Source organism: Citrobacter sp. wls615 (assembly GCF_005281355.1).
Classification (GTDB): Bacteria; Pseudomonadota; Gammaproteobacteria; order Enterobacterales; family Enterobacteriaceae; genus Citrobacter; species Citrobacter werkmanii.
Map to the genome: position 1 here is coordinate 1 of NZ_SZXM01000086.1, position 56387 is coordinate 56387.

Annotated in this window: 57 protein-coding genes and 1 pseudogene (1 of these 58 running past the window's edge); 22 read left to right on the top strand and 36 right to left on the bottom strand. The window is 52.6% G+C overall.

What is annotated here, in order from left to right:
* Positions 1–90: 90 nt before the first annotated feature.
* The gene (gene mobB / locus FDX04_RS21710) at positions 91–609 is read right to left on the bottom strand and encodes a molybdopterin-guanine dinucleotide biosynthesis protein MobB (protein WP_137350461.1); all 519 of its coding nucleotides are present in this window, start codon (positions 607–609) and stop codon (positions 91–93) included.
* On the bottom strand, positions 591–1175 hold the full coding sequence (gene mobA / locus FDX04_RS21715; protein WP_137361690.1) for a molybdenum cofactor guanylyltransferase MobA: 585 nt from the start codon (positions 1173–1175) through the stop codon (positions 591–593). Before mobA ends, mobB begins: the two co-directional genes overlap by 19 nt.
* 69 nt (positions 1176–1244) lie before the next feature.
* On the opposite strand from mobA, the gene FDX04_RS21720 reads away from it, so the two are divergent.
* From FDX04_RS21720 to dsbA, 3 genes are all read left to right on the top strand, one after another.
* Positions 1245–1514, top strand: coding sequence for a YihD family protein (locus FDX04_RS21720; protein ID WP_003028616.1), 270 nt, complete (start codon positions 1245–1247; stop codon positions 1512–1514).
* 76 nt (positions 1515–1590) lie between these two features.
* Positions 1591–2577, top strand: coding sequence for a serine/threonine protein kinase (locus tag FDX04_RS21725; RefSeq protein WP_137371463.1), 987 nt, complete (start codon positions 1591–1593; stop codon positions 2575–2577).
* 16 nt (positions 2578–2593) lie between these two features.
* Entirely contained in the window at positions 2594–3217 is a 624-nt protein-coding gene (gene dsbA, locus FDX04_RS21730) for a thiol:disulfide interchange protein DsbA (RefSeq protein WP_038635827.1), read from the top strand.
* Between the two features lie 13 nt (positions 3218–3230).
* Here dsbA and FDX04_RS21735 read toward each other — a convergent pair whose 3' ends face one another.
* On the bottom strand, positions 3231–4094 hold the full coding sequence (locus FDX04_RS21735; protein ID WP_249935553.1) for an acyltransferase: 864 nt from the start codon (positions 4092–4094) through the stop codon (positions 3231–3233).
* On the opposite strand from FDX04_RS21735, the gene FDX04_RS24570 reads away from it, so the two are divergent.
* Together FDX04_RS24570 and polA are read left to right on the top strand one after the other, a co-directional pair.
* Positions 3979–4314 (top strand): hypothetical protein, encoded by a 336-nt coding sequence (locus tag FDX04_RS24570; protein WP_233639323.1) that lies wholly within the window; start codon positions 3979–3981, stop codon positions 4312–4314. The genes FDX04_RS21735 and FDX04_RS24570 overlap by 116 nt on opposite strands.
* 215 nt (positions 4315–4529) lie before the next feature.
* Complete coding sequence (polA, locus tag FDX04_RS21740) at positions 4530–7316, top strand: DNA polymerase I (RefSeq protein ID WP_137371465.1); 2787 nt, start codon at positions 4530–4532, stop codon at positions 7314–7316.
* Positions 7317–7648: 332 nt separating this feature from the next.
* Here the strand turns inward: polA and yihA are convergent, their stop codons facing one another.
* A complete protein-coding gene (gene yihA / locus FDX04_RS21745) occupies positions 7649–8281 on the bottom strand; it encodes a ribosome biogenesis GTP-binding protein YihA/YsxC (RefSeq protein WP_042313572.1) in 633 nt (210 codons plus the stop codon).
* A 209-nt stretch (positions 8282–8490) separates the two neighbouring features.
* On the opposite strand from yihA, the pseudogene FDX04_RS21750 reads away from it, so the two are divergent.
* The 3 genes and pseudogenes from FDX04_RS21750 (at position 8491) to hemN (ending at position 10917) form a co-directional block, all read left to right on the top strand.
* A pseudogene (locus FDX04_RS21750) lies at positions 8491–8739 on the top strand (hypothetical protein).
* 106 nt (positions 8740–8845) lie between these two features.
* On the top strand, positions 8846–9355 hold the full coding sequence (yihI, locus tag FDX04_RS21755) for a Der GTPase-activating protein YihI (RefSeq protein ID WP_047025942.1): 510 nt from the start codon (positions 8846–8848) through the stop codon (positions 9353–9355).
* Positions 9356–9543: 188 nt separating this feature from the next.
* A complete protein-coding gene (gene hemN / locus FDX04_RS21760) occupies positions 9544–10917 on the top strand; it encodes an oxygen-independent coproporphyrinogen III oxidase (RefSeq protein ID WP_038635842.1) in 1374 nt (457 codons plus the stop codon).
* 89 nt (positions 10918–11006) lie between these two features.
* Here the strand turns inward: hemN and FDX04_RS21765 are convergent, their stop codons facing one another.
* From FDX04_RS21765 to glnA, 4 genes are all read right to left on the bottom strand, one after another.
* The gene (locus FDX04_RS21765; RefSeq protein ID WP_003028631.1) at positions 11007–11117 is read right to left on the bottom strand and encodes a YshB family small membrane protein; all 111 of its coding nucleotides are present in this window, start codon (positions 11115–11117) and stop codon (positions 11007–11009) included.
* 112 nt (positions 11118–11229) lie between these two features.
* Positions 11230–12639 carry a nitrogen regulation protein NR(I) gene (gene glnG / locus FDX04_RS21770; protein WP_042313592.1) on the bottom strand — a complete coding sequence of 470 codons (1410 nt, stop codon included), beginning with the start codon at positions 12637–12639 and terminating at the stop codon, positions 11230–11232.
* An 11-nt stretch (positions 12640–12650) separates the two neighbouring features.
* Positions 12651–13700 carry a nitrogen regulation protein NR(II) gene (gene glnL / locus FDX04_RS21775; protein WP_042313563.1) on the bottom strand — a complete coding sequence of 350 codons (1050 nt, stop codon included), beginning with the start codon at positions 13698–13700 and terminating at the stop codon, positions 12651–12653.
* Between the two features lie 195 nt (positions 13701–13895).
* Entirely contained in the window at positions 13896–15305 is a 1410-nt protein-coding gene (gene glnA, locus FDX04_RS21785; RefSeq protein WP_003825314.1) for a glutamate--ammonia ligase, read from the bottom strand.
* A gap of 380 nt (positions 15306–15685) precedes the next feature.
* Between glnA and typA the strand changes: the two genes are divergently transcribed.
* The gene (typA, locus tag FDX04_RS21790) at positions 15686–17509 is read left to right on the top strand and encodes a ribosome-dependent GTPase TypA (RefSeq protein WP_003028641.1); all 1824 of its coding nucleotides are present in this window, start codon (positions 15686–15688) and stop codon (positions 17507–17509) included.
* Positions 17510–17578: 69 nt separating this feature from the next.
* Here the strand turns inward: typA and ompL are convergent, their stop codons facing one another.
* The 8 genes from ompL to yihU form a co-directional block, all read right to left on the bottom strand.
* On the bottom strand, positions 17579–18271 hold the full coding sequence (gene ompL / locus FDX04_RS21795) for a porin OmpL (RefSeq protein ID WP_137361695.1): 693 nt from the start codon (positions 18269–18271) through the stop codon (positions 17579–17581).
* Positions 18272–18337: 66 nt separating this feature from the next.
* Entirely contained in the window at positions 18338–19759 is a 1422-nt protein-coding gene (locus FDX04_RS21800; protein ID WP_137361696.1) for an MFS transporter, read from the bottom strand.
* A gap of 46 nt (positions 19760–19805) precedes the next feature.
* Positions 19806–21188, bottom strand: a complete 1383-nt coding sequence (locus tag FDX04_RS21805) for an MFS transporter (protein WP_047025931.1) — start codon at positions 21186–21188, stop codon at positions 19806–19808.
* Between the two features lie 45 nt (positions 21189–21233).
* Complete coding sequence (locus tag FDX04_RS21810) at positions 21234–23270, bottom strand: alpha-glucosidase (RefSeq protein WP_137361697.1); 2037 nt, start codon at positions 23268–23270, stop codon at positions 21234–21236.
* Between the two features lie 48 nt (positions 23271–23318).
* A complete protein-coding gene (locus FDX04_RS21815; protein WP_137361698.1) occupies positions 23319–24161 on the bottom strand; it encodes an aldose-1-epimerase in 843 nt (280 codons plus the stop codon).
* 18 nt (positions 24162–24179) lie between these two features.
* A complete protein-coding gene (yihS, locus tag FDX04_RS21820) occupies positions 24180–25421 on the bottom strand; it encodes a sulfoquinovose isomerase (RefSeq protein ID WP_137361699.1) in 1242 nt (413 codons plus the stop codon).
* A gap of 14 nt (positions 25422–25435) precedes the next feature.
* Positions 25436–26311: a sulfofructosephosphate aldolase gene (yihT, locus tag FDX04_RS21825; RefSeq protein WP_043018880.1), complete on the bottom strand. Its 876-nt coding sequence runs from the start codon at positions 26309–26311 to the stop codon at positions 25436–25438.
* Positions 26312–26321: 10 nt separating this feature from the next.
* On the bottom strand, positions 26322–27218 hold the full coding sequence (gene yihU, locus FDX04_RS21830; RefSeq protein ID WP_137371466.1) for a sulfolactaldehyde 3-reductase: 897 nt from the start codon (positions 27216–27218) through the stop codon (positions 26322–26324).
* 166 nt (positions 27219–27384) lie between these two features.
* Between yihU and FDX04_RS21835 the strand changes: the two genes are divergently transcribed.
* The 6 genes from FDX04_RS21835 to fabY all read left to right on the top strand — a co-directional run bounded on the left by FDX04_RS21835 (position 27385) and on the right by fabY (position 32108).
* Positions 27385–28281, top strand: coding sequence for a sugar kinase (locus FDX04_RS21835; RefSeq protein WP_137361701.1), 897 nt, complete (start codon positions 27385–27387; stop codon positions 28279–28281).
* A gap of 33 nt (positions 28282–28314) precedes the next feature.
* On the top strand, positions 28315–29118 hold the full coding sequence (locus FDX04_RS21840; RefSeq protein ID WP_137361702.1) for a DeoR/GlpR family DNA-binding transcription regulator: 804 nt from the start codon (positions 28315–28317) through the stop codon (positions 29116–29118).
* A 104-nt stretch (positions 29119–29222) separates the two neighbouring features.
* On the top strand, positions 29223–29822 hold the full coding sequence (yihX, locus tag FDX04_RS21845; RefSeq protein ID WP_123269190.1) for a glucose-1-phosphatase: 600 nt from the start codon (positions 29223–29225) through the stop codon (positions 29820–29822).
* A complete protein-coding gene (locus FDX04_RS21850) occupies positions 29816–30688 on the top strand; it encodes a virulence factor BrkB family protein (RefSeq protein ID WP_137361703.1) in 873 nt (290 codons plus the stop codon). Before yihX ends, FDX04_RS21850 begins: the two co-directional genes overlap by 7 nt.
* The gene (gene dtd / locus FDX04_RS21855; protein WP_003825289.1) at positions 30685–31122 is read left to right on the top strand and encodes a D-aminoacyl-tRNA deacylase; all 438 of its coding nucleotides are present in this window, start codon (positions 30685–30687) and stop codon (positions 31120–31122) included. Before FDX04_RS21850 ends, dtd begins: the two co-directional genes overlap by 4 nt.
* 44 nt (positions 31123–31166) lie before the next feature.
* On the top strand, positions 31167–32108 hold the full coding sequence (fabY, locus tag FDX04_RS21860) for a fatty acid biosynthesis protein FabY (RefSeq protein ID WP_003825286.1): 942 nt from the start codon (positions 31167–31169) through the stop codon (positions 32106–32108).
* Between the two features lie 18 nt (positions 32109–32126).
* Here fabY and FDX04_RS21865 read toward each other — a convergent pair whose 3' ends face one another.
* From FDX04_RS21865 to FDX04_RS21875, 3 genes are all read right to left on the bottom strand, one after another.
* Positions 32127–32573: a type II toxin-antitoxin system HigA family antitoxin gene (locus FDX04_RS21865; RefSeq protein ID WP_079939295.1), complete on the bottom strand. Its 447-nt coding sequence runs from the start codon at positions 32571–32573 to the stop codon at positions 32127–32129.
* Positions 32570–32881, bottom strand: coding sequence for a type II toxin-antitoxin system HigB family toxin (locus FDX04_RS21870; protein WP_079939296.1), 312 nt, complete (start codon positions 32879–32881; stop codon positions 32570–32572). Before FDX04_RS21870 ends, FDX04_RS21865 begins: the two co-directional genes overlap by 4 nt.
* An 85-nt stretch (positions 32882–32966) precedes the next feature.
* Positions 32967–33896: an alpha/beta hydrolase gene (locus FDX04_RS21875; protein WP_137371468.1), complete on the bottom strand. Its 930-nt coding sequence runs from the start codon at positions 33894–33896 to the stop codon at positions 32967–32969.
* 204 nt (positions 33897–34100) lie between these two features.
* Here FDX04_RS21875 and FDX04_RS21880 point away from each other — a divergent pair, with 204 nt between their 5' ends.
* Complete coding sequence (locus FDX04_RS21880; protein WP_001523745.1) at positions 34101–34343, top strand: CopG family transcriptional regulator; 243 nt, start codon at positions 34101–34103, stop codon at positions 34341–34343.
* Complete coding sequence (locus FDX04_RS21885) at positions 34343–34717, top strand: type II toxin-antitoxin system VapC family toxin (protein WP_061382591.1); 375 nt, start codon at positions 34343–34345, stop codon at positions 34715–34717. The genes FDX04_RS21880 and FDX04_RS21885 overlap by 1 nt, the downstream gene beginning before the upstream one ends.
* A 36-nt stretch (positions 34718–34753) precedes the next feature.
* Here the strand turns inward: FDX04_RS21885 and fdhE are convergent, their stop codons facing one another.
* Genes fdhE through fdnG form a run of 4 tightly spaced genes read right to left on the bottom strand, consistent with a single transcriptional unit; the run spans position 34754 to position 40277 of the window.
* A complete protein-coding gene (fdhE, locus tag FDX04_RS21890) occupies positions 34754–35683 on the bottom strand; it encodes a formate dehydrogenase accessory protein FdhE (protein ID WP_042313511.1) in 930 nt (309 codons plus the stop codon).
* Positions 35680–36315, bottom strand: a complete 636-nt coding sequence (fdoI, locus tag FDX04_RS21895) for a formate dehydrogenase cytochrome b556 subunit (RefSeq protein WP_042313508.1) — start codon at positions 36313–36315, stop codon at positions 35680–35682. Before fdoI ends, fdhE begins: the two co-directional genes overlap by 4 nt.
* Complete coding sequence (fdoH, locus tag FDX04_RS21900) at positions 36312–37214, bottom strand: formate dehydrogenase O subunit beta (RefSeq protein WP_042313505.1); 903 nt, start codon at positions 37212–37214, stop codon at positions 36312–36314. Before fdoH ends, fdoI begins: the two co-directional genes overlap by 4 nt.
* A gap of 12 nt (positions 37215–37226) precedes the next feature.
* Complete coding sequence (gene fdnG / locus FDX04_RS21905) at positions 37227–40277, bottom strand: formate dehydrogenase-N subunit alpha (RefSeq protein ID WP_137371469.1); 3051 nt, start codon at positions 40275–40277, stop codon at positions 37227–37229.
* Positions 40278–40471: 194 nt separating this feature from the next.
* Between fdnG and fdhD the strand changes: the two genes are divergently transcribed.
* A complete protein-coding gene (gene fdhD / locus FDX04_RS21910; RefSeq protein WP_072276989.1) occupies positions 40472–41308 on the top strand; it encodes a formate dehydrogenase accessory sulfurtransferase FdhD in 837 nt (278 codons plus the stop codon).
* Here fdhD and FDX04_RS21915 read toward each other — a convergent pair.
* Complete coding sequence (locus FDX04_RS21915; protein ID WP_079225725.1) at positions 41275–41781, bottom strand: YgjV family protein; 507 nt, start codon at positions 41779–41781, stop codon at positions 41275–41277. The two genes, fdhD and FDX04_RS21915, sit on opposite strands and share 34 nt — an antisense overlap.
* Positions 41782–41839: 58 nt before the next feature.
* Entirely contained in the window at positions 41840–42361 is a 522-nt protein-coding gene (locus FDX04_RS21920; protein WP_137371470.1) for a Crp/Fnr family transcriptional regulator, read from the bottom strand.
* A gap of 129 nt (positions 42362–42490) precedes the next feature.
* Here FDX04_RS21920 and FDX04_RS21925 point away from each other — a divergent pair, with 129 nt between their 5' ends.
* Complete coding sequence (locus FDX04_RS21925; protein ID WP_042313485.1) at positions 42491–42703, top strand: DUF1471 domain-containing protein; 213 nt, start codon at positions 42491–42493, stop codon at positions 42701–42703.
* Between the two features lie 56 nt (positions 42704–42759).
* Here the strand turns inward: FDX04_RS21925 and FDX04_RS21930 are convergent, their stop codons facing one another.
* From FDX04_RS21930 to FDX04_RS21955, 6 genes are all read right to left on the bottom strand, one after another.
* Complete coding sequence (locus FDX04_RS21930) at positions 42760–44505, bottom strand: putative frv operon regulatory protein (protein WP_137371471.1); 1746 nt, start codon at positions 44503–44505, stop codon at positions 42760–42762.
* Positions 44505–45575 carry an aminopeptidase gene (locus FDX04_RS21935; RefSeq protein ID WP_137371472.1) on the bottom strand — a complete coding sequence of 357 codons (1071 nt, stop codon included), beginning with the start codon at positions 45573–45575 and terminating at the stop codon, positions 44505–44507. Before FDX04_RS21935 ends, FDX04_RS21930 begins: the two co-directional genes overlap by 1 nt.
* Positions 45565–47010: a PTS fructose-like transporter subunit IIBC gene (locus FDX04_RS21940; RefSeq protein WP_042313477.1), complete on the bottom strand. Its 1446-nt coding sequence runs from the start codon at positions 47008–47010 to the stop codon at positions 45565–45567. Before FDX04_RS21940 ends, FDX04_RS21935 begins: the two co-directional genes overlap by 11 nt.
* Before the next feature lie 10 nt (positions 47011–47020).
* The gene (locus FDX04_RS21945) at positions 47021–47467 is read right to left on the bottom strand and encodes a PTS fructose transporter subunit IIA (protein ID WP_137350344.1); all 447 of its coding nucleotides are present in this window, start codon (positions 47465–47467) and stop codon (positions 47021–47023) included.
* A gap of 182 nt (positions 47468–47649) precedes the next feature.
* Complete coding sequence (locus FDX04_RS21950) at positions 47650–47973, bottom strand: AzlD domain-containing protein (RefSeq protein ID WP_042313473.1); 324 nt, start codon at positions 47971–47973, stop codon at positions 47650–47652.
* Positions 47973–48632 (bottom strand): AzlC family ABC transporter permease, encoded by a 660-nt coding sequence (locus FDX04_RS21955; protein ID WP_042313471.1) that lies wholly within the window; start codon positions 48630–48632, stop codon positions 47973–47975. Before FDX04_RS21955 ends, FDX04_RS21950 begins: the two co-directional genes overlap by 1 nt.
* Before the next feature lie 101 nt (positions 48633–48733).
* Here FDX04_RS21955 and FDX04_RS21960 point away from each other — a divergent pair, with 101 nt between their 5' ends.
* On the top strand, positions 48734–49282 hold the full coding sequence (locus tag FDX04_RS21960) for a helix-turn-helix domain-containing protein (RefSeq protein ID WP_003825255.1): 549 nt from the start codon (positions 48734–48736) through the stop codon (positions 49280–49282).
* An 85-nt stretch (positions 49283–49367) separates the two neighbouring features.
* Here FDX04_RS21960 and rhaM read toward each other — a convergent pair whose 3' ends face one another.
* The 5 genes from rhaM to rhaB all read right to left on the bottom strand — a co-directional run bounded on the left by rhaM (position 49368) and on the right by rhaB (position 54532).
* A complete protein-coding gene (gene rhaM, locus FDX04_RS21965; protein WP_137371473.1) occupies positions 49368–49682 on the bottom strand; it encodes an L-rhamnose mutarotase in 315 nt (104 codons plus the stop codon).
* On the bottom strand, positions 49679–50827 hold the full coding sequence (gene fucO, locus FDX04_RS21970) for a lactaldehyde reductase (protein ID WP_042313465.1): 1149 nt from the start codon (positions 50825–50827) through the stop codon (positions 49679–49681). The genes rhaM and fucO overlap by 4 nt, the downstream gene beginning before the upstream one ends.
* Before the next feature lie 11 nt (positions 50828–50838).
* Complete coding sequence (gene rhaD / locus FDX04_RS21975) at positions 50839–51663, bottom strand: rhamnulose-1-phosphate aldolase (RefSeq protein WP_137371474.1); 825 nt, start codon at positions 51661–51663, stop codon at positions 50839–50841.
* Between the two features lie 143 nt (positions 51664–51806).
* Entirely contained in the window at positions 51807–53066 is a 1260-nt protein-coding gene (gene rhaA / locus FDX04_RS21980) for an L-rhamnose isomerase (RefSeq protein WP_137361711.1), read from the bottom strand.
* Positions 53063–54532 (bottom strand): rhamnulokinase, encoded by a 1470-nt coding sequence (gene rhaB, locus FDX04_RS21985; RefSeq protein WP_137371475.1) that lies wholly within the window; start codon positions 54530–54532, stop codon positions 53063–53065. Before rhaB ends, rhaA begins: the two co-directional genes overlap by 4 nt.
* A 300-nt stretch (positions 54533–54832) precedes the next feature.
* On the opposite strand from rhaB, the gene rhaS reads away from it, so the two are divergent.
* Both rhaS and rhaR read left to right on the top strand, forming a co-directional pair.
* Positions 54833–55681: an HTH-type transcriptional activator RhaS gene (rhaS, locus tag FDX04_RS21990; RefSeq protein ID WP_042313449.1), complete on the top strand. Its 849-nt coding sequence runs from the start codon at positions 54833–54835 to the stop codon at positions 55679–55681.
* Between the two features lie 108 nt (positions 55682–55789).
* On the top strand, positions 55790–56387 hold the 5' portion of the coding sequence (gene rhaR / locus FDX04_RS21995; RefSeq protein ID WP_042313444.1) for an HTH-type transcriptional activator RhaR. The gene runs 251 nt beyond the window's last position; only the first 598 of its 849 coding nucleotides appear in the window; the start codon lies at positions 55790–55792; its stop codon lies off the right edge, out of view.

Here is a 56387-nt window from a genome sequence, read left to right on the forward strand (position 1 = left end):
TTGCGTCTGTGCGAAATGAAACCTGCCGGATGTGGCGTAAACGCCTTATCCGGCTTACCAAAGCGCATCAGGCGCATCACCACACCGTAGTTATCGTCTTGCCCATTGCGTAACGAAATCAGCAACTTGCTGTATATCATTAATATCTAATAATGGAACATCCACAGATAACGGAACATCACTGGCAACCGCGATAACAAACTCATCCATCGCCAACTCTTCAGGAGTATGTCCGCAGCCCTCACGAAAAAGCAGGATCTTCGCAACAGGTTCATGCTTAAATCCCTCAACCAGTACCATATCTAACGTCGAAGCATCCATTCTGCTTACCAGATACGCTAAATCCAGTTCGGGTTCTTCCGGTGTTTCTACCATTAACGCCCAACGTTGCTGGCTGGCGACCAGTGTTTGTGCCGCCCCTGCTTTGCGCAGCTCATAGCTGTCTTTACCGGGCTTGTCGACATCCATATTGTGATGAGTATGCTTAATCAATCCGGGTCTAATACCTCTGACACGCAGCTCAGGGATCAGTTTCTTTAGCAGCGTGGTTTTTCCCGTACCGCTCCATGCCGCAATGGCAAGTAATGGGATCATGATTTTTCCTGCCATTTTGCAAGTTCTTCAGGTGTGTTCACGTTTACGAATGCATCTTTATGATCGCTGAAATCGACGGCATGACCGCCAGCCTGACGCATAAAGACCATGACGCGTCGTTCACCTGACTGAAGATAATCCTGTAGCAAGGGCTGCAAGGAGCGGTGCATCAGGGCAATTGTCGGGTGATCTCTTTCCCCATCATGCACCCAGACGATTGGTGCAGCTTTGCGCTGCTCTTTTAAACGGGAGACCAGATCGTGAGGAATATAGGGCATATCGCACGGGCAGAACAAAAACCAGTCCCCCGCTTGCTGCAGGAATACCGACAGCATCCCAGCCAGTGGGCCAGGGAAATCGGCCAGGGCATCGGGAATAACTTTCAGGCCGCTTTGTTGGTAGATATCCCGGTGGCGATTGGCATTAACGACTACGGTATCGACCTGCAAAGCGAGAGTATCGGCCACATGTCGCCAAAGCGGTTTACCGTCCAGTTCAAGCAGGCCTTTATCGGTTCCGCCCATCCGTCTGGCCTTACCGCCCGCCAGCACAACCCCTGTTATTGCACTATCCAGAATCACTGATATCGCCTCTTTTAATGTGGGATTGACCCTGCTAACGTATCCGTATTAAGCCTAAGGAGCACAACCATGAAATGTAAACGCCTTAATGAAGTTATTGAACTCCTCCAGCCAGCCTGGCAGAAAGAACCTGATCTTAACCTGATGCAATTTTTACAGAAACTGGCGCAAGAGTCAGGTTTTGACGGTGAACTGGCGGATTTAACTGATGACATTCTGATCTATCACCTGAAAATGCGTGACTCGGCGAAAGACGCCGTCATCCCAGGTATTCAGAAAGATTATGAAGAAGATTTTAAAACAGCCCTTCTCCGCGCACGTGGCGTAATTAAAGAGTAAAAGCTTGTAATCGCCGCCACCGAAAGCGCTGCGAAATGATATCCTGAATCATTCGTAGTATTTTCCGGATGATGGGATGAACGACAACGCTTTTACTTTCCAGACGCTACACCCGGATACCATCATGGATGCACTGTTTGAGCAGGGGATCCGGGTGGACTCCGGGCTAACCCCGCTTAACAGCTATGAAAACCGTGTCTATCAGTTTCAGGACGAAGACCGTCGACGCTTTGTCGTTAAGTTTTATCGCCCTGAGCGTTGGTCCGTTGATCAGATCCAGGAAGAGCACCAGTTTGCGCTGGAACTGGTGAGCGATGAAGTGCCGGTTGCTGCTCCGCTGGTACTGAACGGCCAAACACTGTTAAGCCATCAGGGTTTTCATTATGCAATCTTCCCAAGCGTCGGCGGACGCCAGTTTGAGGCCGATAACATCGATCAGATGGAGGCGGTTGGGCGCTATCTGGGGCGTATGCACCAGACTGGCGGCAAGCGTAATTTCGCTTTCCGTCCCACGATTGGCCTTGAAGAGTATCTGACCGAACCGCGTAAACTGTTTGAACAGGCCCAACTTATTCCTTCAGGGCAAAAAGCGGCTTTCCTGAAGGCAACGGATGCGCTTATCGCGGTGGTTACCGAACGCTGGCATACGCGTTTTACTACGTTACGCCTGCACGGTGATTGTCATGCCGGTAATATTCTGTGGCGCGATGGCCCGATGTTTGTCGATTTAGATGATGCCCGCAATGGTCCGGCTATTCAGGATTTATGGATGCTCCTCAATGGTGATAAAGCTGAACAACGCATGCAGCTTGAAACCATTATCGAGGCTTATGAAGAGTTTAGTGAGTTCGACACGACAGAAATCGGACTGATCGAACCTTTACGTGCTATGCGTTTAGTTTATTATCTTGCATGGCTGATCCGACGTTGGGGTGACCCTGCGTTTCCAAAAAACTTCCCGTGGTTAACCGGGGAAGATTACTGGCATCGTCAGACCGCAACTTTTATTGAGCAGGCAAAAATTCTGCAAGAGCCCCCCTTACAATTAACGCCAATGTATTAATCGGAGAAACTTGAACATGAAAAAAATATGGCTGGCGCTGGCTGGTATGGTTTTAGCTTTTAGCGCATCTGCGGCGCAGTTCCAGGATGGTAAACAATACATCACTCTGGAAAAGCCTGTTGCGGGTGAACCGCAAGTGTTGGAGTTCTTCTCCTTCTACTGCCCGCACTGCTATCAGTTTGAAGAAGTGCTTCATGTGTCTGATAACGTGAAGAAAAAACTGCCGGAAGGCACCAAGATGACCAAATACCACGTCGAGTTTCTTGGGCCTTTGGGTAAAGATCTGACGCAGGCCTGGGCTGTTGCTATGGCACTTGGCGTTGAAGATAAGGTCACTGTTCCGCTGTTTGAAGGGGTTCAGAAAACCCAAACCGTTCAGTCTGTTGCAGATATCCGTAAAGTGTTTGTCGACGCGGGTATTAAAGGTGAAGACTACGATGCGGCATGGAACAGCTTTGTGGTGAAATCACTCGTGGCGCAGCAGGAAAAAGCGGCAGCTGATTTACAGCTGCAGGGCGTTCCGGCGATGTTCGTGAATGGTAAATACCAGGTAAACCCGCAGGGCATGGATACCAGCAGCATGGATATCTTTGTACAGCAATATGCGGATACCGTGAAATTCCTGGTTAGTCAGAAGTAAAAGCGAAAGCCGGTCATTGACCGGCTTTTTTGTTTGTGGCTTTAATCGCATCTATTTGCGCGTCTTTCTCGCTCCAGAGCGTATTCAACCATAGCTGAAACCGACGCTTGAAACCTTTATCGTTCACGTAATCACCGTGCAACTCTTCTTGAATTTGCTCCAGGTTCACTCGCACGACAATACGCGTTAATTTGCCGCTCAGCATATCGTAGAAAGGGTGGCTGCTATTTTCCGGGTAGCACAGCGTGACGTTCAGCAACTTATCAAACTGCGACCCCAGCACATTCAATGCCATAGCGATACCGGCCGCCTTAGGTGGGAGCAGGTTTTGATAGGGGGAGCGGGTTTGCTCACGTTTTTCATTAGTAAAGCGTGAACCTTCGACAAAATTGACGATAGTTGTCGGGTGTACGCGAAATTTCTCGCAGGAGCGACGCGTTGTTTCCACGTCTTTACCGCGCCGTTCCGGGTGACGGAGCAGGTAGCCGCGTGAATAACGTTTCATAAACGGCATATCCAGCGCCCAGCAGGCCAGGCCAATAAACGGCACCCAGGCGAGTTGTTGTTTGAGAAAATATTTATTCATCGGGATGTGCTTACGAAACAGAACGCAAAGCACGACGATATCGGCCCAGCTGTAATGATTACAAATGAGCAGATACCAGTTTTTTTTGCTAAGACCTTCCAGCCCTTCGACGTCCCACTTCAATCGTGGATTGAGGTGCAGCAGTATAGCCAGACCTTCACACCAGCAATACATCATGAAATTACAGAAGATGGAAACCTTGCGCCAGACGACAGGAACAGGCAAAAGGAGTTTTACCACCCCGGCAAGGATGATTGGCACAGAACAAAAAATCGTAACCAATATGGTCAATACGATACTCAGCAACAGCGTTATCGCAGCGAGTATTCTTGTCATAATTAAATTATTCAATAAGTTAGCCATAGACAGTGCGCTAAAAAGGCGCAAGGGGCTGATTTTATCAGAAAACGAACCAAATGATGGATCTTCCCTGAATAGAAAAAAAAGGAATATCTATCCACATCGGGATACAAGCGATAAAAATGGAATAAAATGCTGTAGATTTATTTAATTAACTGAAATATATGAAAAAATATAATGAATCAATAATTATCTTGCTATATTTAAAGAGCTGAAAATTATTTATTCACAAAGTTATCCACAGTCTTATTTGCGAGCAAAGCAGAAGAACTGCAAAAGTTTTTCGACAAAAACGGCGAAAAACTCATGTTTTCATCCCGTCTGTGGCATCCTTTACCCATAATCTGATAAACAGGCACGGACATTATGGTTCAGATCCCAGAAAACCCACTTATCCTTGTAGATGGCTCATCTTACCTTTATCGCGCATATCACGCGTTTCCGCCGCTGACTAACAGCGCAGGAGAACCTACTGGTGCGATGTACGGTGTTCTCAACATGCTGCGTAGCTTGATTCTACAATATCAGCCGACCCATGCTGCTGTGGTATTTGACGCTAAGGGTAAAACCTTCCGTGATGAATTATTCGAGCATTACAAGTCACACCGCCCGCCAATGCCTGACGATCTGCGCGCGCAGATTGAACCTCTACATGCGATGGTAAAAGCGATGGGGCTGCCATTACTGGCTGTTTCAGGCGTGGAAGCGGATGATGTTATCGGTACGCTGGCGCGTGAAGCGGAAAAGGTTGGTCGTCCGGTGCTGATCAGTACCGGTGATAAAGACATGGCTCAGCTGGTGACACCGAACATCACCCTGATCAACACCATGACCAATACTATCCTTGGCCCGGATGAAGTGGTGAATAAGTACGGTGTTCCACCTGAGCTGATCATTGATTTCCTGGCGCTGATGGGCGACTCCTCCGATAACATTCCTGGTGTACCTGGCGTGGGTGAAAAAACGGCTCAGGCGCTGCTCCAGGGCTTGGGGGGGCTGGATACCCTTTATGCTGAATCTGACAAAATTGCGGGGCTGACTTTCCGTGGTGCGAAAACCATGGCGGGCAAGCTTGAGCAAAATAAAGAGGTGGCGTACCTCTCTTATCAATTAGCGACCATTAAAACAGATGTTGAGCTGGAGTTAACCTGCGAGCAACTGCAAGTGAAGCAGCCCGCCGCAGATGAACTGCTTGGCCTGTTTAAACATTATGAGTTTAAGCGTTGGGTTGCAGACGTAGAAGCCGGTAAATGGCTGCAGGCGAAAGGAACGAAGCCGGCGGCTAAACCGCAGGAAACAATCGTCGTCGAGGCTACGCCGGAAGAACCTGCGACGGCTCTTTCGTACGATAACTACGTGACGATTCTGGATGAAGCGACGCTGGAAGAGTGGATCGCGAAGCTGAAAAAAGCGCCCGTCTTCGCCTTTGATACAGAAACTGACAGCCTGGACAATATCTCTGCGAATCTGGTTGGACTGTCTTTTGCCATTGAACCGGGCGTAGCTGCCTATGTTCCTGTTGCCCATGACTACCTGGACGCCCCCGATCAGATCACTCGCGACCGTGCGTTGGCGCTGCTGAAGCCGCTGTTGGAAGACGAAAACGCGCATAAAGTCGGGCAAAACCTGAAGTACGATCGCGGCATTCTGGCGAACTACGATATCGAACTGCGCGGCATCGTCTTTGACACCATGCTCGAGTCCTACATTCTTAACAGCGTTGCCGGTAGACACGATATGGACAGCCTGTCCGATCGCTGGCTGAAACATAAAACCATTACCTTTGAAGAGATTGCCGGAAAGGGCAAAAACCAGCTGACCTTTAACCAGATAGCGCTGGAAGAAGCTGGTCGTTACGCTGCGGAAGATGCCGACGTTACGCTACAACTGCATCTGAAGATGTGGCCGGAATTGCAGCAGCATAAAGGGCCGCTGAACGTCTTTGAAAATATCGATATGCCGCTGGTGCCGGTTTTGTCTCGCGTTGAGCGCAACGGTGTGAAAATCGATCCGGCTGTTCTGCACAAACATTCAGAAGAGCTGACGCTGCGTTTGAACGAGCTGGAGCAAAAAGCGCACGAGATTGCCGGAGAAGCATTTAACCTCTCTTCCACCAAGCAACTGCAGACCATCCTGTTTGAAAAGCAGGGTATTAAGCCGCTGAAGAAAACACCTGGCGGCGCGCCATCAACCTCGGAAGAGGTACTGGAAGAGCTGGCGCTGGACTACCCGTTGCCGAAAGTGATCCTGGAATATCGTGGGTTAGCAAAACTGAAGTCGACCTATACGGATAAGCTTCCGTTGATGATTAACAAGAAAACCGGGCGCGTACATACCTCCTATCATCAGGCGGTTACCGCTACCGGGCGCTTGTCTTCAACGGACCCGAATCTGCAGAACATCCCGGTACGTAATGACGAAGGTCGTCGTATTCGCCAGGCGTTTATTGCACCGGAAGACTACGTGATTGTTTCAGCGGACTACTCGCAGATTGAACTGCGTATCATGGCGCACCTCTCGCGTGATAAAGGCTTGCTTACTGCATTTGCCGAAGGGAAAGATATTCACCGCGCAACGGCCGCTGAAGTCTTTGGCTTACCGCTGGATTCAGTAACTAGCGAACAACGCCGCAGCGCGAAAGCTATCAACTTCGGTTTAATCTACGGGATGAGCGCCTTTGGTCTTGCTCGCCAGTTAAATATTCCGCGCAAAGAAGCTCAGAAGTACATGGATCTCTACTTCGAACGCTACCCTGGCGTGCTGGAATATATGGAACGCACGCGTGCACAGGCAAAAGAGCAGGGTTACGTTGAAACGCTGGAAGGGCGTCGCCTCTATTTGCCGGATATTAAATCCAGTAATGGCGCTCGTCGTGCGGGTGCTGAACGCGCCGCAATCAACGCCCCGATGCAAGGTACTGCCGCAGATATTATTAAGCGAGCCATGATAGCCGTAGACGGATGGCTGCAAACCGAGAAACCGCGCGTGCGCATGATCATGCAAGTTCACGATGAACTGGTGTTTGAAGTGCACAAAGATGACCTGGAAAGTGTGTCTAAAAAGATCCATCAACTGATGGAAAACGAGACCCAGATTGACGTGCCGTTATTAGTGGAAGTCGGTAGTGGTGAAAACTGGGATCAAGCGCACTAAGGGTTTACTGAATAACGACCTTTTTCGTAACTAAGCAACATAAGATAGAACTTTTTGTGATGTCCATTAGAATTCCCTATGTAAGGAATGAAAAAAAATTACAAAAAGTGCTTTCTGAGCTGCTCAAAAAAGAGTAAAGTTATTCACGTAGGGTACAGAGGTAAGATGTTCTATCTTTCAGACCTTTTACTTCACGTAATCGGATTTGGCTGAATATTTTAGCCGCCCCAGTCAGTAATGACTGGGGCGTTTTTTATTGTGCGCAAGAAAAGTTTCGCTCACACCGTAGGCCGGATAAGACGCGCAGCGGCGCCATCCGGCATAGCGGGGGATTATTCCCCGTCCTGAATCTCTTCGACCGGTGCCAGTTCACTAAACCAGCTATCCAGCTTCTGCCGCAGTTTGTCCACGCCCAGCTTTTTCAGTGATGAAAAGGCTTCTACCTGCACATCGCCATTAAATGCCAGCACGGCTTCACGTACCATATTCAGTTGAGCTTTGCGCGCGCCGCTGGCCAGCTTGTCTGCTTTAGTCAGTAGCACCAGAACCTGAACGTTGCTCTCTACCGCCCACAGGATCATCTGCTGATCCAGATCCTTAAGCGGATGACGAATATCCATCAGTACCACCAGACCTTGCAGGCTCTGACGTTTTTCCAGATATTCAGCCAGTGCGCGCTGCCATTTGCGCTTCATCTCTTCCGGCACTTCGGCGTAACCATACCCCGGCAGGTCAACCAGGCGTTTACCGTCAACGACTTCAAACAGGTTGATGAGCTGAGTACGGCCCGGTGTTTTAGATGTGCGCGCCAGACTCTTTTGATTAGTCAGGGTATTTAGCGCACTGGATTTGCCTGCGTTGGAACGGCCAGCAAAAGCCACTTCGATTCCGGTATCGGAAGGTAAGTGGCGAATATCAGGCGCACTCATCACAAAATGCGTCTGTTGATAATTCAAGTTAGTCAAAGCGGTCCTCTCCATCAATCAAGGCTTTGCAGCGATTATACCTGAACACCAGCAAAAGGCTGGTTTTTCGACGCGTGGCCTGTGTAAGTAAAAACCTCGCACTTTGTGAGACATTGCCGATAGTATCTATACGAGATGACAGTGTAAAAAATGACATGGCCTAAATAAATCATAGCGTTACAGTTAGGCACTATTCTTAAAATCCGAAATTGTTACCTTGGTTACTTGTACGTTTAAACCAAAACGGTAAAGTAGTGCCCATAGCGAGGAAGCTGACAGGATAGACGACTCAGGATGAGGGTCAGGAGCGCCAGGAGGCGAAGACACAGGATTGTCAGGAAGACAAACGTCCGGAGACGTTAGTAAAAGGAAATGGAAACAACACGGAATGTTTCAGGCTAAGGGAAAAACAGGGTGTGTTGATAGCCAACAGGGATAGTAGAGCCCGTAAGGGTTGAGAGTCAGGAAAAAAGGCGACAGATTACTCTGTCGCCTTTTTTCTTTATTTCTGCTAGATTCCGGCGCAAATATATACTGAATTAAAACAGCCAAAGACGAATCATGATGAAACCAACTTCTACACCACGCGGTAAAGGTCCTGCAAAAGCGCGTCGTAAAACACGCGAAGAAATTAACCAGGAAGCTCGCGACCGTAAGCGCCAGAAAAAACACCGTGGCCATGCGGCGGGTAGCCGTGCGTCCGGTAGCGATGGCGCATCTGGTGGCGGAAAGCAAAATAAGCAACAAGATCCTCGTATTGGCAGCAAAACCCCCATTCCATTGGGCGTGACCGAAAAAGTCACCAAACAGCACAAACCGAAGAGTGAGAAACCTATGCTTTCACCACAGGCTGAGTTGGATTTACTGGAAACGGATGAGCGCCTGGATGCGCTGCTGGAGCGTCTTGAAGCAGGAGAAACCCTGAGTGCGGAAGATCAAACCTGGGTTGATGCCAAGCTGGATCGCATTGATGAGCTGATGCAAAAGCTGGGTCTCTCTTACGATGACGAGGAAGAAGAGGAAGAAGAAGAAAAACCGGAAGACATGATGCGCCTGCTGAAAGGCGGCAACTAACGGTTTTACACCGTGGGTCTTCCCGTCCTGCTTATAACCCTTCCGGTTATATGTTATCTGGTGTGGTTATTCGTTAAACTACAGCGGTTGTCGCGGCGACAGAAGTGGCTGCGCAACCGGCTTATTACCCGCACAGGGGTTAAGCCGGTACGCCGTACCCGCCAGAGACGCCATCGGAAGGAGTGAGCATGTCAGAGCAGCTAATAGACTGGGACCTGGCCCTGATCCAGAAATATAACTATTCCGGGCCACGATATACCTCGTACCCAACCGCGCTGGAGTTTTCTGAAGACTACGGCGCCGAGGCGTTTTTAAACGCTGTGGCGCGTTACCCTGAGCGTCCGCTCTCGTTGTACGTTCACATCCCGTTCTGCCACAAACTGTGTTACTTCTGCGGCTGCAACAAGGTTGTGACGCGTCAGCAGCATAAAGCCGATCAATACCTCGATGTCTTAGAACAAGAAATTATTCATCGCGCACCGTTGTTTGCCGGACGTCATGTCAGTCAGCTGCACTGGGGCGGTGGCACGCCAACGTATCTGAATAAAGCGCAAATCAGCCGTTTGATGTCGCTGCTGCGTGGCAACTTCAACTTTAACGCGGATGCGGAAATCTCGATCGAAGTGGATCCGCGTGAAATTGAGCTGGATGTGCTCGATCATTTACGCGCTGAAGGTTTTAACCGCCTGAGCATGGGGGTGCAGGACTTCAATAAAGAAGTTCAGCGCCTGGTGAACCGTGAGCAGGATGAGGAGTTTATCTTTGCGCTGCTGAATCATGCGCGGGAGATTGGCTTTACCTCGACGAATATCGATCTGATTTATGGTTTGCCAAAACAGACGCCGGAAAGTTTCGCCTTCACCCTGAAACGCGTTGCTGAGCTGAATCCAGACCGACTGAGCGTCTTCAACTACGCTCACCTGCCGACGCTGTTTGCTGCTCAGCGCAAAATCAAAGATGCCGACCTGCCCAGCGCGCAACAGAAGTTGGATATCCTGCAGGAGACCATCTCTTCACTGACCGAAACCGGTTATCAGTTCATTGGCATGGATCACTTTGCTCGCCCGGATGACGAACTGGCGATTGCTCAACGCAAAGGTGTGCTGCATCGTAATTTCCAGGGGTATACCACCCAGGGGGATACCGATCTTCTGGGGATGGGCGTATCGGCCATCAGTATGATTGGCGACAACTACGCGCAGAACCAAAAAGAGCTGAAGCGCTATTATCAGCAGGTAGACGAGCAGGGGAACGCGTTATGGCGAGGAATTGCGCTGACCCGCGATGACTGTATTCGTCGGGATGTGATTAAGCTGCTGATCTGCAACTTCCGCCTCGACTATGCCGCCGTGGAACAGCAATGGGATCTGAATTTTGCTGACTATTTTGCCGAAGATCTGAAACTGCTGGCGCCGCTGGCGAAAGATGGGCTGGTGGATGTGAATGAGAAGGGAATTCAGGTTACGCCTAAGGGCCGCCTGCTGATCCGTAATATCTGCATGTGCTTCGATGCGTATCTGCGCCAGAAAGCGCGGATGCAGCAGTTCTCACGCGTCATTTAGCCGGGTTGCCCGGTGGCGCTGCGCTTACCGGGCCTACGCGTTGCGACAACCTGTAGGCCCGATAAGCGTTAGCGCCATCCGGCACATTGTCAGCTGAACAGTCCAACCAGCGCCGCGCACAGCACTGCGGCAACCGCAGTTTGTGGCGTATGGCTTTCGACCGCACCGCTCGACAGCAGATTAATCATTGATTCCAGCATGATGACTTCCCCCCGTTAGCCGGGCACGATCATACTTAACTCATCGGAACAGTAAAGCGCAAAATAGCAGCAATTTGCGCTCAATTATCAATCTTTACACTGTGACCGAGCGTCACTCCATTCCGAGTTCTTTTAACTTACGCGTCAAGGTATTACGGCCCCAGCCGAGCAAGCGCGCGGCTTCCTGTTTATGCCCCTGGGTATGACGTAGCGCGGTGGTCAATAGCGTGCGCTCCATCTCTGGTTGAGCTTCAGAAAGCAAATTTTGATGACCGGAACGTAATGCCCGGTCTGCCCACTGCGCTAACAGCGTTGCCCAACTGTCCGGCTGCATAGGGGACGGCGCGTCTGGCACGCTGGTTTCAAAAAGCTCGGCCGGCAAGTCCTGAATCAATACTTCTTGTCCGGCAGCCATAACGGTTAACCAGCGGCAGGTGTTTTCAAGCTGGCGTACGTTGCCCGGCCAGGCCAGACGCGTAAGCGCTGCCTCGGTTTCGGGATGTAATTGTTTGGCTTCCACCCCCAGTTCGCGGGCGGCTTCCTGCAGGAAATGACGTGCCAGGCGAGGGATGTCTTCCCGACGTTCACGCAGCGGGGGCAAATGAACGCGAATGACGTTCAGACGGTGGAATAAATCCTCACGGAATTTACCTTCCTGTACGCGCAGTTCCAGATTCTGATGCGTGGCGGCGATGATGCGAACATCCACTTTCACAGGCGCATAACCACCCACCCGGTAAAACTGTCCATCGGCTAATACGCGCAGTAAACGCGTTTGCACGTCCAGCGGCATATCGCCGATTTCATCGAGGAACAGCGTCCCACCGTCGGCCTGCTCAAAACGCCCCTGACGAATGGTATTTGCCCCGGTAAACGCCCCTTTCTCATGACCGAACAGTTCAGACTCGATCAAATCTTTCGGGATCGCCGCCATGTTCAGCGCGATAAACGGCGCTTTGACGCGTGGGCTGTGACGGTGTAGGGCATGAGCGACCAGCTCTTTACCGGTCCCGGACTCGCCATTAATCAATACGCTGATTGAAGAACGGGAAAGTCGGCCAATAATGCGAAAAACATCCTGCATCGCTGGCGCTTCGCCAATAATATCGGTCGTTGGTCCGTGGATTTGTACATTACGCGGCTGCTGCTGTTCCTGATAATGACTGATGGCACGTTCGACCAGCGCCACGGCTTCGTCAATATCAAAAGGTTTGGGCAGATAATCAAACGCCCCTTGCTGGTAGGCGCTGACGGCGGCATCCAGATCGGAATGCGCCGTCATTATGATGACCGGAAGCATTGGATGACGCTGTTTGATCTGTTTTAACAGCGTCAGACCGTCCATACCCGGCATGCGAATGTCTGACAACAATACGTCCGGTGTTTTGCTGGCCAGTGCGTCCAGCACCTCTTTACCGCTTTCAAATGCGGTACAGCTCAGACCAGCCCCTGCGAGCGCACGTTCTAGCACCCAACGGATGGAACTATCGTCATCAACGACCCAGACTATTCCTCGTTGCATAAACGTCACCTTTATTTCCTGATAGGCAGGTAAACCGAGAACTCGGTATGACCCGGCCAACTGGTAAATTCAATTTTGCCGGAATGCTGATCAATTAAATTACGGGCGATGGATAACCCAAGGCCGGTACCGCCCTCGCGACCGCTGACCATTGGGTAGAACAGCGTGTCCTGCAAATGAGAGGGAATACCCGGGCCGTTATCCTCAACATCGATCCGCGCCGCCAGACGGTAACGCACGCCGTGCAGCGTGAGCTGAAACGCAGTGCGGGTACGCAGTACGATCTCGCCACCTTCCGGCCCTAAGGCTTGCAGGGCATTGCGCACGATATTCAGCAAAACCTGTTCTATCTGGTCCGGGTCGTGCAATAACTCAGGCAGGCTCGGATCGTAATCACGAATTAGCGTAACGTTTTCTGGTACTTCCATCGAAACCAGCGCGACCACACGCTCCGCTACTTTGTGAATACTTTCCGTGACGTGCATGCCCGGTTGTTGCGGTCCTAACAGACGGTCGACCAGATTACGCAGGCGGTCGGCCTGCTCAATAATGACTTTGGTATATTCGGTCAGCGCCGGGTCCGGGAGCGCTTTACTGAGAAGCTGTGCCGCGCCGCGTAACCCGCCCAGCGGGTTTTTGATTTCATGCGCCAGCCCGCGTACCAGATCGCGGGCGGCAATTTGCTGGGCATGCTGGAGTTGTTCCTGACTCAGACGGCGCTGGTTATCCATTGGCGCCATCTCCAGCAGGATCAAGCCATCAGGCAGCCTCTGGGCGGTCACAGAGAGGATATGTGAGTGGCTGTCTATCACCAGCGTCACTTCGTTATCCGTAAAGCCCTGACCGGCTTCCAGGCTCTCACGCAGCAGTCCGATGTTTAACGAGAAATAACTCAACAGATCGGGCAGCGGTGTACCAAACAGTTTGCGGGAGCTTTGAGCGAGCAGCTGTTGTGCCGCCGGGTTGGCGTAATGTATCGACAGCTCATCGTCGACGAGTAAGATGCTATTGATTAAAGAATTGAGGATCTGCCCAGCATCGGGCAGCGTGCCGGTTGCCATTCAGCAGTCTCCTGAAAAGTGTTGCACCATTTTAGTGCATTATAGCTTTTTATGGATAAAAAGCGCGAGAAAGCAGGTTGTTAGTGGAGAAAAAAGCCCATCGTGTGATGGGCTGAAAGTTTCCACGGCAACTCAATTCCAGGTTATCGCGCCAACGCGTGACGCGACCTTCTCTGGAAAGTACAACTCAAACGATCAAACGCTGTAGTACAGCTCAAACTCTACCGGGTGCGGCGTCATGCGCACGCGGTCATCTTCTTCGCGACGCAGCGCAATGTACGCATCGATAGCTTCATTGGTGAACACGCCGCCTGCAGTCAGGAACTCGCGGTCCAGATCCAGTTCTTTCAGTGCTTCTTCCAGAGAACCCGCAACCTGTGGGATCTCTTTCGCTTCTTCAGGCGGCAGGTCGTACAGGTTTTTGTCCATCGCTTCGCCCGGGTGGATCTTGTTCTTAATACCGTCAAGACCCGCCATCAGCAGCGCGGCAAAGCACAGGTACGGGTTAGCAGCCGGGTCCGGGAAACGCACTTCGATACGACGCGCTTTCGGAGAAGCTACCACCGGAATACGGATGGAAGCAGAACGGTTACGGGCAGAGTAAGCCAGCATAACCGGCGCTTCGTAGCCCGGGACCAGACGTTTGTAGGAGTTGGTGGTCGGGTTCGCCAGGGCGTTGATCGCTTTAGCGTGTTTGATAACGCCGCCGATGTAGTACAGCGCCTGCTCAGACAGACCCGCATATTTGTCACCGGAGAACAGGTTTACGCCATTCTTGGACAAGGACATGTGGCAGTGCATACCGGAACCGTTATCGCCGAACATTGGTTTTGGCATAAAGGTCGCAGTTTTACCGAAACGGTGAGCAACGTTGTGCACCACATATTTGTAGATCTGAATTTCGTCCGCTTTTTTGGTCATGGTGTTGAAGCGGGTTGCGATTTCGTTCTGGCCAGCGGTTGCCACTTCGTGGTGGTGCGCTTCAACAACCAGACCCATTTCTTCCATGATCAGACACATGGTAGAACGGATGTCCTGAGAAGAATCTACCGGAGGAACCGGGAAGTAACCGCCTTTCACGCCAGGACGGTGACCTTTGTTACCACCTTCGTATTTGGTGGAGGAGTTCCATGCGCCTTCGATATCATCGATAGCCACGTGGGAACCGGAAATGGACGCGCCGAAACGGATGTCGTCAAACAGGAAGAACTCTGGCTCTGGCCCGAACAGAACGGTATCTGCGATGCCGGTAGAACGCAGGTACTCTTCAGCGCGTTTAGCGATGGAGCGCGGGTCACGGTCGTAGCCCTGCAGCGTACCTGGTTCCAGGATATCGCAACGGATGATCAGGGTAGACTCTTCAAAGAACGGGTCGATGAGAGCAGTAGACGCATCTGGCATCAGAACCATGTCTGATTCGTTAATACCTTTCCAGCCACCGATTGAGGAGCCGTCAAACATTTTGCCTTCTTCAAAGAATTCGGCATTTACCTGATGAGCAGGAATAGTGACGTGCTGTTCTTTACCTTTGGTATCAGTGAAGCGCAAATCAACAAACTTCACTTCGTGTTCATTCAGCATCGTCAAAACGTGTTCAGCGGACATACTTACTCTCCCGGATTGGTCATGGTCGTCGTGGTAACGAAGTCTTCAATTCTGCAAAAAATTGGCCGTGTCGCCGTAAAAAAGATAAAGCGAAATCTGTGCCAACTTTTAAATTGCCCCTAAAAGGCGTTATCATGCGCACTATCGTGCAAAGGGGCTGCACCATGAAGGATGTATTGCACCATTATAGTGCTTTAATGTGAACATTAAGCACCATATTGGTGCAAAGCACCCCAGATTACCCCTTTTAACGCTCCGTGAATGTGATCACAAAGAAACTCTGCAATACTTGTTTGCGGAGGATGTTTGTGATCCTGTTTTGTACTGCGATTAATCCGTGTACAATAACGCGCTATTTCTAAAATGCCTGAGGCAAAGTTGTGATCGAAAATTTGCGTAACATCGCCATCATCGCGCACGTAGACCATGGTAAAACGACCCTGGTAGACAAGCTGCTCCAACAATCCGGTACGTTCGATGCACGTGCTGAAACCCAAGAGCGCGTGATGGACTCCAACGATTTGGAGAAAGAGCGTGGGATTACCATCCTCGCTAAAAACACCGCTATCAAATGGAATGACTACCGTATCAACATCGTTGACACCCCGGGGCACGCCGACTTCGGTGGTGAAGTTGAACGTGTAATGTCCATGGTCGACTCCGTGCTGCTGGTGGTGGATGCAATGGATGGTCCGATGCCGCAGACGCGCTTCGTGACCAAAAAAGCCTTTGCCCATGGCCTGAAGCCAATTGTTGTTATCAACAAAGTTGACCGTCCTGGCGCGCGTCCTGACTGGGTTGTTGATCAGGTATTCGACCTGTTCGTTAACCTCGACGCTACCGACGAGCAGCTGGACTTCCCGATCGTTTACGCTTCCGCGCTGAACGGTATCGCAGGTCTGGATCACGAAGATATGGCGGAAGACATGACCCCGCTGTATCAGACCATCGTTGATCGCGTACCAGCTCCGAACGTAGACCTTGACGGCCCGCTGCAGATGCAAATCTCTCAGCTGGACTACAACAACTACGTTGGCGTTATCGGTATCGGCCGCATCAAACGCGGTAAAGTTAAACCGAACCAGCAGATCACTATCATTGATAGCGAAGGCAAAACCCGCAACGGTAAAGTCGGTAAAGTTCTGACCCACCTGGGTCTGGAACGTATCGAGAGTGATATTGCCGAAGCAGGCGATATCATCGCGATCACCGGTCTGGGCGAACTGAACATCTCCGACACCATCTGCGACCCGCAGAATGTCGAAGCGCTGCCGGCTCTGTCCGTTGATGAACCGACCGTAACCATGTTCTTCTGCGTAAACACCTCTCCGTTCTGTGGTAAAGAAGGTAAATATGTTACCTCTCGTCAGATCCTTGACCGCCTGAACAAAGAGCTGGTGCACAACGTTGCGTTGCGCGTTGAAGAAACCGAAGATGCGGATGCGTTCCGTGTATCCGGTCGTGGTGAGCTACACCTGTCTGTTCTGATCGAAAACATGCGTCGTGAAGGTTTCGAAATGGCGGTTTCCCGTCCGAAAGTTATCTTCCGCGAAATCGATGGCCGTAAACAAGAGCCGTTCGAAAACGTAACGCTGGACGTTGAAGAGCAGCATCAGGGTTCTGTGATGCAGGCGCTGGGTGAGCGTAAAGGCGATCTGAAAAACATGAATCCAGATGGCAAAGGCCGCGTACGTCTTGACTACGTGATCCCAAGCCGTGGTCTGATCGGCTTCCGTTCAGAATTCATGACCATGACCTCCGGTACCGGTCTGCTGTATTCCACCTTCAGCCACTACGACGACGTTCGTGCGGGTGATGTGGGTCAGCGTCAGAACGGCGTACTGATCTCCAACGGCCAGGGTAAAGCAGTTGCGTTCGCACTGTTCAGCCTGCAGGACCGCGGTAAGCTGTTCCTGGGTCACGGTGCTGAAGTTTACGAAGGCCAGATCATCGGTATTCACAGCCGCTCTAACGACCTGACCGTAAACTGCCTGACTGGTAAGAAACTGACCAACATGCGTGCGTCTGGTACTGACGAAGCAACGGTTCTGGTTCCGCCGGTTAAGATGACTCTGGAGCAGGCTCTGGAATTCATCGATGACGACGAACTGGTAGAAGTGACTCCAACCTCTATCCGTATTCGTAAGCGTCACCTGACTGAAAACGATCGTCGCCGTGCAATGCGTGGCGCGAAAGAAGAGTAATTAACGCTCTTTCTCAGGTAAGCATAAAAAAGCCGCTGATTATCAGCGGCTTTTTTTATCTCGGGAGTATCAGAAGAAATACTTTGCCCCAACACGAATCTGATTTTGTTCGCGATGATAGGGTTCCACATTACGATCTAACCAGCGTAATTCCAGGTAGGGCAACCAGTGTTCATTGATACGATACTTAAAGGTATTCGTAATTTCCCAGTGATGATCTTTTCCGTTACTGCTGTTGAAGTCATTGACTCGTATAAAATAGTGCGGCTCAAAGGTATAGGAAAATTTATCGGTGATGGTAAAGTTCCAGTAATTACCTATTTCATAGGTATCGTTATTATCCTGATCACCGTTTAGATCGGTTGAACTATAGTTATTATGGTTATAACGGTTACGCACGGTAAGATTAAACCACGGGGTAAATTTATAGTTAACATCCAGATAAGCCGCGCCACCAGAACCCGTACTCTTATCGTTTATCAATCCACCGGGCTGGATAGTTAATTTATCCGTTGGTTTAAATAAAGGATACCAACCTTCTATTTCGTTATAGCCGTGTTTTAACTCATCCTTACGTTGCATGGTGTAGGTGTTGGTGAGCATGATACCTGCGCCCATATCGGAGTTATAGCCAACGCGCATCATCACTTCTATCTGATCGGATGCCAGATTATATGCCTCACGGTTCTCGATATAGGCACCCGCAAAAACAGAAGTAGAAGCAACAGAGGATAAGAGAATTAGTGTTGTTAACTTTTTCATAATAAATCCATTTTTTAAGCGTAGGGAGGCCGCCATCCATTAAGATGGAGTAGGCGGCTATTATTTTTATACGTTTACAGCAGAGGTATTATTTTTAGTGGTAACAGGCTCCGATAGAGCATTGTTTTTCTTCCGTTGGCTGATTTCCTCAATAATAAAAGCAAAGCGAGTCTCGTTGAGCTTATAAAATAAACCCATCGTGAATGCAGCGATAATGGCCAGCCCACAAGGCCAGAGGAAAATAAGCTGACGCAGGCCGAGCAAAGTTGCATCGCTTTGGGTTATGTTGGGGATATAACCGATTTGCGTCAGCATGATGCCCGGCAGGAACCCAGCGAGCGCAGCGGAAATTTTGCGCGAAAAGGTATAACCCGTATACACCGAGCCTTCAGCGCGGATCCCCGTTTTCCATTCGCCATAATCGACCGTATCCGGAACCAGCGCCCAGTTCAGGCTGTTTACGAATGCTGTCCCGAAGAAAGCCATACAGGAGAACGTCACGAATAAAAATGACGTACTGCCCCAGAAAAAGTTCAGTACATCGCCAATAGCCCATAATGCCAGACCGCCGAGATAAACCTGCTTTTTACCGAAGCGTTTCACGGCCGCAGGAACCAGCAGCACACCGACCAAAATGCATCCCATGCTGAAAAAACCCATCCACGACAGCAGATGAATATCGTTGAGCACGTACTGGGTGTAATACACCTGGATTGCCAGTTTGATGTTGAATGCGGCCAGTGTGCACAGGTTGGCAACACACAGCACCAGCAGCGGAGGGTTACGGAAAATGGCACAGAACGATTTGAGAATGCTGGGCTTATGGTGATCCGGCACGATTTCGATATAGCGTTCTTTCACACCGCTAAAGCACCACCACATGCTGAACAGTCCGCAGACCGAAAAGATCAGTGCGGCAATCAGATAACCCAATGAGGGGGAACTGACAAATAGCGCCTGAATCGGCATAAAACCAACGGTGCACAATAACAGGCCAATGGTGGCGCCACCCTGACGCCAGGCGGCGAGCTGAGCGCGTTCATGTGGATTTTTCGTGATTGCAGGCACCATCGCGCCGTAGGAGCAGTTCATCAGGCTATAGAACAGACCGAACAGCATAAACAACACCGTCGCCAGCCCGGTTTTCACCGTGAGCGTAAAATCTGTCGCTAAAAACTGGGCGCTGGCCACGACTGCGACAGGAAATGACGCATACAAAATAAAGGGCCTGAATTTCCCTTTTGCGCCAATATTTCGCCTTGAATCCAGCAATACACCGGTCAGCATATCGGTAAAGGCGGTGAAGAATTTCGCCACCAGAAAGATAATCCCACCGTAATATGCGGGCATCCCTAGTTCATCGGTATAAAATTTAAGCAGATACAGCGTGCCGATACACAGCATCAAATTTGAGCCGAAGTCACCCACTCCGTAGGCGAATTTTTCACGCAGGCTCAGTTTTAGCGTTAGCGGATCATGAAAAGACATAATCGCTCCTCAATAGCGCCCCGCAGAGCGCTATTCATTATTATTATCAAACGGGTTGTTTACGTGCTTCTATCTCTTCAACGATGCGGACATACATCTTTTCGTTGAGATTGTAGAAACAGCCCATTGCGACGATGGTGATGACTGCCAGGGCACACGGATAAATAAAGATCAGCTGCCGCAAACCTTCGACCGTATTTGCAGATTGCACCACGTTGGGGACGTAGCCGATTTGCGTCAGCATCCAGCCTGGGAAGAAGCCTGCCAGCGCCTGTGAAACTTTACGGAAGAAGGTGAAGCCAGTGTATACCGTGCCTTCAGAACGTACGCCGGTTCGCCATTCGCCATATTCCACCGTATCGGAGACCAGCGCCCAGTTCAGGCTGTTAACGAATGCTGAGCCGAAGAACGCCAGGCAGGAGAAGGCGACAAAGCTGACGGAACCGCCACCAAAGAAGTAGTTAAGCAAATCCCCCGCAACCCAAATTAGCAAACCGCCAATGTAGACTTTTTTCTTGCCGAAACGTCTAACCATTCCTGGCATCAAGAAGACGCCGATGAAGATACAGCCCATGCTGAAAAAGCCCATCCAGGAAAGGAGGATTGGGTCATTCAGTACGTACTGGGTGTAATAGACCTGAATTGCCAGCTTAACGTTAAATGCGCCAAGCGTACAAAGGTTGGCAACGCACAGAATAAACAGAGGGCGGTTACCGGCGATGGCGCGGAAGGATTGCAGTAATCCCGGTTTTTGCGCGGCATCCACGGGTTTCACTTCCACGTAGCGTTCTTTAACCCCGGCATAGCACAGCCACATAAATAACAGGCCAAACAGCGAGAACAACGTGGCGGCGAAAATATAAGCCAGCTGTGAATTGCCTTCGATCAGGTTCATCACCGGGACAAAGCCGACGGTGCACAGCAGCAGGCCGAGCGTTGCGCCTCCTTGTCGCCAGGCAGCCAGCGACGCGCGTTCGTCCGGGTTTTTCGTGATTGCAGGCACCATCGCGCCGTAAGAGCAGTTCATCATGCTGAAGAACAGTCCGTACAGCATAAACAGCACCGTTGCCATGACCGTTTTACCAGTGACTTCAAACGGTGTTCCGACAAAGTTGGCAATCGCCAGCAAGGTAACCGGAAATGCGGCATAAAGGACGAATGGACGGAATTTCCCTTTTGGGCCGATTTTGCGGCGCGAATCGAGCATAATCCCGGTGCCCATATCGGTAAATGCGGTAAAAAACTTGGCAATAAGGAAAATGATACCGCCATAAGTTCCCGGTAAACCAAGGACATCGGTATAAAACTTGAGTAAATAGAGCGTCCCAATATCCAGCAGGATATTGGAGCCTAAATCACCCATCCCATAGGCGAGTTTTTCTTTGAACGGCAAGCGTAGGGTTGCCGGATTAGAGGAAGTCTGACTCATTATTATTCTCCATGTGCCCGCGAGTTGCCCCGCGGGCGAGCCGTGTTAGATGTTGCGTAAAGTGGCAAACAGTGACGCCCATTCACTCTTCGCGCGATAAAACACCGGAGGCTGGCCAATCGGCGCATCAACGGTAATTTCACCTCCCTGGTAAGTTTCCCCGGTCCAGACGTGGACCCAGCTATCCTCTGGCAGATACAGCGTCCAGTTTTGCTGGCCCTGTTCGTGAACTGGCGCCACCAGCAGCTCTTGTCCCAACAGGTACTGATACTTCAGGGTGTAGGTGCGCGCATCGTCTTCGTAATGCAGGAACAGCGGGCGCATTACTGGCAGACCGGTGGCGCTGTTTTGCGCGACGGCCTGTTTGAGATACGGTTTCAGGGTGGTGAAGACGGTGGTCATGCGGGCAAAGTGGGCAATAGTCTCTGCATCGCCATCAAACTGCCAGTTATCGCCAGGGCGGTTACCTTCGTGGGTGCGCATCATCGGCGTGAAGGCGCTGAAGTCACACCAGCGCAGCAGCAGTTCTTTGCTGCGTTTCATGTCAAACAGGGTGGTGTAGCCGCCGATATCGCTGTGGTGCAGACCGTGGCCGGTCATCGCCAGCGATAGCGCCGCAGGAACGACGGAAGCCAGACCGTCATCGAGGCTCCAGTCAACGTTCTGATCGCCTGCCCACATCATGGTGGAGTACTTCTGGCTGCCGGTGTAGCCCGCACGCATAAAGAACAGGATCTCGCCGAGTTTGCCGGTTTCCTGTAACGCTTCGTAGTTGCATTTGGCCCACAGTGCGGGCCAGGCGTTATGCATAATTTCAGCGCTGACGCCGTTGTGCAGATACGTATCGGTTGGCAGATATTCGCCAAAGTCGGCCATCCAACCGCCGCAGCCCAGCTCAATCATGTTCTTTTTGATGACTTCTTTGAACCAGTCGTAGGCTTCGGGGTTGGTCAGATCGACCACTCCGCCGTAAAACTCGCCGAACTCAACCAGATAGTCATCGCCCGAAGCATCTTTCGCCAGATAACCGTGTTTGGCTGCTTCGGCGCAGAGATCTTTGTCGCTGGCGACGTACGGGTTGATATAGGAGAGGAACTGCACGCCTTCTTCTTTCCACTGCTTAATACGACTGTCCAGTTGCGGGTAGTTGTCGCTGTTCCACTTCCAGTTCCACATTACGCGCTTGCCAAAGGAGGTCATGCGGATCCCGGACCAGTCCTGCGCCCAGATGCCGTTTACCTTCACGCCAGCGTTACGCATGGTGTCCAGTTTGTTCTGACAAACCTCAGTCCCGCCCTGAATACCGAGCGTGACGCCGTCGTAAATCCAGTCCGGCAGCTCCGGCTGGCGGCCTAACAGCGCGGTCAGTTTTTCCAAAAGAGAGATGTAGGTTTCGGCGCACTCAAGACGCAGAGTCGTTTTATCTTCCCACAGAGCGAGTTCGTGATACTCCGGTGCGCTGAAGTCGAAATTCATATAGCAGCTGTTATCAACGTGGCAATAATACTTCTGTGTACTGACAAAGGTTGGCTGCGGGAAGAAGGTCCAGTAGTAGTCACCGCCGGCATTTTCTTTGCAGTCGGCCTGCCACGTGACATAGCTGTTTTTGTTGCGGCCCACGCCCTGTTCGCTGGTCCACAGTGGGAATGGCTTACCGCGCAAATCGAAGTAAGAGAACTGTTCGCCGCAGCCGTAAATATGATCGTCCGGCCTGGCGGCCAGGCGCAGCCAGATACGGTTATGGCTGCGTTCCTCGTTATGGAGGTCAAGCTTCAGGCGGCCCTGTTCATCGGTGGAGATGTGCAGCGTGGCGTTGATGGTATTACCGCGGCTGAAATCGACCCGCCAGCCGTCAGGCGACTCGCTAACCGTGGCGTCGGTCAGGGCAATCTTTTCATTGAGCTTGTCTTTAATGCTGAAGTTACCGCGGAACATATCAATGTCGGCAACGCCAGCGCCGATCCACAGGCAAGGGGTCTCTGCGCTGTGACGTAAGATCAGGCGCTGGTGGTACGTCAGCGTAAATCCATTTTGTAACGTCGTCAGTTCTAATGCGGTGGACCGTTGTTGTAGCGAATTCATTTTCGTCTCCGTAAAAATAGGGTGTTTCGGTAATTTGTCGGAAATCTGTTATTCACTGCCGATTAAAAAATGCATTTGATGCGTTTCTCCGGGCGCGAGATGAATCAGGCTTACCCCGGAGTTAAAGGCGTCGGGCGGGCAGGTCATCGGTTCTACTGCCAGGCCGCGCCGTGCTAATTTTTCGCCGCTATACACCTGCAGCCAGGGCTGGTGGCTGCGTAAATACGTCGACATGTTTTGAGCGGGACTTGTCATCCTGACCTCCCACTCAGCGTCAGGCTGTAAGGTCCTGAACGTCTGATCGAGAGTGGTTTGCGCGATTAAGCGCGGCGTTGTGAAATTGCGTTCATCACAGGTTTCTTCACTCGCCGGGAGCGTTAATTCACAGCTATCGATGGGTTGCAAATTGCAGGTCAGGTAGGGATGTGCTCCCGCGCCATACGGGGCGATTTCGTCACCCACATTCTGTGTACGAATAAAGACGTGCAGTCCGCGGGCAGCATCCAGCCGGTAAATCACCTCTGAATGCAGCGCGAAGGGATAACCATAAGAAGGCGGTAGAAAAATCGTCAGCGACACTTCCGTGTTTGACAGTTGGTTAATCTGCCAGTCTCGCCAGGCCAGTAATCCATGAATGGCGGTATGCGAAACAAGGTCGTTAACGGCAAGCTGAAAGATCTTGCCGTTATGTTGATAGCAGCCGTCTGCAATACGGTTTGGCCAGGGAATTAACACTTTTCCCAAATGTGCCAGCGGCATCTCTTCCGGCTGATGTGGAATAACGATGTGACGCCCAAGGTGCGTCAATTCTGCTAACCCAGCGCCAACCGTGACGATTTTCGCCTGGTAATGGCCAGCCTGAAGATGAAGGGTTTTTCCACCGCTATGCATGACTGCTCACCTCGTGACTTATTTGGCGTTGATATCCAGCAGACCGGCTGCAACTGCCGGTGCAAGACCCGGAGCCAGCGGCAAACGTGGGATCACGAGGCAGTGCAGCAGATGGTAAATATCCTGCTTACCGTCCCAGACTTTGGTGGTCACCTTGTTATCGGTATCCAGTTCCTGCCACCATGAACCGGTCTCGTAGTCCATCAGATATGTGATGCAGTAATCCCACCACTTCTGATACCAGGCTTCGTACTGACTGTCGCCGGTGAGGGTGTAGAGGGCGTAGGCGGTGCCCATGGCCTCGACTATCGGCCAACGCACTCTTTCGCGCACGATGGGTTTTCCGTCCCAGTCTACCGAGTAGACAAAGCCGTCTGCGCCGTCCGGCGCCCAGGCATCGCGGATAGTGGCGTGGAACAGACCCTTGGCATCTTCCAGCAACCAGGCGGGAGGCGTTTCAAAGCGGGCCTCCAGCGCGGCATGCAGATGCAGCATCAGGCGGCCCCACTCGATCCAGTGGCCCGGCGTGCCGCCATAGGCGCGGAAACGATGCGCTGGATTCTCTTTGTTGTAATCGCGGATTGGGTTCCACTGTGAATCGAAGTGTTCGTTGACGCGATATTCCCCGCTGCGAGCCACGTCGTGAATAATGACCGATGCGATACGCAGCGCGCGATCGAGCCATTTGCGGTCATGAGTAACGTCATAAACGATCAGGAAAGCTTCAACCGCGTGCATGTTGGCGTTGCCGCCGCGGTAATCTTCCGTCTGGCTGAAGGCTTCGTCCCAGGACTCCAGACACATCTGCTCATCTTCGCTCCAGAAGTACTTCTCAATCACGTCGATAGCGTCATCCAGCAATTGTCTGGCCTGCGGATGCCCGGTAGTGACTGCGCTTGCTGCGCCAAGCAGAACAAAGAAATGCTGATAGCCCTGTTTGGAGGCATCCATCACGCCTTCGTCATTTACGCAGGCGTACCAGCCGCCGTAACGTGTGTCGCGTAGCGCGCCGTTCAGCGCCTTAATTCCGTGATCAACTAGCTGATATGCGCCGGGGCGACCCATGGATGCCGCAACGGAGTAAACGTGCAGCATGCGGGCGGTGATCCACAGATGCGTACCCATATCCGCTCTGACCTGACCACTATTTCCCAGCCAGCCAAAACCGGTAGGGACAGCAGCATTTTTACCAAAGTTAAAAATGCGGTCAGTTTCCTGCTCCAGCCAGCGGTTGTGGCTTAAGGTGTTAAACCATTTCATGCTTTGATCCTCGATTAACGGCGGGCCATCATTTCGTCGACGATATCGCCCAGACGCTGCAACTTAGGTGCGGAAACATCACGCAGCATCAGTTCGGTATCCGGCAGGCCAACAACCGATGACCACACCGCACGTCCGGCCAGGAAGCCGGATGCGCCAGCGGTCATTGCTACGCTGACCGCGCGCGGGAACAGTTTTTCATCTACACCAGAGGAGAGAATGACCCACGGCATGTTGATGTTTTCATTCAGGCGCTGAGACGCGCTAAGCAATTCTTGTTGGGTCCCTTTGCCGTATAGCGGCATTTCGACCTTGTAGAGATCGGCACCGCTATCACCCAGTTCTTTTGCGGCATCGATAATGGCCTGTTCGCGATCGAACTTATCGCCACGACGCGGTGGACGAACAACAGGCTCGATGATGCTCAGCAAGCCATTGGAATGGCATAGCTCATTGAATTCTTTCACCATATCAAGACGCTGTTGGGCATCTTCATCGCTACGCCACAGCACCAGCAGTTTGAGAGCCTTGGCACCATCTTGCTTCACGGCCTGCGGGTTGATTTTTTTATCAATCACCACGCTATCGACCGGAATACCGTTACCCGGAATAAACTCATCAGCGGCCACAATCATGGCGCAACTTTTGGCGACCGCGTTTTGCTCTACAACCTGGCGGTAGCAGAACTGCTGATCGACCAGAATGGCGGAGGCATAGGGGGACAGGATCTTCGCCGCATTGACTTTGAAATCGGTCAGCACGCTGTCATTGACCGGGGATTTTGCACCCGCTGCGGCAAACATTAAGCGCATGGCTTCGCGCTGATCGACCGCCAGCATGGCAAATCCGCCAGAAGCTCGGGTGATATCTTTCAGGGTGTACTTCGTCATTGCTCAATCCTTACTTATCTGTGTGTTTATTTAGCCCGGCGGATGCGCGAACCTGTTCAAGAATTGCGGTCCAGTCTTCCCGGCCACGGCCAGCGGCACGGGCCTGGTTATAAACTTCGCGGGAGGCGGCGCCGAGCGGCATCGGCACATGTAGTTGGTTGGCAACGTCCAGCGCGATGCCAAGATCCTTGTGAGCTAAATCGATCATGAAGGCCGGGGAAAGATCGCCTTTCAGCACTTTGTTCGGCCAGGAGGTAGTGAAGTGGCCTTTCCCGGCGGGGGTGCCGCTCATCACTTGCAAAGCTACATCGAAGGAGAGGCCGAGCGCTTCGCACAGCACGGCGGCTTCGGCAGAAAGAGCGTTCAATGCGATACTCATGTAGTTGTTGATGAGTTTCACGCGGATCCCCATACCGGGACCCCCTGCATTGATCAATTCATTACCCATCGCCATCAGAACCGGTGTGGCGCGTTCTACCTGCTGTGCCGTTCCACCTGCCAGTAGCAATAGCGTTCCCGCGATAGCGTGATCGGAGGTGCGTCCAACCGGGCAATCCATCATGTCGAAGCCTTTGGCACGCATATCGGTAATTAGTTTGTCGGTTTGCAGCGGGTGAATGGTGGACATATCAATCACCAACGACTGTGGGGAGAGGCTTTCGCAGATACCCTGCTCGCCGAACAGTACGCTGCGTACCAGATCGCCGTTTGGCAGCATGGTGATGACAAATTCTGCCCCTTTTGCGGCCTGAGCCGGGTTGCTGGCAGGCAGTGCTCCTTTTTCCACCAGGCGCTGAACGGCATCCGGGTTAACGTCAAAGACGCTGAGTTGATGACCCTGCTTCAGCAAGTTGCTCGCCATGGGTGAACCCATCTGACCTAATCCGATAAATGCTATAACTGCCATAACGTTCTCCTGAGACGTGGATGTCATTTTTTGTCATTTAAGGTCGTTTGTTTTTGTCTGTTTTTGATCGTATTTGTAATTTATGGTCAAAAAATTGACAGCCGTCACTTTTTAAACATTTTGTGAAATTAAAATGGTCCCATCTTGAAACGCCTAAGGAATGACCATGATTCGTATTGCTTGTGTAGGTATTGCCGTGATGGATCGCATCTATTACGTGGAAGGATTACCGACTGAGGGGGGTAAGTATGTGGCGAAGCGTTATACGGAAGTGGGCGGTGGGCCTGCTGCAACGGCCGCAGTGGCTGCAGCGAAGCTGGGCGCACAGGTGGACTTTATTGGCCGTGTGGGCGATGACGACACCGGAAATAGCCTGCTGGCGGAGCTGGAATCCCTGGGGGTAAATACCCGCTACACCCGGCGCTATGCAGGGGCGAAGTCTTCGCAATCGGCAATTATGGTTGATGCGCAAGGGGAACGGATTATCGTTAACTATCCCAGCCCGGATTTATTGCCGGATGCTGATTGGCTCAATGAGATCGATTTTTCCCAGTGGGATGTGGTGTTGGCGGATGTTCGCTGGCACGAAGGGGCCAGGCAGGCGTTCGCGCTGGCGCGTCAGGCGGGTGTGATGACGGTACTGGATGGTGACGTAACGCCACAAGATATCAGCGAGCTGGTGGCGTTAAGCGATCATGCTGCGTTCTCTGAACCTGGTCTGGCACGTTTAACCGGGATAAATGATTCTGAAGCTGGACTGAAACAAGCAAAAACGCTCACAAATGGTCATGTTTATGTGACACGAGGGAGCGAAGGCTGTGACTGGATAAAAAATAATACGTTGCAGCATCAATCTGGATTTAAAGTTGATGTTGTGGATACTACGGGAGCTGGAGATGTTTTCCACGGTGCGCTCGCATTCAGCCTGGCTGGGGGCGATGCTCCAGAAGAGGCCGTCAGGTTTGCCAGCGGAGTTGCTGCGTTAAAATGCACGCGTCCGGGAGGAAGGGCCGGAATCCCTGACTGTGATCAAACCCGATCTTTTCTGTCACTTTTTGTATAAAATGCCAGGGCAATGGTTTTTCGAGGAAATTTCATGAGTCTTACCGAACTGACCGGTAACCCGCGACACGATCAACTGCTTATGCTGATTAGCGAGCGCGGTTATATGAATATCGACGAGCTGGCCAGCCTGCTGGACGTGTCCACGCAAACCGTACGTCGCGATATTCGTAAACTCAGCGAGCAAGGGTTAATTACGCGTCATCATGGTGGCGCGGGTAGAGCCTCCAGCGTGGTGAATACGGCGTTCGAGCAGCGTGAAGTTTCCTGGACGGAAGAGAAAAAAGCCATCGCGGAAGCGGTGGCTGACTACATTCCCGATGGGTCAACGGTGTTTATTACCATAGGCACCACCGTTGAGCAGGTAGCACGTGCGCTGTTAAACCATAATCATTTGCGCATTATTACCAATAGCCTACGCGTGGCGCACATTCTGTATAACAACCCACGTTTTGAAGTCATGGTGCCGGGGGGAACGTTACGCTCGCATAACAGCGGCATCATTGGCCCTTCTGCCTCGGCATTTGTGGCTGATTTTCGGGCCGACTACCTGGTTACCAGCGTTGGCGCGATCGAAAATGATGGTGCGCTGCTGGAGTTTGATGTCAACGAGGCCAGCGTGGTGAAGACGATGATGGCCCATTCAAGGCATATTCTGTTGGCTGCGGATCATACGAAATATACGGCTTCTGCCGCGGTAGAGATTGGCAACGTGTCTCAGGTGACCGCGCTGTTTACCGATGAATACCCAGGTCCCGCATTGCATAATTTACTCCAGTCACAGCAGGTGGAAATTGTGCAAGTGAGTCCTTCACAGGATGATGCTCTGGCAGTGTAATTCTCCCAATGATGGCTCGATAAGTTCGTAGCCATCACTCTCGCATAGTCAAACTTCTCCTTTCCCGCTACAGTTATTCATCCACGGCGAATAAGGAGAAGGGCATGCTCTATATCTTTGATTTGGGTAATGTGATTGTCGATATCGACTTCAATCGCGTGTTAGGTACTTGGAGCGATCTGAGCCGTGTACCGCTGGCTTCGTTAAAGCAAAGTTTCACCATGGGAGAGGCTTTTCACCAGCACGAGCGAGGTGAAATAACGGATGAAGCCTTTGCCGAGGCGATATGTCATGACATGGCGCTACCGTTAAGCTATGAGCAGTTCTCCCATGGCTGGCAGGCCGTTTTTGTTGCCTTGCGTCCTGAAGTCATCGACATCATGCAAAAGCTGCGTGAGCAGGGGCATCGGGTGGTTGTCTTGTCGAATACTAACCGTCTGCACACGACGTTTTGGCCGGACGAATACCCCGAAATCCGTCAGGCTGCTGACCATATTTACCTTTCCCAGGATCTGGGCATGCGTAAACCGGAAGCGCGGATTTACCAGCATGTCCTGCAGTCTGAAGGTTTTTCTGCGCATGAGGCGGTATTTTTTGATGACAACGCCGATAATATTGAAGGGGCTAATCGGTTAGGGATTACCAGCATCCAGGTTGTCGATAAAACGACCATTCCGGACTATTTCGCGAAGTTGCTATGCTAAAAAATGTTCAGCAACAAGCCAGGTACCATACGCGTCCTGTTCGGGCCTGGCTGAAGCTACTATGGCAGCGCATTGATGAGGACAACATGACGACGCTGGCAGGGAATCTTGCCTATGTCTCATTGCTCTCATTAGTGCCGCTTATTGCCGTAGTTTTTGCACTTTTCGCCGCATTTCCGATGTTTTCTGACGTCAGTGTCCAGCTACGTCATTTCATTTTCGCAAACTTTATCCCAGCGACGGGAGATGTCATTCAGCGTTATATCGAACAGTTCGTCGCCAACTCGAACAAAATGACGGCCGTTGGGGCGTGTGGGCTGATTGTGACAGCGTTATTACTGATGTATTCCATTGATAACGCCCTGAATACTATCTGGCGCAGCAAGCGTATCCGGCCTAAAGTTTACTCTTTCGCCGTTTACTGGATGATTTTAACGTTGGGGCCGCTGTTGGCGGGGGCCAGTCTGGCGATCAGCTCTTATCTGTTGTCATTGCGCTGGGCCAGCGATCTCAACACGGTGATTGATAACGTCCTGCGTATTTTCCCGCTGGTGCTTTCCTGGCTCTCGTTTTGGCTGCTTTACAGCATCGTACCGACTACGCGTGTACCTAACCGTGATGCGGTTATTGGTGCCTTTGTGGCCGCGGTGTTGTTCGAAACCGGAAAGAAAGGATTTGCGCTCTATATCACGATGTTCCCGTCTTATCAGCTTATTTACGGTGTTCTTGCGGTGATCCCCATTTTATTTGTCTGGGTGTACTGGACGTGGTGTATCGTCTTGCTAGGCGCGGAAATAACTGTCACTCTCGGGGAATACCGCAAACTTAAACAAGCCGCAGAACAAGAAGAAGCAGAGCAACCATGATTGCATTAATTCAGCGCGTAACCCGTGCCAGCGTCACCGTGGAGGGCGAGGTGACGGGTGAAATTGGCCCAGGACTTTTGGTCCTGTTAGGTGTCGAAAGGGATGATGACGAACAAAAAGCGAACCGCCTGTGCGAACGCGTACTCGGCTATCGAATCTTTAGCGATGCCGAAGGCAAAATGAACCTGAATGTGCAGCAGTCAGGCGGCAGCGTGCTGGTGGTCTCGCAATTTACATTGGCGGCAGATACTGAGCGCGGCATGCGCCCAGGCTTTTCAAAAGGCGCCGCGCCCGATCGGGCAGAAGCACTGTATGAGTACTTTGTTGAGCGTTGCCGCCAACAGGAAATGAATACGCAAACCGGTCGATTCGCTGCGGATATGCAGGTTTCTCTGGTTAATGATGGCCCCGTGACGTTCTGGTTACAAGTATGAACCAGCTACCGGTGTGGCCGCGGGCAACAAGAGAGAGTACAGCTATGTATCACCTTCGAGTACCGCAAACAGAAGAAGAGTTGGAGCGTTACTACCAGTTTCGCTGGGAGATGCTGCGTAAACCGTTGCACCAGCCAAAAGGCTCCGAACGGGATGCCTGGGACGCAATGGCGCATCACCAGATGGTGGTGGACGAAGAGGGTAATCTGGTCGCGGTAGGGCGTCTGTATATCAATGCGGATAACGAAGCCTCCATACGCTTTATGGCCGTTGACCCTTCCGTGCAGGAGAAAGGGTTGGGCACGCTGATGGCGATGACCCTGGAGTCTGTGGCGCGTCAGGAAGGAGTCAAACGCGTAACCTGTAGTGCCCGTGAAGATGCGGTCGAATTTTTCGCCAAACTGGGATTTGTGAGCCAGGGAGAAATCACCACGCCGCAAACCACGCCGGTGCGTCACTTTTTGATGATTAAGCCTATTGCGACGCTGGACGATATTCTCCATCGCGGGGACTGGTGCGGACAGCTACAGCAAGCCTGGTACGAACATATTCCATTGAGTGAGAAAATGGGTGTGCGCATTCAGCAGTATACCGGGCAGAAGTTTATCACCACGATGCCCGAGACGGGCAATCAGAACCCGCACCATACGCTGTTTGCCGGGAGTCTGTTTTCCCTGGCGACGCTAACGGGCTGGGGACTTATCTGGCTGATGCTGCGTGAGCGTCATCTGGGCGGGACGATAATCCTTGCCGACGCACATATCCGATACAGCAGGCCGATCACCGGGAAACCTACCGCTATCGCCGATCTGGGCTCGCTGAGCGGTGACCTGGACCGTCTGGCAAGAGGTCGCAAGGCGCGCGTTCAGATGCAGGTTGGGGTGTTTGGCGATGACACGCCGGGCGTGGTGTTTGAAGGTACCTACATTGTGCTACCCGCAAAACCGTTTGGCGCATATGAAGAAGGCGGGAACGAGGAAGAGTAGGTCAGAGGATGTAATCATCTACTCAATGAAAGCGTCCGCCGGAAGGTTAAAGCGTTCAGCAAGTGCTTTAATGTGACTTACAGTCAGGGCTCTGCGACCATTTAAGATGTTGCTGACGTTCGATTTTGAACCAAGTTCGTTGGCAAGATCTGCTGCTTTGAGACCATATTGATCCATGAGCGTTCGCAATACTGAAACGCCAGAGGGAGTTTTCTCCAGGTGTTGGTTGAGTGCTTTGAATTCCGGCGCATGTTTTTCATATTCACTGATCCGGGCACAGAGCAATTCAAATAGTGGGTTTTCGAGATCGTTCTGGTCGACCAGAAACTCCACTAGCGCTAGTGCCCTGCGATACTCAGTGTCATTTTGGTCTTCCCCCAACAGTGGGATGGTTTTTACCGCATCGCTGAAGGTATCTACGATCTTTTTTGCGCTGGTTGCATCCATCTGACGATGAGTTCTCATTCTTTATTACCCCGATAATATGCTGTCAGTTTGTCATATTCGGCATGGGAAACGATATGTTTCACAAATATCTTATGTGACCTGAAATCTATGTAGGAAATGAGTCTCAGGCTGTTGCCAGAAACATCAATCACCCACCATTTATCTCTGTACTTAAAATTATCCAGTGAATGTATGTACTGCTTCATCTCCTCAGGCCTGGTGAATGTCTTTTTCTCCAGAACATTCAGCAAGTCAGCAAGAGCAAGCTCATGGTTTGGATACATGAGCATCGCCTCATTGAATGGTTTTCGGCTGATAACATGCACGATGTAGTTCCATTACAAAGTTTTCAACCTGAAAACAATTTAGCGCAGCATCATCAGGTTTTCAAGTTGAAAACTAAATTGAATTTTAGATTATTTTCCCTGTTGATGGACTTACAACACGCCAGGCCACATCTCGCATGGCGCTTCGTGCCGCCTGGCTCACACCTCCGAGCTGGAAAAAGCCATGGATGACACCGAGATAGCGCTGGCAAGTGCATTCCACACCCTGTTCCTGGAACCGTTGATACAGGGCCTCGCCCTCATCGCGCAGTGGGTCGAATTCGGCAGTAATGATGTGCGTGGGTGGCAGACCGGTGAAGTCTTCACGCAACAGCGGACTGACTTCAGGATGCAGTGGATCGGTTTGCGGCATATACATCTCATAGCCTGAAAGCAGCGTGTCACGCGTGATAATGTAATCCTGCCCGTTACGGGCGTAGCTCTCAAATCTGGCGGTGGCGTCCAGCATGGGGTAGATCAGCAGCAGCTGTGCAGGTTGCCATTGACGGGCGGCTTTCAGGCGTAGCGCAGTGACCAGTGCCAGATGCCCGCCCGCGCTATCGCCGACAAGCGTAATGTTCGCGCGGTCTATCCCCAGTTTCTGGGCATATTTCCAGATAGTATTGGCTCCGGTTTCGGCATCGTTATGTGCGGCCGGGAAGGTGTGCTCTGGCGCAAGTCGGTACTGCACGGCAATCACGCGACAATTACTGTAAAAAGCTAACTGCCTTAACTGGTTATCGTGAGTAGCAAAGCCACCGCTGACAAAGCAGCCACCATGATAATAAATGACGCAGGGTAATTTTCCTGTGGCATTGAGCGGCGAAACCACGCGAAACGTCATGGCATCGAGTTCAATATCTTCAACCTGGACGCGGGTTTCTGTTTCTCCTGCCAGTGTCGTGCTGGCGATGTAGCCCGCCCTCCGGTCATCAATATTCTGTTCGCGAGAAGAGGGGCGTCCCGCCGCGATAAATTCCTCCACTAACTGCGCAATCCCGCTTTCCAGTGCCATTTTTCATTGCCTTTATCTGTATGGATATACAGTTTTATAACCCGATTTGGTACGAATGAAAATGGGAAAATTGGGCTGCGTACGATTCTGGAAAGCGGCTCGCAAAAATAAAAATCGTTCGCGTAATAACTATTTTCTCGTCAGTCTCAGGTGTATGTTGTTTGAAAAATAAGCGCGAATGATATACTGGAGGTATATGTGAGTATGATGGCTGGGATGGATATGGGCAGAATTTTACTCGATTTATCAGACGACGTGATTAAACGGCTTGACGATCTCAAGGTGCAACGCAACCTGCCTCGTGCAGAACTCTTGCGGGAGGCCGTTGAGCAATATCTGGAAAGACAGGATCGGGCTGAAACCACAATTTCGAAAGCATTGGGGCTCTGGCAAGGCTGTGAGGAAGATGGCGTTGAATACCAACGTAAACTTCGTGAGGAATGGTAATGGTCAAAGGGTCTGCGCTTTTTGATACCAATATCCTCATCGACCTGTTTAGCGGGCGAAGTGAAGCAAAACTGGCGATAGAAACATGGCCGCCACAGAACGCAATCAGTCTCATTACCTGGATGGAGGTGATGGTAGGCGCAAAAAAATACCATCAGGAGGCCCGTACTCGCATTGCGCTAGGCGCTTTTAACATTATTGGAGTTTCACAGGATATTGCTGAGCGAAGCGTGAATATCAGGCAAGAATACGGGATGAAATTGCCGGATGCCATTATCCTGGCTACTGCGCAGATTCATCATCTGACACTGGTTACGCGTAATACCAAAGATTTTGCAAGCATATCCGGTGTGGTCACACCGTATACGTTATAGTCCGGGCGACCAGCGTCGCCCGGCAGTACTGGGGTTTTACTCCCCTTCACCCGGGAATAAGAACGGGTTGATGGAGCTGCGGGCAAAGCCTTCTTGCTCCATGTGGGCGTCCAGCATCAGTGACGCGAGGTCGTCGGCCACGGCCTCGACTTTCGGGTCTTTTTCCTGGTAGAGAATCTTCAGGTAAGTCCCGCAGTCGCCGCAGCTTTCGGCTTTAATTGCCGCCTGCTCGTTATCCAGCGACCAGTAGTTCAAGTCACGGCTCTGTTCGCAGTTGCTGCACTTCACGCGCACCACGTGCCACTCGGTTTCGCACAGGTTGCAGTGCAAATAACGCAGCCCCTGAGTCGTACCGATTTGCACTATGCTGGAGACCGGCATCGAACCACATACCGGGCAGAACTGACGCTGTTCACCGTACTCAGCGCGCGCTTTGCCGGGGATCAGACTTGCCATCTGCGCCCAGTAGAGCGACAGTGCGGCCCAAATGAACGGGGCTTTATCGCTACTGACGGAGGCAAAATCAGAGGCAAACAGCGCGCTGGCCATCAGCTCCAGCTCCTGCTCTGAGGCTTTTTCCAGATTCTCGATCACCGCCAGCGCAGGGCCGCTCATTTCTGGCTTCAGCTCAGCAATTAACGATTGCAGCAGTTTTTGCCAGTGCTTGTCACGTGGCAGGACGTGGATATCCAGCGGCGGCTTGCCCTGATCGTTCGCTTCTTTGATACGAGCGGTCAGATCCATCTGCAGCGGATGATCGTACAGTACCACTTCCTGTGCGTGGGCGATCAGCGCGGCAAAGCGCAGATAATCGCCCAGCGGGTTGTTTTCGGCCAGCTCGCGCAGACGTTCAGCACGACGGTTATACAAATTTTTGAGTCTGGGGAACAATAACGGCGGAATCATATCCGCCGTGCGTTTCTCGCTCGAACCCAGCTCATCTTGCGGGATTATGCGAATACTCATTCAGATGACTTTTCCTGTTTCTGGCGGACTTCTCGGTACCAGCGTGGGTGATGTTTCTTCGCCCACGATTTAGTAACCCATCCTTCCACCATCGCGGTAATGGTGCCTTTCACCCAAAGGGCGGCGTAAATGTGCACCATGATAACCACAATTAACGCTACTGCGGCAAATGAATGCAGCATTAACGCGAATCGGATCACCGGGATTGAGAAAGCAGGCGCAAAATACGGACGCCAGATGATCACTCCGCTCACCAGTAACAGCACCAGGAAGATAATCGCCGCCCAGAATACGCATTTCTGGCCGAAGTTATAACGTCCCGTGTCACCTACTTCCTCGTTGACGACAATCTTACGAATATTCTTCGCCCAAAAGATATCATCCCGATTGATTAGATTGTGGTGCCAGTAACGGAAAAACATGATGATAAAAGAGGCAAACATGATCACGCCGACAAACGGGTGCACAATTCGCGCCAGTTGCGGCGTGCCCATGATGTGCATCAGCCAGTTAAAAGACGGGAAGAGAAAACCCATCCCGCTCACTGCCGCCAGAATAAAGCAGAAGGCGGTTATCCAGTGGTTGATGCGTTCCGGCGCCGTGTAGCGCACGATGGTGTCACGTCGTTTCATTTGCGCACCTCGTCTTTCTCTTCATGCAGATTGTCTTCTTCCTCTTCCGCACGGTTTGGACCCACACCGACGTAGTGGAAGATACTGGCCGCAAATGTCGCTGCGAAGCCGACTGCTGCCAACGGTTTCCAGATGCCTTTCCAGAACTTCACGGTGGCGCTGATTTCCGGGTTCTCCGGCAGACCGTGGTACAGATTCGGCTTGTCGGCATGGTGCAATACGTACATTACGTGCGTACCGCCAACGCCTGCCGGATCGTACAGACCCGCGTTATCGTAACCACGCGTTTTCAGCTCCGCCACGCGCTCACCGGCCAGGGTTTTCATCGACTCTTTGGTGCCGAAATGAATCGCCCCGGTTGGGCAGGTTTTCACGCAGGCCGGTTCTTGCCCGACCACTACACGGTCGACGCACAGCGTACATTTGTACACGCGGTTGTCTTCCGGGTTGAGGCGCGGCACATCGAACGGGCAGCCAGCAATGCAGTAGCCGCAGCCGATGCACTGCTCGGACTGGAAGTCGACGATACCGTTGGCATACTGAATGATAGCGCCTTCAGCCGGACACGCCTTCAGGCAGCCCGGATCGGCGCAGTGCATACAGCCATCCTTACGGATCAGCCACTCAAGTTTGTCGTTCTGTTCCACTTCCGAGAAGCGCATCACCGTCCAGGATTTCGCGGTCAAATCAGCCGGGTTGTCATACACCCCAACGTTGTTGCCCACTTCATCACGGATGTCGTTCCACTCGGAACACGCCACCTGACAGGCTTTACAGCCGATGCAGGTAGTGACGTCGATAAGTTTCGCCACCTCTTCCTGGTGATCCCGCGCCTGAGGCGCGGGGGTGAAACCGTTAGTGGCGGATCGACGAATGATGTCTTGCGATTGATAAGCCATAGGTCGTCTCCGTTACACCTTTTCCACGTTCACGAGGAAGGACTTAAATTCCGGCGTCTGCGTATTCGCATCACCAACGAATGGCGTTAACGTGTTAGCGATAAAGCCTTTTTTCGCCACACCTTCGTAGCCCCAGTGAATCGGAATACCGATAGTGTCGATATCCTTACCGTTGGCCTTCAACGTGCGAATACGTTTGGTCACCACTGCTTTGGCTTTAATATAGCCGCGGTTAGAGGAGACTTTGACGGTATCACCATGAGAGATACCGAGCTTATTCGCCAGCTTCTCGCCAATTTCCACAAACTGTTCCGGCTGGGCGATAGCGTTTAGCAGCGCATGCTTGGTCCAGTAGTGGAAGTGCTCGGTCAGACGATAAGTTGTACCGACATACGGGAATTTATCCGCTTTACCCAGCGCCTCCGCGTCACCTTTAAAGATACGCGCGGCAGGGTTAGAGATAACGTTCGGGTGCAGCGGGTTAGTGCCGAGCGGCGTTTCAAACGGCTCGTAGTGTTCCGGGAACGGCCCTTCCGCCATCTTATCGATAGCAAACAGGCGTCCCATCCCTTCCGGCTGCATGATAAACGGCCCTACGTCAGTACCCGGTGCGGCGGCGCTGTAGTCTGGAATATCCATCCCGCTCCATTTCGCGCCATCCCATTTCAGGATCTGACGTTTCGGATCCCACGGATTCCCCTGCGGGTCTGCGGAAGCACGGTTATAAAGAATGCGGCGGTTAAGCGGCCACGCCCAGGCCCAACCCAGCGTATTGCCAAGGCCAGACGGATCGGCGTTATCGCGACGCGCCATCATGTTGCCTTCCGGCGTCCAGCTACCGGCAAAAATCCAGCAGCCGCTGGAGGTCGTGCCGTCATCGCGCAGTTGTGCGAACGAGCTGAGCTGTTGGCCTTTCTTGACGATTACCGCGCCGGTTGCCGGGTCGGTAATATCAGCCAGCGCTTTACCGTTACTCTCCATCGCCACTTCTTCCGAAGCCGGTTCATGCGGTGTGGAGTAGTTCCAGGTCATGCTCAGCACCTGTTCCGGGTTTGCACCACCTTGTTCGGCATACATCTTGCGCAGGCGCAGGAAGATACCGGCGAGGATTTCGCCATCGGTTGCGGCAATCCCTGGGGCATCCGCGCCTTTCCAGTGCCACTGCAGCCAGCGTCCGGAGTTAACGATCGAACCGTTCTCCTCGGCGAAGCAGGTGGACGGCAAACGGAATACTTCGGTCTGGATTTTTGACGGATCAACATCGTTCGACTCACCATGGTTCTGCCAGAAGGTGGAGGTCTCTGTGTTGAGCGGGTCGATAGTGATCAGATACTTCAGTTTGGACAGTGAAGCCACAACCTTGTTTTTGTTCGGGAATGAGGCGACCGGGTTAAAGCCCTGGCAGATATAGCCATTCACTTTGCCCTGGTTCATCATCTCGAAGTACTGCAGGACGTCGTACCCTTTATCCCACTTCGGCAGCCAGTCGAAGCCCCAGCTATTTTCTGCTGTCGCTTTATCGCCAAAGAAGGCTTTCATCATCGAAACGAAGAATTTCGGGTAGTTGCCCCAGTAGTTTACCTGACCTTCCAGCAATGGTTTTGGCGTGTTGGCGGCAAGGTAGGTTTGCAGGTCGGTCTGTTTTTCGCTTGGCAGCGTCAGATAACCCGGCAGACTCTGTGACAGCAGACCAAGGTCGGTCAGTCCCTGAATGTTGGAGTGACCACGCAGGGCGTTAACACCGCCGCCAGCCATGCCCATATTGCCGAGGAGCAACTGGATCATCGCCATCGTACGGATGTTCTGCGCACCAACGGAGTGCTGCGTCCAGCCCAGCGCGTACAGGAATGATGCGGTTTTGTCTTTGGCGCTGGTTTCTGCGATGTATTCACAGACCTTCAGGAAATCGGCCTGCGGCGTACCGCAGATATTTTCTACGACGTCCGGCGTATAGCGGGAGACGTGCTGTTTGAGCAGGTTCCATACACAGCGTGGATGTTGCAGAGTCACATCGCGTTTGGCGAAGCCGTTTTCATCCAGCTCATAGTTCCAACTGGTTTTGTCATACTTGCGTTTGTCCGCGTCGTAGCCGGTAAACAGGCCATCTTCGAAGCCAAAATCCTCGCGCACGATCAGGCTGGCGTTGGTATAGGCCTCGGTATATTCGCGGTTGAATTTTTCGTTATTCAGCAGGTACAGCATGACGCCTGACAGGAAGGCAATGTCAGTACCGGAACGAATTGGGGCATAGAAATCAGCCACCGCTGCGGTTCGCGTAAAGCGAGGATCGATGACAATCAGCTTAGCGCCGTTGTGAATTTTCGCTTCCATCGCCCAGCGGAACCCGACCGGGTGAGCTTCAGCGGCGTTACCGCCCATCACCACAACGAGGTTGGCGTTTTTAATGTCGACCCAGTGGTTGGTCATCGCACCGCGACCAAATGTTGGAGCAAGACTTGCTACCGTTGGTCCGTGTCAGACACGCGCCTGGTTGTCGACCGCGAGCATACCCAGCGCGCGGGAGAATTTTTGCGTCAAATAGCCGGTTTCGTTACTGGAAGCGGATGCACACAGCATCCCGGTGGAAAGCCAGCGGTTAACGGTTACGCCTTCGGCGTTTTGTGCAACGTAGTTAGCGTCGCGGTCTTCTTTCATCAGCTTAGCGATGCGGTCGAATGCCTCATCCCAGCTAATTTGCTGCCACTTATCTGAGCCTGGTGCGCGGTATTCCGGGAATTTCAAACGGCTTTCAGAGTGGATGAAGTCCACAAGACCTGCGCCTTTCGGGCACAGCGCGCCGCGGTTCACCGGGTGATCCGGGTCCCCTTCAATATGGAAGATGGATGCTTTGGCGTTTTTTGCTCCGTCACCGAGGCTGTACATCAACAGTCCACAGCCAACGGAACAGTAGGTGCAGGTGTTACGGGTTTCGCGGGTGCGCAGCAGTTTATATTGCCGTGTTTCCGCGAGCGCTACGCCGGGTGCAAAGCCCAGTGCCGCTGCCGTGGTGCCTGCCATACCGCCAGCGCAGATCTTAAAGAACTGCCTTCTGCTGACCTGCATGGTTTGCTCCTTGTTTCGACATTGTCACGTTCCCTTCGCATTTCTGCCATGCCAACGCGTGGGAAGTGGTTGTTATTTTTCTTTGCGGACGGGACCGCAAAGGTCCAGAATTGGGTGAATTTCCCTCCGTCCAGGAGGGATTTGTAAAGAATACCACAATGTTGGTACGCGTGTTCCAATATGGTTAAAAGAAAGTGAATAAGATTATTCAAGAAAACATTAAGAATGTGACATCTACGACAGGATCGCGTCAATTGACTCTCTGGAAGCGCGAGGATTTACAACATCCTCAGCCTGATGAAGTCGCTGAAGAAGTGCCTGTTGCGCTGGTCTATAACGGAATTTCACACGTGGTGATGATGGCGTCACCGAAAGATCTTGAGCATTTCGCGATGGGTTTTTCACTTTCTGAAGGCATTATTGAGTCCCCGCAGGATATTTACGGGATGGACGTGGTTCCTTCCTGCAACGGATTAGAAGTTCAGGTTGAGCTGTCCAGCCGTCGTTTTATGGGATTGAAGGAACGTCGTCGCGCGTTGGCCGGGCGCACCGGTTGTGGTGTTTGCGGCGTGGAGCAGCTCAATGATATTGGCAAGCCGGTCCAGCCGCTGCCGTTTACCCAGACATTCGATCTGGCGAATCTTGATAACGCTTTACGACATCTCAATGATTTTCAACCCGTGGGTCAACTGACAGGCTGCACGCACGCGGCGGCATGGGTGCAGCCTGCAGGTCATCTGGCGGGCGGACATGAAGACGTTGGGCGTCATGTCGCGCTGGATAAACTGCTGGGGCGTCGGGCGCTCGAAGGGGAAACCTGGCAACAGGGTGCGGTATTAGTCTCCAGCCGCGCCAGCTATGAGATGGTGCAGAAGTCGGCAATGTGCGGCGTGGAGATCCTGTTTGCCGTTTCTGCGGCGACAACGCTCGCTGTGGAAGTTGCCGAACGCTGTAACCTGACGCTGGTGGGTTTTTGCAAACCAGGCAGGGCGACGATCTATACGCATCCGGAGCGTCTGATCGCGAAGTGACGCCACCAGGCGGCCAGGATACTGCCTGAAAATGCCAGTTCCATTATTACGGCAACGGGCGAGCCGACAATCACATTGTTCAGTAGCCAACACAGGCTGCCGCACAATGTGTATCCGCGTAATTTCCCGCTGCGTTTTTGAAACGACGCAAAGGTCATCAGCAGGCTTCCCATCAGCGGCAAAATACTCGACAGATTTTGCCAAAGATAAACGCTACACATCAGCGACCCCAGCATAAATCCCCACATAGCCCAGCGATGAAACGTGACGATGGCCGTCGCGTACCGGCATGCGGCGATGACCATTAACCCAGCCGCAGCATCTTGATCCAAAAGATAGAAATGGATAGCGAGCAGGGAAGTGGAGGTGGTGAGCAGAGATAAGGTGATGGCCCGGCGTTGAAAATGAAAAGCGGAAATATCCAGCAAGAAGCTGATACCGGCCAGAATCTGAGAGAGAAGAAATGCGTTCATAATGTGCACCAACCGTTGCAGAGTGGCGGGACAATACTCGACGCATTCACATAAGGCGTTAGCTTTTGTTAAGACGCTGGCGAATACGAGACAGGCTAACGGGATTAATACCGATATAGTTGGCGAGATCGCGCTGAGTGAGCTGCGACTCCCAGTCCGGGAAGTGTGTTTGTACATACCGGTAGCGCTGCTCTGGGGTATTGAGCAGCAGCATTTGCTCTTTTTTCTCTTTGTAGATCAATTGCTGAATCAGTAGCTGGGTCTTAATATCCTGATTTTCCGGCGCATCCAGCAAAGCCAAAGAAATTTCACTGGTTTCTCCTGCGGTAATCATTTGCAGACTGTAATCAGCAGGCGTTTTGGTCAGCCAGTTCAGGTACAGAAAGCAGTATTCCCCGGCAAAGTAAAACTCTTTAACCCTTTCTACGCCGTTGTTTGCGTGGTACACCGCACGTGCAACGCCATGATGTAAAAGATGAATTTTACTTTGTGCCTCGCCCTGACGAAGCAACCAACTGCTAGCCGGTTGCGCTTTTCTTCTGCTACCTGCGAACCATTGTTGTTCGTGATTAAGCGCCATTTTATTTCTCAAATAATTTGAATAAGACAGGCAAATCCTTCCGCTTTTAGTTGTGTGATGAGATGGCTATTATTTATCACATCAAGGCACGGTGCCTTACTCAAACAACTAAGTTAAAGGGTTTATATCATGAAAAGCATCAAAACTTTTGTCGCAGTTATCGCTCTGGCTACTTCTTTCGGTTCATTCGCTGCTCAGACTGTTACTGCAACCGGTTCTACACTGGAAAGCGCTGAAGCAAACATTGCCGCTCAGGCTGAACGTGCAGGCGCCAGCGATTATAAAATCACCCAGGCTTACACCGGTAACCGCGTGCACATGACCGCTGAACTGCTGAAATAAGATACCTCAGTACTGTAGAAAGAGCGCCTTTGAGGCGCTTTTTTCATTTCCGGCATTCACTGCCCGAGCAATGCGATAAACGCTTTATAGTCTTTCAACCCTGCAATAATCTCTGCCGGATGGCTACTCAACACGCTGGATAAATAACTGAAGATTTTTAGTTCATGTCGTGCTTCGGCGGCGGCACAGGCGATCAGCACATGGCTGACCGGTTCGTTATTCACCAAAATAGGGTGCGCGAGGGTGATAAAGAAACCACGAAAGCGACGTTCCTGTTCACTCCAGCAGTGAGGAATTGCCAGACGATTCACTATCAGGTTTTCACCTTCATGTTCCCGGGCGCAAATGCGTAGCGCTTCGTCCTCGGTGATGTGGCCCTGTGCTACAAGTTGGCCGCAGATCCGGCCAATGATGCTCTGCCAGCTTTCGCCGCTCATATTGGCGTAATGAAAACTGCCCTGCTGTAAAAAGAATCGTTCGGGCTGCTGGCGTATAAAGGCCGTTGCGAGGAAGTGTTTTATCTGCTCGGTACCCGCCGCGGTGATAATGTTTTTGATAGTTAATGTATTTTTTAGAGATTCATCAAGCAAATAGTGACTATTATTGATGATTAACAGCGGGGTAATTTCTTCACTGATGGCGCTGACCTCACTCATATTTCGCGCAATGATCACCCGACAATTCAGTACGTCTCGCTCAATGGCCTGTTGGTTAACAGTGGCGATAGCATTCTGGTCGGATAACAAAATGACCGGCTGACGCTCGTTTTGGTGCCGCTCCAGCGCACAGGCGAAATAAAGTCCGATGAGATCGCTATCGAACAGCGGAATATCCAGTTTTTCGCGCAACAGGGCAATAAAACGCAGACTTAAATCGAAGGCGGCAGGCCAGGTAGACTTCAGGTTATGCATACTGCTCTGGCGGTGTTCCGGAACCCAAATCGGGGCAGAGACGCATCTCAGCAGATGACCGGTAATATTATCAACCAGTTGGCTATCGATAACGTTCAGCGCGGCGATGCCGGGAACACTTTTTAATAACGAAGTCACCGTCCCGGTCGAGATGGTCATGGCCTGTCGTTGTCTGATTTCCAGAAGGCCGATCAGTGTTCTGAAGGCGTTCTCACCCAGGTAAACACCTCCTTGTTCCACTGCGTTTTTCAGTGATGCATACCGACATTCTGGCCATGATCCGCAGAGCTGATTACGCAGGGCGTAGACTGCCAGCACCAGGCTTGCCAGGTACTCTCCTGAGATGAGCGGAAATTCATTAAGGTTTTCACATGCTGCATTGAGCCTGTCGATATTGTTGCGGGTAATACCCGGCAGCGGAATCAACAGCGGATCTTTTTTCAGCAGATTCGCCAGCAGGATAATGTGCTTTTCTTCCGGTTCATCAATGAAATGACCGACGCCTGGGCGGCTGGCAAGACAAAAGGCGCGCTCATAGCGTTGTTTGAGACGCGGCAGCCTGTCGGCAACCCAGGTTTCGGGTAAATTCAGCGTCGAGGCGAGCTGAAGGCGGGGGGTAAAAGGGTTCAGCAATAATATCGCCAGCAGTCGGTCATCATTATCATGGCGTTGCAGAAGCTGAAAATAACCGCGCCTGTCGACGATATCCAACTGATATCCCGCACTGCCCCCTGGCTGGATGCGGGCCTTACCGCTGAGCGTAAAATTGAGGTAGTCAAGATCGCGCAGGATGGTTCTGCCCGAAACGCCAGTTTGCCGCGCCAACTCGCCCAACGAATACGGCTGCTGTTCGAGGAGATCGACAATTTTCAACTGGCGTTCACTGAGCATCAGATTGACTCGCGAAAATCGGTGAAGGCTTTAACGTTATCCGCCGTCAGCGAGACCAGCAGCTCGCGGACCAGAGTGAACAGCGCGTCATAATCTTTCGCCGAAATCATACCGCTATTGGCGTGCAGATAGCGGGTCGGCAGGCACAGCGCCGCCACCGGACGACCGCCGCCCATCACATTATAGCGTCCGCCGTCCGTCGCACCGGTTTTCATGGTGCAGAACTGTAAAGGAGCCCCGCTGAGCTTAGCGCTCTCTTTCAACGCGGCAACCAGTCGCTGATTGGGAAAGTAGCGCTTATCAAACAGCATCAGCCCCGGACCATCGCCGAGCTTCAGCGGATATTTGATGCTATCAATGCCGGGAACGTCGCCCGCCACCGCCGTATCCAGCACGATAACCACGTCGGGTTTGATATGCTCCGCCGAGGTTTGCGCCCCGCGCAGCCCGACCTCTTCTTCCACGCTGCCGACGCCGTACAGGATGATCTCCGGGTTATCCACTGCCTGTAATAGCTCCGCCATCAGGGCGCAGCCGACGCGGTTATCCAGCGCTTTGCCGACGATTTTATCATCGCCCCAGCGGGCGAAATTGGCCTCCGGACTGATGAAATCGCCGACCGCAACTCCCTGTTTTTCTACCTCTTCACGGCTGTTCGCGCCAATATCAATGAACATCTCATTAAAAGAGAACGGCTGCTGTTTTTGTTTCTCCGTGAGGGCATGTGGCGCAACGGAGCCGATCACGCCGGGTATTTTAGCCCCCGCGCGAGTGCGAACAGTGACCCGATGGTTAAGCATCGACTGGTTCCACCAGCCGCCGATGGTGGTAAAGCGGATAAAACCGCCCTCGTCGATATGCGTCACCATAAAGCCGACTTCATCCATGTGCCCGACGATGGCCACTTTCGGCCCGCGCTCACCTTTGCGGGCGACAAAACTGCCGAGGCCGTCAAAGGTGATTTCATCGACGCCGGATTCCAGCGCATTAATGAGAACGGAGCGAACTTCCTGCTCATCGCCGCTGACGGCGCTGGCTTCGCATAACTGCTGTAGTAACTCAATGTTCATGGGCAAGCTCCTGCTGCGCGGCTTTACGTTTCAGCCACAACCCTTTCAGGATGATAATTAACGAAATGTTCAGCGCCAGACCGATAGCCAGCACCAGATAAAATGACCCCACTGGCGACATCAGGCCAATCAGTGGATCAAAGATACCTAACCCCGGCGCGAGCCGTTTGATTCCGAAGGCGATCACCAGCATGCCGGTAATACCGCCGGAGAGCGTATTGGCGGTAATCATCGGCAGCGGCGCGGCCAGCGCGTAAGGAATAGCCGGTTCGGTGGCGACGGTTGCCCCCACCACAATCGCGCTGCTGGCGGCTGCCTTCTCCTGCTGGGTAAACAGTTTTGGCGCTAAATAGGTAGCGATACCTGCTGCGACGGGCGGCATCAGCGCCACCACGCCGACGATGGCGTACCAGTCATAGATATGTTTTTCCAGCAGCGAGAAACAGAAGAACCACGCGGTTTTGTTGATTGGCCCGCCCATATCGAACGCCAGCATCGCGCCGACGAGAAAGGCTGCGCCCATTTTCATTGATGGCGGAATGGTGTTCAGGAAGTGCAGCAGGCCGCCCATGATATCGGACATCACCGGGCCGATGACGTAATAAGTCAGTACGCCAAACACCAGCAGTGTGACAAACGGGATCAGCATCGAGCCGAGCAGCGGCTGGAGCGCTTTGCCGAGGCGCACCTTGCGAAACCACAAGACGAAGTAGCCGATTGCCAGCCCCAGCACGACCGCGCCGAGAAATCCCGCGCCGGATTGCGTCCCCAGTAGCCCTTTATCGTTCGCCAGATAGCACACGAGGAACGCCGGGGCGAACGCCGGTTTATCGGCAATAGACCAGGCGATGTACGCGCCCATTATGGGGATCATAAAGGTGAAGCCCAGATAGCCGATGGATTCGACGATCCAGGTAAACGACGGCGCGCCCTTTGACATGTCGGTATAGGGCAAACCAAACTGCACTAGCATATTGGCGATGGCGACCAGAATACCGCCGCCGATAACAAACGGCAGCGCGGCGGAGACGCCCGCCATCAGGTGACTCATCACGCTACCCTGCTGCACATCCTGTTTGCCCAGCTTTACGCCGCTATCGGCGGTAAACAGCTGCGAATGTGAAGGCAACTGCGTAAAAATCTGGTCGATATTTTTCAGCGCCTGAGAAATGGCGATCTCGTAGACCTTTTTCCCGGCGAAGCGCGCGCGGTCTTCACCGCTTAAGCCGCGGCCTGTTGCCAGAATCACGTAATCCGCGGCGGCAATCTCTTCACTGGTCAGACGGTTTTCCACGCCGCTTGAACCCTGGGTTTCGACTTTAATCGTATGGCCAAGCGAACGCGCTTTTTGCTCCAGCGCTTCCGCCACCATATAGGTGTGGGCGATTCCCGCAGGACAGTTGGTGATCGCCACTAAACGCAAGGATGACTCCATAGCCGCTTCCTTATGAGGTTAAGGTCTGATTGAGCAGGGCAAGCACCTGACCGACGTCGCCCTGTTTCAGCTGGTTGATGAAATCCTGATGGATAATTTTGCGGCACAGGGTGCCGATGATTTTGACCTGATCGTCCTCGCCGGTTTGCGGCACGCCGAGGCAAATCCAGCAGTTGACGTCTTCGCCGTCGCTGGCCTTCCAGTCGACGTTTTCTGATTTACGCGCGAACAGGACGAAAGGCTGCTTAACACAGGCGCTTTTGCCGTGCGGGACGGCAATGCCCGAACCAAAGCCGGTGGAGTGCAGCTTTTCGCGCAGCAGCAGCGTTTGCAAAAACTGATGACGATCGCTGACGTAGCTGTTATCAAAAGCGATATTCGCCAGCTGTTTGAGGATGGAATAAACGCTATTTCCCTGAATATTCAGGTCAATGCAGTTAGCTGTAAGGGCTGCCATGGTGAGACTCCGTTAAAACCTGTTTCATACGATTTTAACGGTGAGACGATGAAGAGATGAGCGGCAATATGTCAGCGCGCAGTGACAATTTGAGGCCGAGTTAGCGCGTGGTTTTGTGGGGTAAAACACACAATGCTACAGGCGATTACCCTGATGAATATTTCGTCAGGGTAGTTATATTATTAATGTATTCCCGCCATCCTCAACAGCGCCGTCACCACGGCCGCGGCAATGATTACCACGATCAACGGCATTTTACGCCAGGCGAGAAAGACCGCGAAGCCAACCCCAAGAACGCGTGCCATTCCAGCAAAGTGTTCACCTTCATAAAAAGTAGTCGCCAGCGCGACGGAGAACAGCAATACCGTTGCGGCATCAGAAAGCAGCGCCTGCGAGCGTTCTGAAAACGCTAAACGGCTCCCAAGCTTCGCTCCCCCTAAACGCATTAAATACGTTCCCAGAGATAACATGGCGATACCAACGATAAACAGCGTCATGTTGCCCATTATTTTTTCCTCGTCAGTAAGCCAAACAGTGAGAGCAGAACCGGTAAACCCACCGGCGCAAAGGGAATGGCGGCAAGCGACAGCGCGGCACCGCTACAGGCGCGGATCAGCGTGGTGCGGTTTTTAAAGGCCGGGACCACTAAGGCCAACAAAATGGCAGGGAAAACGGCATCCAGACCGATGGTTTCTGGGGCCGGGAGCAGTTTGCCGACACCTGCGCCAATCAGCGTGCCAATCGGCCAGAATAGGGCGACGCCCAGACCGCATAGCCAGTAGGCGGCTTTACGCTGTTCCGGCGTTTTTTGCGACAGGCCAAACACCACGCTTTCGTCGTTCATGATATGGCAGCCGAGGAGGCTGGCGGCACGAGAGCCCACCAGGTCACGCACCGTAACGCCAAAAGGTACGTGTCGGGCGTTCACCAGTAAACCGGCAGCCGCAGCCGCCAGTGGGTTACCGCCGCTGGCGACGATGCCGATAAACATAAACTCGGATGCGCCCGCCAGCACCGTAATAGAAAGCACAAACGGTACCCACAGCGGGAAACCGTAGGCCATCGCCAGCGAGCCATATGACATGCCGACAACGCCGACGGCCAGACAGACGAGAAATATTGCTTTCAGCGTGTCGCCTTTGAGACAGGAAAAATAATGTTTCATACCATTTTAGCCATATCGAACGAATTTCCATTATAATGAACGCAACCATTTAGCTTTACAAGTCGAACGATTCGTTCGATATAAAAAACATGGAGTCGTGAATGACCCAGCCCATCAGTATGATCGCGAAAAGCCTGGTGCGTGAACGTCAGCGCACCGGTTTGTCACTGGCAGAGATTGCCCGCCGCGCGGGGATTGCAAAATCGACGCTCTCACAGTTGGAAGCGGGTAATGGCAATCCTAGCCTGGAAACGCTGTGGTCGCTGTGTGTGGCGTTGGATATCCCTTTTGCGCGCCTGCTGGAGCCGCAAGAGCAAAAAACGCAGGTGATTCGCCGCGGCGAAGGGACAAAAGTCGTGGCGGAACAGGCCCACTATCAGGCCATTTTACTGGCCGCCTGCCCACCGGGCGCGCGGCGGGATATCTATCTGCTGCTGACGCAACCGGGCGCGGATCGTATTTCACAGCCGCATCCACCGGGATCGGTTGAACATATTATCGTGACGCAAGGTAAGGCGATGGTGGGATTGACGGAAGCGCCGGAAGAGTTAGGTGAGGGCGACTACATTTGTTACCCCGCCGATCGGGCGCATATCTTTAAAGCACTGGAGCCTGACACCCAGGCGATTCTGGTTTCTGAGCAGAATTGAAATTGCCGGATGGCGCTATCGCTTATCCGGCCTACAAAAAAATAAAACCGTGTGCCCGGTAAGCTTGCGCCACCGGGCACACGACTTACTGCAGATAGAACACCTCTTTTAGCTCTGCGCTGAGCGGGCTGTTGTCCGGGTTGGCTGGCATCACGTCACGCATATGTTTCCACCAACGCTGGCAAACGTCGGTGCTGGCAACGGCATTCCAGCGCTCCTCGGACTCAATCTCAACGGTGGCGAACAGCAGATTACGCTCCTGATCAAGATAAATCGCGTAGTGATGGGCGCCGTGTTGTTTCAGTACTGATTCCAGCTCAGGCCAAATGGGATTATGACGACGCTGGTACTCAACGTGCGCGTCGGCATTCACCTGCATCACAAACGCTTTGCGGATCATAACGCCTCCAGATATAGCTCGCGGACTTCATCGCGACTGGCGGTGCGTGGGTTACATGGCGCACACGGATCGGCCAATGCTTTATCCAACCAGCCTTCAATATCTTCTTTGGTCACGCCAAGCTGGCTGAAACCGGCTGGAATACCTACCCGCTTGCTCAGGGCGCGAATGGCGTTAATGGCTTCCATGCTTGCCGCTTTATCGCTCATGCCGCGGGTATCGACGCCCATCGCCTGCGCCACGCGGGCAAAGCGAGCCTCGGCGTTTGGGCGGTTAAAGTTTTCGATTACTGGCAGCAGGATGGCATTGCAGACGCCGTGCGGCAGGTTGTGGGTTGCGCCCGGCTGGTGCGCTAGTGCATGCACCAGACCCAGACCGGCGCTGTTAAATGCCATACCCGCCAGATACTGACCAAATGCCATTTGCTCACGGGCTTCGAGGTTGTGGCCATCATCGACCGCTTTCGGTAGCCACAGATTGATTAAGCGAATCGCTTCCAGCGCGTTGGCGTCAGTGAGTGGATGCGCGCCGACGGAAACATAGGCTTCCACCGCGTGCGTCAGGGCGTCCATACCGGTTGCGGCGGTAACGGAAGCCGGGATTTCCAGCATCACGCTGGCATCATCCACGGCGATATCCGGGATGATGTTCGGGTCGATGATCACCTCTTTAACCTTGCGAGCAGAGTCGATAATCACCGCATTGCTGGTCATTTCTGCAGCTGTACCGGCGGTGGTATTGATGGCGACCAGCGGAACGCCGGCATTTTTCACTTTGCCCACGCCGGAGTATGCGGTAGAAGGGCCTGGGTTGGCGGTCAGGATTTTCACCGCTTTAGCGGTATCGATCGGGCTGCCGCCACCGAAGGCGATAATGTAGTCACATTCTGCGCTCTGATACGCCGCAAAACCTTTCTGCACCAGCTCTTCTGTCGGGTTTGGGAACACCTCATCAAACAGGTGGTAAGACATTTGATGTTCATCCAGCGCGCTAAACAGGCTATCCAGCAGGCCCAGCTTTACCAGTTGACCATCGGTAACGATCAGCGCTTTGCCCCATTGCTTATTCGCCACGAGGTTCACCATATCGGCAATCGCTCCAGCGCCATGCAGGCTAATTTTGGGTAGTGCCAACATAAAGCTCATCACTATTCTCCTTATAATGCTAGTGCGCTTGCCAGTGGAGTCACACCAAAACGTTTGCCGAGTGCGACCAGTTCTTCACGCGTGATGGTCTGCCTCATACCGCCCATCGAATAGATTTTGACTAAAACTTCTGCTGATTTCTCTGCGGTGTCGATCAAACCGAATGCTTCATCGAGAGAGGGGCCGCTGCCGAACACGCCATGGAACGGCCAAAGAACAAGCGAATACTTCTGCATTTCCTGCGCGGTCGCCTGGCCGATTTCATCCGTACCCGGCACCATCCACGGCAAAATGCCGACGCCATCCGGGAACACCACCAGGCACTCGGTGCTGCCTTCCCACAGTTTGCGCGTCATTAGCGCGGTGTCGTTTTCCAGCACATAGGTCAGGGCGATCAGGTTGGTGGCGTGACAGTGCATGATCACGCGATCTTTGCCGTTCGTCGCTTTAATACGTTCGCAGTGAGAGAGGAAGTGGGCTGGCAGTTCGGAGGTTGGCACCGCTTCGTGGGCCAGGCCCCAAAGGATATGATAGCCCGCACCGTCGCTGTCCACTTTCACTACGCCTAAATTTGCCGCCGGATCGAGCTGAACGTTACGGAAAAATTTACCCGAGCCGGTGACGATAAACGGCGTGTTCGCCAGCAATGGCATGGGCTGACTCAGCGCAATATAGCGCGGTTTTTCGTGAAAGTCGGCGCTAAATGGCGCGATGTCTGCTTCGTCCAGGCGCAGCGTCAGGTTGCCGCCGTTACGTTCATCCCAGCCTTTCAACCACGCATCGGATGTGGCTTTGATCATCCCCTGGACGAACCAGGAAGTAGTAATGTTTTGCATCTTCGGTGTTCCTGTTTATTGCCCGAAGGTTATCGGGTCTTACGTAGGCCGGATAAGCGCAGCGCCATCCGGCAATCGTGTTTCATTTATTGCCGGATGGCGACGCGAGGCGTCGTATCCGGCCTACAGATCAGGTGTCGCAATCAGCTACGTTTGCTCAGGATCTCTTTTTCATAAGCGCTAACGCTGTCCAGCCACTGGCTGCCCGCTGGCGTGTCGTGGCGCTGGCAATACATTTCCCAAACGGCCTGCCATGGCAGTGATTTTTGCTCTTCCAGCAGCGCCAGACGTGCGGTGTAGTCGCCGCTGGCTTCGAGCTGACGCAGTTGCTCGGTTGGTTCTAACAACGCGCGCAGCAGGGCTTTTTTCATATTGCGGGTGCCGATAACCCACGCGGCGATGCGGTTAATAGAGGCGTCGAAGAAGTCGAGACCGATGTGTACGCGGTCAAACAGGTTGTGGCGGACGATCTCGCTGGCAATCGCCTGAGTTTCATCATCCAGCAGCACCACGTGATCGCTGTCCCAGCGCACTGGACGGCTGACGTGCAGCAGCAGGCGCGGTACATACAGCATGGCGGCGGAAATTTTGTCGGAAATCACTTCAGTCGGATGGAAGTGACCCGCATCCAGGCACAGCGCGGTCTGGCGGCTGGTAGCGTAGCCCATATAGAACTCGTTGGAGCCCACGGTGTAGCTTTCGGCACCGATGCCAAACAGCTTGCTCTCAACGGCGTCGATATGGTGCGCCGGGTCGAGTTTCTCGCTGATCACTTCGTCCAGTGCTTCCAGCAGGCGCTGGCGCGGCGCTAAACGGTCAACGGTGATATCTTTCATACCGTCCGGGATCCAGATGTTCATCACCGACGGTGTACCCAACTGCTCGCCAAAATACGCCGAGACGCGACGGCTGGCTTTGCAGTGATCGATCCAGAACTGGCGAATGTGATCATCGGCGTGGGCCAGCGTGAAGCCGTCGGCGCTCAGTGGGTGAGAAAAGCAGGACGGATTGAAATCCAACCCTAACTGGTTTGCTTTCGCCCATTCAACCCAGTTTTTGAAGTGTTCCGGTTTGATTTGGTCGCGGGCAACCGGCGTATCGGATTCCAGATAGATCGCATGCAGGTTCAAACGTTTTGGTCCCGGTATCAGGCTCAGCGCCTGCTCCAGATCGGCACGCAGTTCGGTCGCGTTGCGCGCTTTGCCCGGATAATTACCGGTAGCCTGAATTCCGCCAGTGAGCGAGCCTTCCGGGTTTTCGAAACCGGCGACGTCATCGCCTTGCCAGCAGTGCATGGAGACCGGCAGACGATCGAGCTGGCGTAAGGCCGCCTCGACATCAATACCTACCGCGGCGAAACGCAGTTTTGCCAGTTCCCAGGCTTGTTCAAGTTGAGTGGTCATGCGCAAAGCTCCTTTGTCTGTCGTAGTGATTGAAACTGCGCCTGGTAGCGGGCAATTTCACTTTCCGGATTGGGAATGAAGGTGGTCAGGTCGTAGTTGGCGCGCACTACCTGACGGAAATCATCGACGTTGTTAAGCTCGTCCAGCGTCATCAACTGGATGCCGATGTTGCCGAGCGTGGAGGCCTCAATCGGCCCGGACATAACGCGAATACCGCAGGCATCCGCGCACAGCTGATTCAGTAACGCGTTCTGGCAGCCGCCACCAACAATGTGCAACTGGCTAAACGCGGCGCCACGCAGGTCTGCCAACTCTTGCAAAATGTCGGCATACAGCAGCGCCAGGCTGTCGAAGATACAGCGCGCCAGTTCGGCGTTTTGCAGTGGAACAGGTTGGCCAGATTCACGACAGGCCGCCTGAATTTCCGCACTCATATCGTCGGGGTTGATAAAGCGATCGTCGTTCGGGTTTATCAGGAACTGGCAGGCTGGTAGCGCTTGCGTTTCGGCGATAAGCGTTGGCAAGTCGTCGATCTGGCGCTCTTTTAATACGCGCTGGAGCAGCCATAGCCCCATGATATTTTTTAGTACCCGGTAGCGCCCTTCCGCGCCGCCTTCGTTGGTGATATTCGCCGCCAACGCCGCATCGTTGGTATACGGTGTTCTGCTCTCAAACCCCATCAGTGACCAGGTGCCGGAAGAGAGATATGCGCTGTTTTTATCGGCGAGCGGCGAAGCAATGACCGCGCTGGCTGTGTCGTGACTGGCAACCGCCACGACCGGAATTTGATTTTTCTGCGGACAAATCCAGTGGCCAATGACGTTTCCCGGATGCGTCGGGCGACCAAACCAGGCTTTGTCTGCCCCGGTCCACGCCAGCAGCGTGTCATCCCAGTCGTCGGTATTGATATTGACTAACTGGGTGGTGGTGGCGTTGGTGTATTCCCAGTTCATTTCACCGGTCAGGCGAAAGCTGAAGTAGTCGGGGATCAGCAGGGCATGCGCTACCTGCGGAATCAGTTCTGGCTGCTGTTCAACCAGCGCGCGCAGTTGATACAAGGTGTTAAAGGGGAGAAACTGAATACCGCTACGACGGTAAATTTCATTTTTACCCGGCTGCTCCATCGCCTGCGCCATAATGCCCGTCGTGCGGTTGTCACGGTAAGAGACCGGCAGACCGACGCGCTGACCGGCGTTATCGACCAGCACGTAATCCACCCCCCAGGTATCAATGCCGATGCTGTCTATCCGAATGCCTTCATCGCAGACTTTCTTCAGACCCAGACGAATGTCGTTTTCCAGGCTGTCGATGTCCCAGGTGTCAAAACCGTCCGTTTTTTGCAGGCTGTTAACGAAGCGGTGGATTTCACGTAGCGTCAGGGTGCGGTGTTCACTGTCGTAACGCGCCAGCATTACGCGCCCGCTGGATGCGCCGAGATCGACAGCGACACAATGGCGAAAAGTCATAGCGAGGTCCTTCTGAGTTTTATTGCACTCAGTCTAAGAACCCCCAATAAGGCGTACCTTCTCAACAGTGACAGGCATAATTAGCGGCTGGCAACATGGCAAAGGTGAACGTGATGATGTTCACAGTTTCTACTCATGGGGCGGATTCGGGCAGATGTGACGCCTTCCGCAATTCCCGATCTTTCCCGCCTTATCTTGAAGAATTGACCGTGTTTACGCACTTTGGCGTCAAAAATTTAAGGTGAGGGTAGTAACCCTTAATTACTATTCAGCCATATTCGCTAAACAGGGGGAGCCGTCATGACTGTACTGCATTGCGTAGACTTTTTTCCGACAGGTAAAGCGCCAGTGGCTATTGAACCACGGCTTCCTCAACCCGCGTTTCCTGAACATCATCATGATTTTCATGAAATTGTGGTGGTCGAGCATGGTACGGGAATCCATGTGTTCAACGGACAGCCTTACACCATCAGCGGTGGTACGGTGTGTTTCGTCCGCGATCATGACCGGCATTTATATGAGCATACGGACAATTTGTGTCTGACCAATGTCTTGTATCGATCCCCGGATGCGTTTCAATTTTTAGCTGGGCTGAATCAGCTTTTACCTCAGGAACAGAATGGGCAGTATCCATCCCATTGGCGGGTAAACCAGGGGGTATTACAGCAGGTCCGACAGTTGGTGGGGCAAATGGAAGCGCTTGGTGACGGGATGGATACGCCAACGGCAGCAAATCGTGAAATTCTGTTTATGCAGCTACTGGTCGTGTTGCGTAAAAGCAGCCTGATGGCAGCGGCAACCGATAACGACGCGCGGCTTAACCTTCTGATGGCGTGGCTGGAAGATAACTTTGCTGACGAGGTGTGTTGGGAGGCGCTGGCCGAGAAGTTTTCGCTCTCTTTGCGCACACTGCACCGCCAGCTTAAACAACAAACGGGATTGACGCCCCAGCGCTACCTTAACCGTCTGCGGCTTATTAAAGCGAGACATCTGCTTCGCCACAGTGATGACAGCGTGACCGATATCGCGTATCTCTGCGGTTTCGGCGACAGTAATCACTTTTCGACGCTTTTTCGCCGTGAGTTCGAGTGGTCGCCACGCGATATTCGTCAGGGGCGCGATCTCATGGCGGGAAGCAGCCTGCAGTAACGCGAAAGCTATCAACGTTTTTTACCGCCCGTTTGCTGATAATCATACCCTTTCATGCCGGATGGCGGCTGCGCCTTATCCGGCAAGTGTCCAGGTTGAGGTAATGCGGTGGCGAATCAGCTAATCCTTCTGAAATCAGATTTTTTTGCGCATGAGCAGCAGGCTGTTGCCGTGGCTGACCGCTATCCGCAGGATGTCTTTGCGGAGCATACCCATGAATTTTGCGAGCTGGTCCTGGTCTGGCGCGGCAATGGTCTGCATGTCCTTAACGATCGTCCATACCGAATAACCCGTGGCGATCTGTTTTACATTCGCGCCGAAGACAAACATTCCTACACTTCCGTAAACGACCTTGTGTTGCAAAATATCATCTACTGCCCGGAGCGGTTGACGCTGAATGTTGACTGGGAAGGGGCGATCCCCGGATTTAACGGTACGCCGCGGCAGCCGCACTGGCGACTCGGCAGCGTTGGCATGACGCAGGCCCGGCAGGTGATAAGCCAGCTTGAGCATGAAAGTAATCAACGCGATGCGCAGGCTTTTAGCATGGCGGAACTGCTATTCGGGCAACTGGTGACACTCCTTAAACGCCATCGTTATGCCACAGATACGCTCCCGGCAACGTCGAGTGAAACGCTGTTGGATAAACTCATTACCGCGTTAGCCGGGAGCCATGAGCATGCTTTCGAACTGGATAAATTTTGCG

What these genes read in the sequence shown, in the direction of transcription:
- mobB (WP_137350461.1), bottom strand. Translation starts at nt 609, where the DNA reads ATGGCAGGAAAAATCATGATCCCATTACTTGCCATTGCGGCATGGAGC.
- FDX04_RS21720 (WP_003028616.1), top strand. Translation starts at nt 1,245, where the DNA reads ATGAAATGTAAACGCCTTAATGAAGTTATTGAACTCCTCCAGCCAGCC.
- FDX04_RS21725 (WP_137371463.1), top strand. Translation starts at nt 1,591, where the DNA reads ATGAACGACAACGCTTTTACTTTCCAGACGCTACACCCGGATACCATC.
- dsbA (WP_038635827.1), top strand. Translation starts at nt 2,594, where the DNA reads ATGAAAAAAATATGGCTGGCGCTGGCTGGTATGGTTTTAGCTTTTAGC.
- FDX04_RS24570 (WP_233639323.1), top strand. Translation starts at nt 3,979, where the DNA reads ATGAAATTACAGAAGATGGAAACCTTGCGCCAGACGACAGGAACAGGC.
- polA (WP_137371465.1), top strand. Translation starts at nt 4,530, where the DNA reads ATGGTTCAGATCCCAGAAAACCCACTTATCCTTGTAGATGGCTCATCT.
- yihI (WP_047025942.1), top strand. Translation starts at nt 8,846, where the DNA reads ATGAAACCAACTTCTACACCACGCGGTAAAGGTCCTGCAAAAGCGCGT.
- hemN (WP_038635842.1), top strand. Translation starts at nt 9,544, where the DNA reads ATGTCAGAGCAGCTAATAGACTGGGACCTGGCCCTGATCCAGAAATAT.
- FDX04_RS21765 (WP_003028631.1), bottom strand. Translation starts at nt 11,117, where the DNA reads ATGCTGGAATCAATGATTAATCTGCTGTCGAGCGGTGCGGTCGAAAGC.
- glnG (WP_042313592.1), bottom strand. Translation starts at nt 12,639, where the DNA reads ATGCAACGAGGAATAGTCTGGGTCGTTGATGACGATAGTTCCATCCGT.
- glnL (WP_042313563.1), bottom strand. Translation starts at nt 13,700, where the DNA reads ATGGCAACCGGCACGCTGCCCGATGCTGGGCAGATCCTCAATTCTTTA.
- glnA (WP_003825314.1), bottom strand. Translation starts at nt 15,305, where the DNA reads ATGTCCGCTGAACACGTTTTGACGATGCTGAATGAACACGAAGTGAAG.
- ompL (WP_137361695.1), bottom strand. Translation starts at nt 18,271, where the DNA reads ATGAAAAAGTTAACAACACTAATTCTCTTATCCTCTGTTGCTTCTACT.
- FDX04_RS21800 (WP_137361696.1), bottom strand. Translation starts at nt 19,759, where the DNA reads ATGTCTTTTCATGATCCGCTAACGCTAAAACTGAGCCTGCGTGAAAAA.
- FDX04_RS21805 (WP_047025931.1), bottom strand. Translation starts at nt 21,188, where the DNA reads ATGAGTCAGACTTCCTCTAATCCGGCAACCCTACGCTTGCCGTTCAAA.
- FDX04_RS21810 (WP_137361697.1), bottom strand. Translation starts at nt 23,270, where the DNA reads ATGAATTCGCTACAACAACGGTCCACCGCATTAGAACTGACGACGTTA.
- FDX04_RS21815 (WP_137361698.1), bottom strand. Translation starts at nt 24,161, where the DNA reads ATGCATAGCGGTGGAAAAACCCTTCATCTTCAGGCTGGCCATTACCAG.
- yihS (WP_137361699.1), bottom strand. Translation starts at nt 25,421, where the DNA reads ATGAAATGGTTTAACACCTTAAGCCACAACCGCTGGCTGGAGCAGGAA.
- yihT (WP_043018880.1), bottom strand. Translation starts at nt 26,311, where the DNA reads ATGACGAAGTACACCCTGAAAGATATCACCCGAGCTTCTGGCGGATTT.
- yihU (WP_137371466.1), bottom strand. Translation starts at nt 27,218, where the DNA reads ATGGCAGTTATAGCATTTATCGGATTAGGTCAGATGGGTTCACCCATG.
- FDX04_RS21835 (WP_137361701.1), top strand. Translation starts at nt 27,385, where the DNA reads ATGATTCGTATTGCTTGTGTAGGTATTGCCGTGATGGATCGCATCTAT.
- FDX04_RS21840 (WP_137361702.1), top strand. Translation starts at nt 28,315, where the DNA reads ATGAGTCTTACCGAACTGACCGGTAACCCGCGACACGATCAACTGCTT.
- yihX (WP_123269190.1), top strand. Translation starts at nt 29,223, where the DNA reads ATGCTCTATATCTTTGATTTGGGTAATGTGATTGTCGATATCGACTTC.
- FDX04_RS21850 (WP_137361703.1), top strand. Translation starts at nt 29,816, where the DNA reads ATGCTAAAAAATGTTCAGCAACAAGCCAGGTACCATACGCGTCCTGTT.
- dtd (WP_003825289.1), top strand. Translation starts at nt 30,685, where the DNA reads ATGATTGCATTAATTCAGCGCGTAACCCGTGCCAGCGTCACCGTGGAG.
- fabY (WP_003825286.1), top strand. Translation starts at nt 31,167, where the DNA reads ATGTATCACCTTCGAGTACCGCAAACAGAAGAAGAGTTGGAGCGTTAC.
- FDX04_RS21865 (WP_079939295.1), bottom strand. Translation starts at nt 32,573, where the DNA reads ATGAGAACTCATCGTCAGATGGATGCAACCAGCGCAAAAAAGATCGTA.
- FDX04_RS21875 (WP_137371468.1), bottom strand. Translation starts at nt 33,896, where the DNA reads ATGGCACTGGAAAGCGGGATTGCGCAGTTAGTGGAGGAATTTATCGCG.
- FDX04_RS21880 (WP_001523745.1), top strand. Translation starts at nt 34,101, where the DNA reads ATGATGGCTGGGATGGATATGGGCAGAATTTTACTCGATTTATCAGAC.
- FDX04_RS21885 (WP_061382591.1), top strand. Translation starts at nt 34,343, where the DNA reads ATGGTCAAAGGGTCTGCGCTTTTTGATACCAATATCCTCATCGACCTG.
- fdhE (WP_042313511.1), bottom strand. Translation starts at nt 35,683, where the DNA reads ATGAGTATTCGCATAATCCCGCAAGATGAGCTGGGTTCGAGCGAGAAA.
- fdoI (WP_042313508.1), bottom strand. Translation starts at nt 36,315, where the DNA reads ATGAAACGACGTGACACCATCGTGCGCTACACGGCGCCGGAACGCATC.
- fdoH (WP_042313505.1), bottom strand. Translation starts at nt 37,214, where the DNA reads ATGGCTTATCAATCGCAAGACATCATTCGTCGATCCGCCACTAACGGT.
- FDX04_RS21915 (WP_079225725.1), bottom strand. Translation starts at nt 41,781, where the DNA reads ATGAACGCATTTCTTCTCTCTCAGATTCTGGCCGGTATCAGCTTCTTG.
- FDX04_RS21920 (WP_137371470.1), bottom strand. Translation starts at nt 42,361, where the DNA reads ATGGCGCTTAATCACGAACAACAATGGTTCGCAGGTAGCAGAAGAAAA.
- FDX04_RS21925 (WP_042313485.1), top strand. Translation starts at nt 42,491, where the DNA reads ATGAAAAGCATCAAAACTTTTGTCGCAGTTATCGCTCTGGCTACTTCT.
- FDX04_RS21930 (WP_137371471.1), bottom strand. Translation starts at nt 44,505, where the DNA reads ATGCTCAGTGAACGCCAGTTGAAAATTGTCGATCTCCTCGAACAGCAG.
- FDX04_RS21935 (WP_137371472.1), bottom strand. Translation starts at nt 45,575, where the DNA reads ATGAACATTGAGTTACTACAGCAGTTATGCGAAGCCAGCGCCGTCAGC.
- FDX04_RS21940 (WP_042313477.1), bottom strand. Translation starts at nt 47,010, where the DNA reads ATGGAGTCATCCTTGCGTTTAGTGGCGATCACCAACTGTCCTGCGGGA.
- FDX04_RS21945 (WP_137350344.1), bottom strand. Translation starts at nt 47,467, where the DNA reads ATGGCAGCCCTTACAGCTAACTGCATTGACCTGAATATTCAGGGAAAT.
- FDX04_RS21950 (WP_042313473.1), bottom strand. Translation starts at nt 47,973, where the DNA reads ATGGGCAACATGACGCTGTTTATCGTTGGTATCGCCATGTTATCTCTG.
- FDX04_RS21955 (WP_042313471.1), bottom strand. Translation starts at nt 48,632, where the DNA reads ATGAAACATTATTTTTCCTGTCTCAAAGGCGACACGCTGAAAGCAATA.
- FDX04_RS21960 (WP_003825255.1), top strand. Translation starts at nt 48,734, where the DNA reads ATGACCCAGCCCATCAGTATGATCGCGAAAAGCCTGGTGCGTGAACGT.
- rhaM (WP_137371473.1), bottom strand. Translation starts at nt 49,682, where the DNA reads ATGATCCGCAAAGCGTTTGTGATGCAGGTGAATGCCGACGCGCACGTT.
- fucO (WP_042313465.1), bottom strand. Translation starts at nt 50,827, where the DNA reads ATGAGCTTTATGTTGGCACTACCCAAAATTAGCCTGCATGGCGCTGGA.
- rhaD (WP_137371474.1), bottom strand. Translation starts at nt 51,663, where the DNA reads ATGCAAAACATTACTACTTCCTGGTTCGTCCAGGGGATGATCAAAGCC.
- rhaA (WP_137361711.1), bottom strand. Translation starts at nt 53,066, where the DNA reads ATGACCACTCAACTTGAACAAGCCTGGGAACTGGCAAAACTGCGTTTC.
- rhaB (WP_137371475.1), bottom strand. Translation starts at nt 54,532, where the DNA reads ATGACTTTTCGCCATTGTGTCGCTGTCGATCTCGGCGCATCCAGCGGG.
- rhaS (WP_042313449.1), top strand. Translation starts at nt 54,833, where the DNA reads ATGACTGTACTGCATTGCGTAGACTTTTTTCCGACAGGTAAAGCGCCA.